The sequence below is a fragment of the Frankia sp. RB5 genome, from assembly GCF_059816245.1.
Map to the genome: position 1 here is coordinate 1 of NZ_JCBATA010000056.1, position 53,180 is coordinate 53,180.

The following is a 53,180-nucleotide window of genomic DNA, read 5'->3' on the forward strand; positions in this document are numbered from 1 at the left end:
TCCTGAAAAACTGGCGCGTCTTCAGCCGCTTCCGCGGCTGCCCACGCCGGGTCGGCACATTCACCCAAGCCGTCTTCGTCCTGGAACAGGAAGGAATCTAAAAAAACCAACTTTGAAAATGCTCAATGATCCCTTTCGTCAGGATATCCGCCTGAGGAAAGATTCTAAGTTTTAGCCGATCCGGGATTCGGGGGACTGGTGGATGGCGATTCTGGCGTCCTGGCATTGGGCGCCTACAGGGAAGACACTCTTTCGTTGGCGAAGGATACGTTGAACGTGTATTCTTCGCTACATGGGCAGCGCCTTTTGCTTGCTTTCAATGGGGCGCGGGCTAAAGGGAGGGATATCTCATTTCCTTGGAGTGGATTCAATCCCTGCTTCGGGTTGACGTCGCACAGCTGGTTCCTGGTTCGTAGGCGCGACGGGTATTTGCTGGCCGAGGGTCCGGTATCCGAACTGCTGTGGGTCGACTTGACTCGCGATGGCATCGAGCTGATCCTTAGTGGGAATCGAGCAATCCGACTATTTGTTGGCTCGCTCGTTTCCAAAGAGGCGCAATGGGGCATCATGGAGACTTTGATGCGAGTGCGGGTCGCAGCCGCCGATTTTCCCTTGTTTGCAGACCAGCAAGTCCCAGTTACACTTCGGGGTCAGTACCTCGGAGGCTATGGGACGGGACTGACGTCGGATACCAAGGCGGTGGTCTGGGTCGGCGGGTCCGGGATTGCGGCACTTGCGCCGGGTGCGTCCTGGCTCCGCGCGACTCGGGAACTGAGGGGTGTGCAGATTGGGGGGGTGGGAGAATATTCGACTGGCGGCGGGTGGGTAGGTGGCGGGTTCGGCGTCGCTGGGGCGCTTGAGGGTGCGGCCTTTGCTGAAATTATGAATCTACTGACGACGCGCCGGCATGTCGAAACGCTCATTCGGCTCGTCTATGGCAACGCCGAGGCGACGTTCGCGATCGACAACTATGTTCCCGGGCGCCTAGAAATTGAGCTGGCCGCCTTGCTGGCAACGCTCCGCGGAAGCGGAAGCCATCAGGGGAATACCCGGCTCAACCTGACCACGGTAGCTGCAGCACCAACCACAGACTCCGTCCTGCCCCCGGGTCAGGCCGCGCGCTTCTGCGTTTCCTGTGGCACGCGACGGCTCGGCGGCGCCGCGTTCTGCGGAGGCTGTGGAGAGCGGTTCAACTGAACCTTGTTCGTCACCAACGTCTGAAGTTCTGGCGATTGATAAAAGTTCCGGCGCACTGCCCTGGGTGGCCTCGCCGAGCCGACGCGGACTCCGGTGCTCATGAGCAGGTCGGCGAACTCGGGGATGTCGCGGCGGAGGGCCGATCATCCAGCCACTCGGGAAGGCCACGCACAGACCAGCAGTCGCAGGCTCTCGAGGACGGACAAGTTAAACGGCAAGCTTAGGACCTGAGTGCCTGTCGATATTCTTTTAGGTCGTCCTCATCCTGACTGAAGAAATACTCGAGCAATGCTTGGAGATCGCCTGGGTCTGGAGTCTGCGGTGCTGGCTCGAGGTGCTGGCGGATTCGGAATGTTCCACCGCCGGTGTTGTACATCGTGTACAGCCCGATCTGCTGGCGGAGCGCTTCTGAGATCATGCCTTCGGGAAGCGGCAGGTCCTCGTCGTCCGAGTCGATCTCGACGACAAGGTTGGGGAGCTGGGCTACTCGGCCGTGAGCCACAGCCTCGTAGATGGACTGCAGACGGCTAGCCTCCACGGCGCGTTTGATCTCGAAGGAAGAGATCGCGAGGTCGACCGAGGGAAGCAGATCATAGTTCCGCACTTCGACGGCGACTACGTCGGGACGTGTCCACTGCCCGCTTCCGCGAGCATAGCCTCGGGGGGATGCGGTCACTCGGACGCGCCCGAAGGCGGGCGCCATCGTATCGATCTCGGTCTGGTACCAGTCGACGAAGGGCTGGTACAACTCCGTTTCCCGGCTGACCAGCTTCCCAGGTCGGGAGAAAAGGAGGTCGAGGCTCTGCGACGTTGCTCCGGAGACGGGCGCCTCGACAGGTGGTGCTTTGCTATCTGCTAGCTGCGAGTCCAAGGTGACGCGGGCAACGGTGCCGCCACGGCCGCGACCGAGACGAACAAGGTGAGCGCTCTTGAGTTCGGCGAGACCGCTCTGGTAGCGGTCGTTGGTCAACCGGACGACGCTGCGTAGCTGCAACCCACCGATAGATGTGCCGTCAGGCATAAGGCGGTCCAGGATCTGCGCTGCCTCAGCGGACAATCTCGAGTCCCCGACCTGACCTGTCGAAGCACGCCGAATACGGCGTCCGTCCATCACCGCATAGCCGGCCCCGGTCAACTCGTCGACAGCGTGGGCGAACGACGCGTCGCCCATCCCGAGTCGCTTGCGTAGTGGGCCGCAGTTCGACGGACTCTCGTAGATCTCCGCGTACAACCGAGCCGCCGCGCTCGAAACCATCGTCGCCCCCCAGCCAGCGCCATCGCTTCCCATATGTCCGGAAGACAAGGATAGACAACTACTGAGCGTCACTAGAGTCGGCATCCGGGTCCGGTAGCGGTAGCTCCACGCGGATCTCGACGCCTTCGCCTCTGGTGGCGGCTGGACCCGCGTTGTGGGCTGTGTTGGTGGTGCTGGCCACCTACACGGTGGATGACGTGATCTCGATGGGACTGGTCGCCGGGGTCGGCGTACGCGCAGGCGCTGGAACGGAAGCGGCGGGACCACCCCCGTCATGGAGACGCCTGGTCAGCGGAGGAGGACGACCAACTCCGCCAGGAGCATGAGGCGGGCTGGACGGTGCGGGCGATGGTCGACAGCCATCAGCGTGGTCGTGGCGCAATCGAATCCCGCCTGGTGAAGCTCGGCCTGGAAGGCCCCGAGCCGTCTTCCCCGACCAGTAGTTAGGCGGTCTTGGGCCTGCATCTCATCGATGCGACGTGTCCCGCACGGGGAGTGTGTGCGTCCGCATCTGGTCGGATGCGTGCGTGATGCCCAGTTGAGACGGTATGAGGTGATGAGGCTACGGTGTGGTAGTCCGTTCTGCACCGTCCTGGGGGGTTGCCGGTGGATGTGTTCGCTGTGCGCGACAGGCTGGTGCGGGACTACGAGGAGTTCGTTCGTGGCTTCCTGACCATCCGGGACGCGAGGATCCGGGCGCACGTCGAGGATGCGGTGGCGCAGGGCCTGCTGTGGCCGGAGGCGTGGCTGTCGCTGAACCCGGCGTTCGAGCCGGGCGGTGAGATCTCGGAGCTGGCGCACGGCGGGCCGGGCGGCCTGGATCCGGGCTGTGGTGACATCTTCCGGATCGGCGGGATGCCGATCCGGCTGCACCGCCACCAGCGGGACGCGGTGGAGCTGGCCCAAGTCGGCGCGAGCTACGTGGTGACGACGGGCACCGGGTCCGGTAAGAGCCTGACCTATCTGGTGCCGATCGTCGACCACGTCCTGCGGGTGGGGACCGGCGGTGGCATCAAGGCGATCATCGTCTATCCGATGAACGCGCTGGCGAACTCGCAGTTCGAGGCGCTGAAGGAGTTCCTGGGCGACGACGGGCGGGTGACGTTCGCCCGGTACACCAGCCAGGAGGACGACGAGCGTCGCCGGGAGATCCTGGCGGAGCCGCCGGACATCCTGCTGACGAACTACGTGATGCTGGACCTGATCCTGACCCGTCCGGAGGAGCGGCGGCGGCTGATCCAGCGGGCGGGCGGGCTGCGTTTCCTGGTGCTCGATGAGCTGCACACCTACCGCGGGCGGCAGGGCGCGGACGTGGCGATGCTGGTCCGCCGGGTCCGGGACGCCTGTGGCAGCCCGGACGTGCGGTGCGTGGGAACGTCGGCGACGCTTGCGACCGGCGGCAGCCGCGCCGAGCAGCACGTCGAGATCGCGCGCACCGCGTCGACGATGTTCGGGCTGCCGGTGGCGCCGGAGCATGTGGTGGACGAGACGGTGCGCCGGGCCACCGTGGACGTTTCCGCCGACCCGGACCGGTTGCGCGCGGCGGTGGCCAGGCGGGTGCCTCCCGTCGAGCTGCGTGAGGACGTCCTGGCGAGCTGGGCGGAGTCCCAGTTCGGCCTGGTGGAAGAGGATGGCCGGCTGGTGCGGCGCCGTCCGCGCAGGCTGCCGGACGTCGCCGCTGAGCTGGCCGGGCTGACAGGCGCGGCGGTCGAGGAGTGCGAGCGCGCGCTGCGGGAGACGCTGCTGGCTGGTAGCCGGCAGGTCGACGCGTTCGGCCGGCCGCTGTTCGCCTTCCGGCTGCACCAGTTCGTGGGCAAGGGCGACACCGTCTACGTGTCGCTCGACGTGGAGGAGACCCGGCACGTCACGACGCGGCGTCAGCTCGCGCACCCGGATGACCCGGACGCGATTCTGGTGCCGCTGGTGTTCTGCCGGGAGTGCGGCCAGGAGTACCTCGCGGTGACCCGCCGCAATGGTCGGTTCGGGGTGAGTGGCACGTCGGCTGACGTGGAGGACGACGAGCACGGCGGCTACCTGTACGTGTCGGCGTCGACCCCGTGGCCGCGTGGTCTCGACGCGGTGGCCGGCCGGCTGCCCGCCTCATGGCTCGCGGCCGACGGATCCGTGCTGCCGAACCGGGCAGGCCTGCTTCCCGAGCCGATGCGGGTGGCGCCGGACGGCCGCCAGCTCGGCGACCACGACGACGGCGGCCTCGCGGCGGCCTTCGTGCGGGCGCCGTTCCGGTTCTGCCTCAACCCGGACTGCCGGGTGTCCTATGAGTCACCCCGGCAGCAGGACTTCGCGAAGCTGTCGAGTCTCGGCTCGGAGGGGCGCAGCTCGGCGGCGACGGTGCTCAGCTCCAGCCTGATGCGGGCGCTGCAGGACCAGAAGGATCTCGCTGACGAGGCCCGCAAGGTGCTGGCGTTCACGGACAACCGGCAGGACGCGGCCCTGCAGGCCGGGCACTTCAACGACTTCGTGCAGGTCGGCATGGTGCGCGCGGCCCTGCACCGGGCGTGCGAGGCGGCCGGCGAGGACGGGTTGACCCACGAGGACCTCGCTGGGGCGGTGGTGCGGGCGCTGTCGCTGCCGCGGGAACGGTACGCGCAGGAGCCGCAGCGGAAGGGGTCCGGGCGGGAGCTCGCCGATCGGGCGTTGCGCCAGGTCGTCGAGTACCGGCTGTACCTCGATCTGCAGCGCGGCATCCGGATCACGATGCCGAACCTGGAGCAGGCCGGCCTGCTGCGCGTCGAGTACCGGTGGTTGGACGAGGCGGCAGCCGACGACGAGTCGTGGCGGGGCACCGCGCTTGCCGACGTCGCGCCCGACGACCGCCTGCGCTTGATGGCGGTGCTACTGGACGAGATGCGACACAGCTTGTCGCTGCGCGCGGACGTGCTCTCCCTCGACGGCTTCGAGCGGGCGCAGTCGCTGGCGAACCAGCATCTGACCGGGCCGTGGCAGCTGGAGGAGGAGCCGTTCATCGCGGGCCGGCTGCTGCCCCGCGCCAAGCGCCGCGACGAGCCGCGGACGGACCAGTTCGTCTCCGGCCGGTCGGCGTACGGCGCCTTCCTGCGGCGGGAGGTGCGAGCGCTCATCGGCAGCGCGTTGTCCGTCGACGACGCCGAGGCCGCGATCGTCTCGGTTCTCACAGTGGCCGAGGAGTACGGCATCGTGCACAAGATCGATGATGACGGGCGGGGGAGCACCGGAGCCGGTTATCAGCTGAACGCGGCGGTCCTGGTGTGGAAGGCCGGGGACGGCACCACGCGAGCGCCCGACCCGCTGCGCGTCACCGTCGGCGATCAGGGTGGTCGGACGAACGGCTACTTCGTCGGTCTCTACCGGGAGCAGGCCAGAGAGCTGGCCGCGCTGTCGTCGGCCGAGCACACAGCCCAGGTCCCCGCCCTGATCCGGGAGCAGCGAGAGCAGGCGTTTCGCGAGGCGTCGCTGCCGGTGCTGTTCTGCTCGCCGACCATGGAGCTCGGCGTCGACATCTCCTCGCTGAACGCGGTGCTGATGCGCAACGTGCCGCCGACACCGGCGAACTACGCCCAGCGATCCGGCCGGGCCGGCCGGCAGAGCCAGCCCGCTCTGGTCGTCACCTACTGCACCAGAGGCAGCGCCCACGACCAGTACTACTTCCGCCGCTCCCAGGACATGGTCGCTGGCGCGGTCGCCCCGCCCCGCCTGGACCTGGCCAACGCCGACCTGGTCCGTGCCCACGTGCAGGCGATCTGGCTGGCTGAGACCACCCAGCAGGCGCTGGGCAGCTCGCTGGTGGACATTCTCACTGTCGCCGGCGAGGACCCGCCCCTGACACTGCGGCCCGAGGTGGTCGCGGCGATGTCGGACGAGGGCGCCCGACTGCGGGCGACGCGGCGGGCTCGTCGGGTGCTGGCGGGCACCCGGGAGATCGTCGAGGCCCCCTGGTACGACGAGGGCTGGGCGGAGCGGACCGTCAGCCGCGCGCTGGAGAACTTCGACCGGGCCTGCGACCGGTGGCGGACGCTGTATCGCAACGCCCAGGCGGAGTTCGCCGAGGCGAGCAGCGTGATCACCGACGTCTCGGCGTCGAAGGACGCGGTCGCGGCCGCGCGGGCGCGCCGCAACGAGGCGGAGGCCCAGCTCGACCTGCTGCGCAATGCCGAGACGTCCCTGGACCAGAGCGACTTCTACACCTACCGCTACCTGGCGTCGGAGGGGTTTCTGCCGGGGTACAGCTTTCCGCGCCTTCCGGTGTCGGCGTTCATTCCGGCGCGGCGGGGCCGCCGCCAGTTCGAGGGCGACTACCTGTCCCGGCCGCGCTTCCTGGCGATCAGCGAGTTCGGCCCGGGCGCGCTGGTCTACCACGAGGGTTCGCGCTACGAGGTCTACAAGGTCGCCCGGTCGCTGCGCGCGGACACGGGCGGCCAACCGCGGCTCGCCCTGGAGGCGGCGAAGGTCTGCGCCGGCTGCGGTGCGCTGCACGACGCCGCCGACGATGTCTGCGCCTCGTGCCACGCCGAGCTGGGTCCGGCCTGGAACAACCTGCTGCGGATGACGACGGCGAGCACCCGGCGCCGGCAGCGGATCAGCTCGGACGAGGAGGAACGCCGCCGGCAGGGCTTCGACATCCGCACCGCCGTGGCGATGCAGGTCGACGGGCCCGACCGGCGGGTCGAGGCGACCGTCGCGGCGGCTGACGGGACGGCGCTGGCGTGGCTGGCCTACGCCGACGCGGCCACGATCCGCCGGATGAACATCGGCCTGCGGCGGCGCCGCGCCAAGGAGCCGACCGGCTACCGACTCGACGCGGCCACCGGCCGGTGGGCCCGCCGCTCCGACCAGCCCACCGACCCGGACAGCCTGACCAGGAAGGCCACGGCGGGGTCGGGAGGCTCGGCGGCTGGCGAGCTGGTCGTCCCCTACGTCCAGGACAGCCGCAACGCACTCGTCGTCGAATGGCAGGCCACGCTGCGCCCGGACGCACTCGCCAGCCTCCAGTACGCACTCAAACGCGCCGTCCAGGTCGAGTACGACCTCGAGGACTCCGAACTCACCGCGGAGGCGCTGCCGCACCTGTGGGACCGCCGCCGGATCCTGCTGTACGAGTCGGCCGAGGGCGGCGCCGGGGTGCTGCGCCGGCTGCTGCACGACGGCGAGCTCGACGCCGTCGCCCGCCGCGCGCTGGACCTGCTGCACTTCGACCTCGACGGCCGCGACCGGGGCGCTCCCGATGGTGTGACGGAGCGCTGCGCGCGGGCCTGCTACGACTGCCTGCTGTCCTACGGCAACCAGATCGAGCACGAACTGCTCGACCGCTTCCTGGCCCGGCCATTGCTGCTCGCGCTGGCCGACAGCAGCACCACGACACTCCCACCGCCCGCCGGCTCAGCCCCCGGCTCGAGCGCGCCGCGGACGGTGGACTTCGCCGAGGCCGGTCCCGAGTCCGCACCGACGACGGCCGTCCCCGACCCCGATCCCCTTCCCACCGGGGTCCCGGATGGCCCGCCGCTGACTCGGGAGGACGCGACCGCGCGATTCGTGCGCTGGCTTGGCGACCACGGCCACCGACCGCCGGACGGCACGGCCGAGTTCATCGCCGAGGCGCAGGCCCGGCCCGACCTCGTCTACCACCTGGCGCACGGCGAGGTGGGCGTGTTCGTGCGCCGCGAGGCCCCCGAGACGGACGGGCAGGACAGGGCGGATGACGGGACCACCGGCGAGCCGGCGGTCGATCGGCTCGCCGCGCTCGGCTGGACCGTGATCGAGATCGGCGACGAGGACGAATGGGAGTCCCAGGTGGCGCAGCTGCCGAGCGTGTTCGGACCAGTGGCGGCCCGGTGACCGCCCCCACAGCCCCGAACACCGCCCCAGCCTTCGCCCCCGGCTCCCTGGTCCGCGCCCGCGGCCGGGAATGGGTCGTGCTGCCCGGCGGCGAGGCGAACCTACTGCTGCTGCGCCCCCTCGGCGGCACCGACGACGAGGTCGCCGGGATCCTGCCGGCTCTCGAATCGGTCGAGCCCGCGACGTTCCCGCCGCCGGACGCCAGCGACCTGGGAGACGCGGCCAGCGCCCGGCTGCTGCGTAGCGCCCTGCGCCTGGGGTTCCGCTCCTCCGGCGGCCCGTTCCGCAGCCTGGCCGGGCTGGCCGTCACCCCCCGCTCCTACCAGCTCGTCCCGCTGCTGATGGCGCTGCGGATGGACACCGTCCGGCTGCTGATCGCCGACGGCGTCGGGATCGGAAAGACGATCGAGGCCGGCCTGATCGTCACCGAGCTGCTCGCGCAGGGCAGCACCGACCGATTCACCGTGCTGTGCTCACCGGCCCTGGCCCAGCAGTGGAAGGCGGAACTGGCGGAGAAGTTCGCCCTGGACGCGACGCTGGTACTCGCCTCGACCGCCGGCCGGCTGGAACGCGACCTGCCGGCGGGGGAGTCCCTGTTCGAACACCATCCCTACACGATCGTGTCCACGGACTTCATCAAGGCGGCCCGCCGCCGCGACGAGTTCCTGCGCGCCTGCCCGGACCTGGTCGTGGTCGACGAGGCGCACACCTGCGTCGCGGCCGACGACGCCGGGCGCGACGGTGCCGCCGCGCAGCAGCGGCAGGCACTGCTGACCAGCCTGGCCGCCGACCCCGACCGGCACCTGCTGCTGATGACGGCGACCCCGCACAGCGGCAAGACCTCGGCGTTCCGGGCGCTGCTGGCCCTGCTCGACCCGGCGCTCGCCGACCTGCCCGAGGACCTGTCCGGACCGGCCCGCCGCCGCGACCGGGAACGCATCGCCCGCCACCTTGTCCAACGGCAACGCGCCGACATCCGCGCCTACCTCGACGAGACGACGTCGTTCCCGGACCGGCTGACCGCCGAGGAGCACTACCGACTCACTCCCACCTACCGGGCGCTGTTCGACGACGTGCTCGCCTACGCCCGCGACAGCGTCCACGACACCCGCGGCGGCGCGGTGGCGCAGCGGGTCCGCTGGTGGTCGGTGCTGGCGCTGCTGCGTGCACTCGCGTCCTCCCCGGCCGCCGCCGTCGCGACCCTGCTCAACCGCAGCGGGGTCGCCGACGCCGACAGCGTCGCCGAGGCTGACGCGCTTGGCCAGGCCGGAGTACTCGACCTGAGCGACGCGACCTCCACCGACGGCGCGGACACCAGCCCCGGCGCGCAGCTCGACCCGGTCCGCGCGCGGCTGCTCGCGCTGGCCGCCGACGCGAAGAAGCTCCACGGCAAGGCGGACGACGCCAAACTCGCCAACGGCATGAAGATCGTCAAGGAGCTGCTCGACGGCGGCGACGCGGTCGTCGTGTTCTGCCGGTACATCGCCACTGCCACCTACCTGGCCGCCGCCCTGCGCGCTGACAGACGTTTCGCCGGCGTGGAGGTCGAGGCGGTCACCGGCGAGCAGCCACCAGATGACCGGGCCGTGCGCGTGGCCGGCCTCGCCGACCGGTCGGCCGGCACGAACCGCCGGGTGCTGGTCGCCACCGACTGCCTCTCCGAGGGCATCAACCTGCAGAACCACTTCACCGCCGTCGTCCACTACGACCTGTCGTGGAACCCGACCCGCCACGAGCAGCGCGAGGGCCGGGTCGACCGGTTCGGGCAGACCGCACCAGCGGTGAAGGCCGTCACCTACTTTGGCGCGGACAACCCGATCGACTCGCTGGTCCTCGACGTCCTGCTGCGCAGGCACGACGCGATCCGCAAGGACACCGGCGTGTCCGTGCCCGTCCCTGCCGACTCCGACCTGGTGCTCTCCGCGGTTCTGGAGGGCCTGCTCGCCGCGGGGGCGGCGCCGGACCAGCTCGAACTGGAGGGTGTCGGCGAGGCCGCCCGCGCCGACCTGCTGGCGAGGTGGACGTCGGCGGCCGAACGGGAGAAGCGCTCCCGCTCCCTGTACGCGCAGGAACAGATCCGCCCGGAGGAGGTCGGCCGGGAGGTCCAGGCGATCCGTGGCAGCCTCGGTGGTCCGGCCGAGGTCGCGGAGTTCGCCCTGTCCACCCTCGCTGCCCTGCGCGCCCCCGCGCATCGCGACGGCGACCACTACCTGGCGCCGACCGCCGGCCTTCCACCAGCGTTGCGCTCTCAACTTGGTGTGAGCGGCGGGGAGCTGCGGCTGGCCGAGGCGCTGCCGGCCCCACCGGAGATGGCCGTGCTGACCCGCACCGACCCGACCGTGGAGACCCTCGCCCGGTACGTGCTGGACACCGCCCTCGACCCGATCGGCGTCGACGAGGCCGACCGGCCGGCCCGCCGCTGCGGCGTCATGGTCACCGACGCCGCCGACGTCCGCACCGTCCTGCTCCTCGTCCGCTACCGGCTGCACCTGACCCTGCCCGGCCGCACCGGGCCGCGCCCGCAGGTCGCCGAGGAGGCACGCATCGTGGGCTTCACCGGCACCCCCACCGACCCGACCTGGCTCGACGACGACCAGGTCGCCGCCCAGCTCGCCGCCCGCCCGGTCGCCAACTATCCCCGCGACCTCGCCGCCGCCGACCTGCGCCGGCTGACCGCCCGCCTCGACGGCCTCACCAACCACCTCACCGAGGTGGGCGAGACGCTGGCCGCGGACCTGCTCGCCAGCCACCGGCGCGTCCGGGAAGCTGCCGGCAGCACCGGCAACCTGGTCCGCCGCGGCCTGACCGTCACCGCCCAACGCCCCGCCGACATCCTCGGCGTGTACCTGCACCTGCCGGCGGCCCGCGTATGACGACCCCACCGGCCACCGGAGCCTTCACCACCGTCCGCAGCGTCGGCGGCCTGCTGCCCACCGACCTGCTCGCCGCCGTCGCCACCAGCGACGGCCTGCCCGGCCAGAAACCCGCCGACTACGGCCTCATCGGCCGGGAGACCCTACGCGAAGGCGCGAACCGCTCGTTCACCCGCCTGCAGGCGGCCTGGGCCGACTTCCGCCGCCTCGTACCGCCCGGCCCGGTCACCGGCACCCAGACCGAAGCCACCCGCAACCGCTGGCTGCGGGTGCTGTTCGATGAGCTCGGCTACGGCCGGCTGCCCACCGCCCCCGCCGGCGGCATGACCATCGACGGTCCCACCGGCACCCGCGCCTACCCCGTCTCCCACCTGTGGGAGCGCAGCCCCGTGCACCTGCTCGGCGCCGGGGTCAGCCTCGACCACCGAACCGCGGGTGTGCCGGGTGCGGCGGGCGCCGCGCCGCACTCGATGGTGCAGGAACTGCTGAACCGCTCACCCGACCTGCTGTGGGGGTTCGTCTCCAACGGCCTGCGGCTGCGCCTGCTGCGCGACTCGGCGTCCCTGGTCCGCCAGGCCTACGTCGAGTTCGACCTGGAGGCGATGTTCGACGGCGAGGTCTTCGCCGACTTCGTCCTGCTCTGGCTCGTCGCCCACGCCAGCCGGGTCGAACCCCGCCCGAACAGTGACGCCCGCCCGGAAACCTGCTGGCTGGAGACCTGGCGCGGCGAGGGAACCCGACGCGGCACCCGCGCGCTCACCGCCCTGCGCGACGGCGTCACCCAGGCGCTGACCGTCCTCGGCCGCGGCTTCCTGCGCCACCCCGACAACACAGCGCTGCGCGCCGCCCTCGCCGACGGCACCCTGCCCAGCCGCGAGTACTACCGGCTCCTGCTGCGCGTCGTCTACCAGCTGCTCGTCCTGTTCGTCGCCGAGGACCGCGACCTGCTTCACCCCCACGACGCCGCCCCACAGGCCCGCGACACCTACCGCCGGTACTTCTCCACCGAGCGGCTGCGCCGACTGGCACGGCGCCGACTGGCCGGCGGACGGCACGGCGACCTGTGGGCCGCCCACCAGGTCGTCCTGCACGGCCTCGGCGCGGAAACCGGCCGCCCCGAGCTCGCCCTGCCCGGCCTCGGCGGCATCTACGAACCCGACCAGCTCGGCCACCTCGCCACCACCGCCCTCACCAACGCCGACCTCCTCGCCACCGTCCGCGCCCTGTCCGTCATCCGGGACGACAGCGGCCTGCCCCGGTCGGTGGACTACCGCAACCTCGGCGCCGAAGAACTCGGCGGCGTCTACGAGTCGCTCCTCGAACTCGTCCCCCACCTCGACCGGGACACCGGCACGTTCACCCTCGACGTCACCGCCGGACACGAACGCAAGACCACCGGCTCCTACTACACACCACCCGGACTGGTCGAGATCCTGCTCGACGAGGCCCTCGACCCCGTCCTCGACGCGGCGAGCCAGGCCGCCGACCCCGAGCGGGCCCTGCTGGACGTCACCGTCTGCGACCCGGCCTGCGGCTCCGGGCACTTCCTCGCCGCCGCCGCCCGGCGCATCGCCCGCCGCCTCGCCGCCGTCCGCACCGGCGAGGCCGAACCCCCCGTCGAGGCCACGCAGACGGCGATGCGCGATGTCGTCGCCCGCTGCCTGTACGGCGTGGACATAAACCCGCTGGCCGCGGAGCTCGCCAAGGTCGCGCTGTGGCTGGAGGCCCTCGACCCGGGCCGGCCGTTGTCGTTCCTCGACGCCCATATCAAGGTCGGAAACGCCCTCATCGGCACCACCCCCGACCTGGTGGACGCTGGCTTGCCCGAGGACGCCTTCAAGGGCCTCGTCGGCGATGACCCGGCCCAGCTGCGGGCCTACCGCAAACGTAACCGGGACGAGCTGAAGAAGGCCGCCGACGGCTACAACGAGCTGCCGTTCGCCGACCCCAGCGAGGCCTGGCGAGCCGACTTCCAGACGCTCGCTCGACTGCCCGAGGACAACCTCGGTGCCGTGCATGACAAGGCTCGGCGATGGCGCCAGGCGGAGGCCAACGTCAAACTGGACCACGCGCGGCTAGCCGCCGACGCCTGGTGCGCCGCATTCGCCTGGCCGCACCGCCTCGACCCCGACGCCGTCGCCCGCGCGCAGGAGCGCCTGAAGAAGACGAGCACCCCGCTGCCGGTCACCGAGCTGCGAGCCGAACCGGCGCCGCCCACCAGCAACGACATCAGGCAGATCCGTGAAACCGGCGCCGCCGCCCTCACCCCAGCCCAGCTGCGGGTGCTCGCCAGCCTGCGGGAGCGCCACCGCTTCTTTCACTGGCCCCTGGAGTTCCCCGACATCCTGCCCGGCGGCTTCTCCTGCGTCCTCGGCAACCCACCCTGGGAACGGGTCAAACTGCAGGACGAGGAGTTCTTTGCCAGCCGCGACCGGGAGATCGCCAAGGCACCCAACGCGGCCGCCCGCAAGAAGATGATCGCGAAGCTGGACGAGGAACGGCCCGCCCTCGCCGCCGAGTACCTGCGCGCCCTGCGCGACGCCGACTTCGCCAGCCACTACGCGCACGACTCCGGCCGCTACCCGCTCACCGGCCGGGGCGACATCAACACCTTCCAGGTCTTCGCCGAACACGGCCTGTCTCTCGTCGCGCACCACGGCAGACTGGGCGTCATCCTCCCCACCAACATCGCCACCGGCGACACCACCGCCCCCTTCTTCCGTAAGCTCGTGGAGACCGCCACCCTGGTTGCCTTCTTCGACTTCGAGAACGAAGCCAAGATATTTCCGGGTGTACATAACCAGTTTCGATTCGCTCTGTTGTGTGCGACAGGGGGAAGTCGAATTGACAGGGCATCCTTCGCGTTCTCCACCCGCTATATGTCCGACCTCCCCGGGCACAGGTTTCAGCTGGCACCTTCCGAGCTACTACTGGTCAATCCGAACAGCGGTACGACTCCGGTCTTCCGATCCAGACGAGACGCCGAAATCGCTATCGGTATCCACCGCCGTGTTCCAGTCCTTGTCAAGGGAAACGAGAATCCGTGGAATGTGTCGTTTCTGGCCATGCTTCACATGGCAAATGACTCGGCTTTGTTTCGCGCCGAGAAGGAGCTGGTCGATGACGGTTGGGAGATTGAAGGAAACGTCCTCCTGTGCGCGGATGGGCGTATGTTGCCGCTTTTCGAAGCGAAGATGCTACATCAATATGACCACCGCTATGCGACGTACGACGGAGCTAGTCAGGCCCAGTTGAACAAAGGAACACTGCCCAAGCTGGAGGACGCCGTGCATGGCGATCCTAATGCAGTGGCGTGGCCTCGTTACTGGGTCTCCGAGGAGCAGGTCAAAGATGTACTAGATGGACGCTGGGATCGTGGCTGGCTTCTCGGCTGGCGAGACATAGCCCGCAGCGTTGACGAGCGCACGGTTATCGCGTCGGCTATGCCTGTCGCCGCAGTCGGCCACACAACGCCTCTCCTGTTGTCGACGTGCACGGGAATTGCGGCGCTGCACGCGAACCTCTCATCTCTGGCTCTTGACTACACTGCTAGGCAGAAGTTGAGCGGAACTCATCTAACGTTTGGAGTTGTGGCGCAGCTTCCGGTGCTGCCGCCTTCGGCGTATCTCCGACCGTGCTCGTGGGACGATGCAGTGGAGTTGCGGGACTGGGTGGCGGATCGGGTGCTGGAGTTGTCCTATACGTCGTGGGACATGGTTCCTTACGCCGAAGAGCTGAACGCGGGGGATGGGCCGCCGTTCCGGTGGGTGCCGGAGCGGCGGGCGCAGTTGCGGGCTGAGTTGGATGCCGCCTACCTGCACCTGTACGGGCTGGATCGAGACGAGGCCGAGCACGTCGTCGACTCGTTCTTCGTGCTGCGTAAGAACGAGGAGAGGGCGTTCGGTGAGTTCCGCACCCGCCGTCTCGTCCTCGCTGCCTACGACGGGATGGCCACCGGCAGCTTCACGTCTCCGTTGAATCCGCCTCCTGGCGACGGCCCCCGCCACCCCGATCGGAGCCGCGCGTGACCACCAAGGAACAGGTCTACACCGCTGTCCGCGCCATCTTCGACCGGGGTTTCGCCGCGGACGATTCGGTGTTCACGCCAGGTCGGCGGGTGTGGACCCGGAGCAACGCCGAGGATCTCGTGGTACGGCTGGAGAATCCGCCGAGCGGGGTAAGCGGAACTTTCCTGAAGAAGCTCCAGGCGGAACTTGACGGTGCCGCGTCCGAGGTCGTGCAGCTTGCCGCCGAGATCCTCTACCTGCACCTGGTGCCGTCGCTGAGCGTCAAGGGGGCGGCCAAGCGATTCGCGCTCCGCAGCGTTCTCGGTATTCCGCGCGAGTCTGTTTCGATTCCGCCGGATCTGGACGAGGTGTTGGACGGCGGAATCATGTACACGGGGGTGGCGTTCAACACCTACCGGGCGCAGCAGGTGACCTGGCTTGCGCGGGTGGTCGCGCATCTCAAGTCCCGGCCGCCGTCGACGGTCAGCGCGGTGCTGGCTGATCCGTGGTCGTTCCGGGCGCTGCTCGACGAGATCCCGACCACGACCGCGAGGGCGCAGCGGATGGCCCTGCTGCGGCTCGCCTTCCCCGGCACGTTCCTCGACGCGGTGAGCGTTGTTCATCTCGGCAAGATTGTCGATACGTTCCGCCATGAGATCGATGCTCCCAGCGGAGACGAGGAGCGGGACTTTGCCGCGATCCGGGCCGCGATGGAGGCTCGCGAAGGCCCCGTCGACTTCTACGCCCCACGATGGGCACGGCTCTGGGAGCAGCACGGCGAGGAGCAACGCGCACCGTCGGACATCTCCTACCCGCGCGGCTGGCTCGTCCGGGGGGCGAACGTCCAGGGTCGCAACCTGGTGCCGCGCTGGCTTGAAGACGGATACTGCTCCCTCTCGCTGCCCGGCTACGACCGGGTGGAGGTCGATCTCACCCGATCCCAGCTGGCGCAGGTGGTCCGGGAGGCCGAGCCGGACCTGAGCGCGACGCAGGAACGAGCTCGGGTGGCGCTTCTCGACCGCTTCCTCAACCAGATTTCCGACGGAGACCTGGTCGTCACGGTGAACGAGGCGCGGGTACACGTCGGAGTTGTCGCCAGCGGGCCGTACTGGGTCCCCGGGCAGCTGCCGGCGCACAGCCGGCGCGAGGTCCGCTGGTTCGACGTCCCGCTACGCCGTTCCGATCTGTCTGACAGCACCCAGGATCGACTGACCGGCCAGCAGCTCGTCGTCAGTCTCGGTGATTCCGCCCGCGAGTTCGCCGACGCGGTCGAGATCGATCTCTCGGCGGCCAACGGCGACGGTGATGCCTCGGCGGAAACCAGTGATGGGCTTTGGCGTGTTGTGGACCTCGACCGCGCCGACGTCGGTGTCACCAGCCCAGAACCGCCGGAAGTCATCGTCGAACAGCCGCCGCTGGAGGCGCTGCCCGCACCAACCGAGAAACTGTCGGGCGAACTCCTGGTGGACCACGACTGGCTGGTCGAGACGGTCGACCTGCTGGACGAGAAGAAGCAGCTCGTCCTGTACGGCCCGCCCGGCACTGGCAAGACCTACCTGGCGCAGGAGATCGCCCGGTTCGTGGCGGAGCAGACCAACGGCACCCCCCGGCTGGTGCAGTTCCACCCGTCCTACGCCTACGAGGACTTCGTCGAGGGGTTCCGGCCGGGGCTGGGCGCCGACGGCACGTTCCGCTTCTCGAAGGAGTATGGCCCGCTGCGCCGCCTGGTCGAAGACGCCGCCGCCAACCCGTCCGGCGCGTACGTCCTGGTCATCGACGAGATCAATCGGGCGAACCTGGCGAAGGTGTTCGGCGAGCTGTACTTCCTGCTCGAGTACCGCAACCGGACGATCGAGCTGCAGTACTCGGCGGGCGAGGACTTCCGGCTGCCGTCGAACCTGTTCGTCATCGGCACGATGAACACCGCCGACCGGTCGATCGCGCTCGTCGACGCGGCGATGCGCCGCCGCTTCGCCTGGCAGCCCCTGTTCCCGGGCGAGCCGCCGGTTGCGGACATGCTGCGCCGCTGGCTGGCCAGACACAATCTGCCGGCCCACATCGCCGACCTGCTTGACGTGCTGAACGCCGCGATCGGCGACCGGGACGCGGCGGTCGGGCCGTCGTACCTGATGAACAGGCGGGTGGCGACCGAGGCCGGGCTGGCCAGGATCTGGCGCACCCAGATCCTGCCGCTGCTGGAGGAACGCCACCTCGGTGAGCACGCCGACGTCGCCGCCTACGTCCACGACCGCTACGGGCTGGCCGCACTGCTCGCGATGCTCCCCGCCAGCGTCGTCGGTGGCGGAGCGGGCGATGCGGCTCCGAGTTCCTCCGACGATGCCGGCACGGCTGACTCCGGGGCCGCCGCGCCCACCGTCCCTCCCGTCGAGGAGCCGGGTAGCGGCGCGGGCGCTGCCGGCCGGTGAACGTACAGACAGCGACGCGGCGGGTGGTCCTGGCCGAGTACGAGTCGCAGGCCGTCCCGGGCCTCGCCGAGGACGTCGCCCGTACGCTCGTCGCGACCGGGGCCGTCAGCGCCAGCCGCGATCTCGACGGCACGCTCCGGCTGACGGCGTCGACGAAGGTCGGTCTCGTCCGGGCTGGCGACGTCGAGCTGGTCGTCCAGCCCAAGGTCAGAGTGGCACGGCTGCTGTGGATGGTTGGCCACACCCGCGACCCGACTGGCTGGCGGGACGACGACGTAAACGTCGACCCAGCCGACGACCTCGTCACCGGCCTCGCTGTCGCGTTCGCCGGCCAGACCGTCCGCGCTCTGGTCGGCGGGCTGCTGCGCGGCTACCGGCCGGTCGACGAGGCATCGCCGGTGCTGCGCGGACGGCTACGTGAGGCCGACCAGATGCGGGCCCGCCTCGGCGTCGCCGTCCCGCTGGAGGTCCGCTACGACGACTACACCGCCGACATCCCGGAGAACCGCATCCTCGCCGCGGCCACCCGCAGGCTGCTGCGCATCCCCGGTATCCCCGCACCGACCCGGGCGGCGCTGCACCGCACCCAGCGGCTGCTCGCCGACGTCACCCCGCTCGTCCCCGGCACCCCGCCGCCGCCGACCCCCGCCACCCGGCTGACCCTCCGCTACCAGCCGGCCCTACGGCTGGCCCGGCTCGTCCTGGCCAACCGAGGCATCGACATGCCCCCGTCCGCCAGCGCCGGCACGATCGCCGCGACCGGATTCCTGTTCGACATGTACACCGTGTACGAACAGTGGCTCACCGCCAGCCTGCGCCGCGAACTGGAATTCCACGGCGGCGCCGTCGACGGCCAACGGATCGTCCACCTCGACGAGGCCCGAAAGCTGGCCGCCCGCCCCGACATCACCTGGTGGCAGGGCCCCCACTGCCGCGCGGTCATCGACGCCAAATACAAGACCCCCACCTCCGTACCGATGGAGGACCTCTACCAACTGGTCACCTATTGCGCCGCACTCGGCCTCACCGACGGCCACCTCGTCTACGTCGGCGGCTCTCCGACCACCCACACCATCCGCCGCAGCGGCGTGCGGATCCACCACCACGTCATCGAGCTCGACCAGCCTGCCCGGGCGCTGTTGAACCAGATCGGCCGCACGAGCGCGGCCGTCTTGGACTTTGCCCGTCCACACCTGAGCAGGCAGGTATCTGACGGATGACCAATTGGCGTGTCCGCGTTTGGGAAATCTCCGAACCCTTGCGATCTATGGTCTCGCGCCCTCGCTGTTGCCGCCGCGTCCCACCGGGAGTAAGGAGGCGGTGTGATTGGTAAATTTGGGTCGTCCGGTACCGTGGAATGCTGCATTGGGAGAAGGAGTAGGGGGTGTGGCATATTACCGCAAGAATGATACCGGAACGAACCGTCGACACAATGTTCGCTATCGAGGTGGCACAACTCATTCCGTATGCAATTATATGGTCTCCCTCGAATACTCGGGGTCAAATTGATCACGTTGTCTCGATTCCCGACACTCGGGCCTTCATCTTCGAATGTAAGGGGACGATAACGGATGCCGCGAAAGACCCGTATAAGCCGTGGAGGTCGCCAATCGACCGAAGGCAGCTGTGCGGTTATCTGGGCGCGGGGCGGCCAGTCCTGTATGTATTGCCCGCGAAACCGGCCAGGCTGGCGTTACCTTGGATCAGGATTTGCAACTCCGATCCCGACCGGCAGGGCAGGTGCAGAGCCTGCCATAATTCGAGTGAGAGAGGCTCTCGTCGATGGGCTGGCGAGAGCCCGACCGTGAAGAATGCCCCATTCCATGTACGGTTCCAGCCCTGGTTTGCGCACTGGTGCTGGGTCATCCCTGCTCAGGACCTCGACAGATATCTGAAGGGGCGTCAGGGAGACGTGGACCTCCCTACGGAGGACCACGCGCTCGCTCGGATCCCGGGCGCCGATCGTCTATGTCACTTCCTTCACGCGGTTCATTCCGGCCAGCCCATGTTCCAGGATCAATCGTTGAAGGCTGAACAGCTGCCTGAGGCGCTGGCTCACCTTCTCTCGCGTCGCCGTACATTGGATGACATGACTGCCGTCGAGGGGGAAGGAGAGGAAACAACTCCGGTGCAGGTTTTGTGGTTCCCGGAGTCATCTGACGTCATAGACAAGCGCTGAATCCAAGGCGAGTAGTCGGTGGACGGCGAGGACTTCGAGAGTGAGGGTGACGCTGGTGCTAGGGATACGTTTCCGATTTCGCGGCTGGCACTTGGCCATTACCCCTACCTGCGGCCGTGGCGCCGTCACTACTTCCTCTCCGCTAGGACCGGTAGTGTCTATCGGTGATGTTTCAGTGCCGCTGCCTCGATCGGCGCATCCGACCCGCGCCGATCATCGCGCCCACCGCGCAGGACCTCACCAGCCTGATCCACAACATCAAGAACGGATCTTATTAATCGGCAAATCCCTGGCACGCGGTCCAGGCATGAACCCAGTATACGATCTATATAGGAACTAAAGACTCAGGACACTAGACGACTCGGGCGCGTGTGAGCTGACGTCGCATCAAGACATCCGAATAGACCTCGTCCTTCGCCTGACTCAGCCTCGCCTCGATCTGCCGAGAGAGGAACTCTTCGATTTCCCTAATCGTGTCCGCCGCATCTTCTCGCTGGGCGATTTCGACTAGTTGTTCGCGCCGGGAGATCTGGAGTTCCTCCTCGGCGATCACATAGTGTTCCTTGACCACCCTCAGGCGATCATAGAGAGTCGGCCGGCCCAGCGCCTGCAGGAGCCCCACTAGAACTGGCAAGAGTTCGATAGCGACGAAGAGCAGCCTGAGTAGCCACATCGCCGTCGCAATCGACCTATGCTCGGAAGTCAAGGTGCTGAGGGCCTGCAACCTCGCAAGAAGACCATCGTCGTTCATAATCTGAGCCGTCGCCGCGGCTCGGCCGAGCTGAACGCTGCGTTCCAGGCTGTCGATCTTAGCGAGGTCACTGTTTCGAGCAGCCTTGGCGATCTCCGCTTCGGGGCCACCTTGATCTATAACTGTCTGACTCCGTGTGGCGTCGCTTCTGAGAATCGCGATACGGGTTACCCGCGGGTCGCTGGCAAGGCTCTTCTCGAACGCTGCAACTTGCATCTGGTGGTTTACTACGAGCTGCGCGTTAATCTCTGGCTCAAAGATTTGCAGTTGAAGTGGCTCGACGACCACGATGCTGAGGATGACTCCGAGCGCGAGGCGTGGCAGGGCGACGAGTATTTTTCGGTGCCAAGCTCCTTGCCATTGCACGGAAACGGTAATCCATCGATCAAGATTTATCACGGCGAGCGCCCACAGCGCTCCGATCGCAAGGCAAACGCCTGTAGGCGCATCCAGCGCAATTTTTATGGCGACCACAGCGGATAGGCCGGCCATCACGCCCGTGGTAAAGATCATGCCACCGAGACCAACGTACTTCGGGCGCTCGCTCGGGAAGTCGGCCAACAAGGCCACGTCGGCACCCGACAGCATAATCAGACCATCACCAAGACCGCGGGGATACCGCCGCCGTACATACCTTCCCTTCCGTGCTGCGTCGGGAACCGGTATCCGGCGAATCGAACCCGGAACATCGTCTGGCAGGTCGTCCGACGATCGCACCGTCGGCGGGTCGGCGCTTAGCCTCGCCACGAATTCATCGGTGCCGCCATAGACGCGAAGCTTCTCCAGAAAGTCGGCCGACAGCGGTCCCTGTGCTAGCGGTGGAACCTGATCCACTGTGTGCTCCTACTTTCGTTAACCTACGGCTGGCGGTGATACTTCCACCATGCACTCGGCGGTGTTCCGAGCTGATAGACGCTGGTCGCAATATCTCGCATGATCTCTTGTACCTTTGGCTTCATCAAGTCGGCGTATGGAACGGGTGCGTCAATGACCACGCACCCAATCTGCTGTCCGTCTGGCCTGAAGATTGGGCGAGCGGCGATGCTTACATAGTCCGAGGTCAGCTGCAGTTCGCCCCACGACAACCCATAGCGGTCGCTGGCTGGAAGCCCACGCCAGACGTCGCGTCCCGTGGCGTTAGAAGCAGCGTAGAAGGAGCGCCAATCGACTGCGACATGGGACCCATTGCTCCACGACTTGCCGATTACACCTTTCCCTGGTCGCCAGCGAGGCCATATCATCGCAGGCTTGCTGCCCAATCGGACTCCACCGACGTTGACGAGTAGGCGGAGTCTCCACCTGTGCCGACTCCGGAACACATGCACGCCCACACTGTCCCAGGAACAGCCGGTCTCCGCGACGATCAGGGACAACCCTGTGCCGAGGACCGCTCGCACGTTTCTTTCATAGTCCCGCACTTGCGCAGATTGAGAAAGCCGAGTCGCTGATTCCATACCCTCACGCAGACCGATTAGCGTAAGGACAAAAACGCTCGCATACAGCAGGAGGTCCTGTCGAGGCCAGAAGTCTCGGGGCAGGTTCAGTTGCGCGAGTGTAACCGCCAGCGTTGCGACTACCGCGACCGCTGCCCGCGCCCCGCCAATGATTGGCATTTTCAGAATACCTAGCCTCGATGATCCTCTGGACTCGACCATGATACGCGGAACGTCAAGATGTGATGGTCCGAATGAAAGGTCCTTTGGGTCGGACGCGGGAGACCGTTCTGGACGGAGCCGCTCTGCGGGATCGATTAGTCTCCTAGCTTGTTTCCCGCCGTGCTGGCCAGGCCCCTTAGGTAGGAGTCAGGTGCTGCGACACTTGCCGTGTGGCCGGATGCCCGGCATCATTTGGTGATGATCATCGGAAGCGATCTCTCACAGCTCTAGCTCCGAGCCGCCGAGTCCGAGCCCTTCGAGAGCGCGAGAAGGTTGTTGTACGTCGTGCTGACGAGAGCCCGCCACCGAGCCACGTTACTGCTGCCGTCGGCCCAGAGCGTCTCGTGGCACTCTTCGCCTACCTTGCGGAGGCCGCTGGACCGTTGACCCTCATGTCGCTATTAGACTAGGCCATCACCCCGCACGGGCATCGGGAGCGAGCGGAAGGAGCCGCCGCGAGCGCGCTGCGGCGCTGGGGCTCGGCCTGGGTCTGCCAGCGGCTTGGCCCGTCGGTCGCCGCGCCGAGCAGACTTACTTGTTTCATCGGCCCGCCTTACGCCCCGCCTGATCCTCCCGTCGCCTGCGACGACCGACCGACCTGCCGGTGGGACTGCCTGCAGCATGGGCCAAATAGTAGCGGAGCACGCCCGATACGACGAGATGGCGACCGCGCCAGGCGGGCCGGCCCAGGACCGAGGACCGCGTGGCGCCCGAGCCGGGCGATCGAGGATACGGCAGGGTTCGAATACAAGCACTCCGCCAGTCAGCCAGGATTCATCTGGCTGCTCGGCCGGCGAACGCACCTCGGCGAGGATCGCTGCCCCCAGTGGTGCAGTCCCAAGTCCGTCGTGTCGCATGACGGCTTAACGGCCAGGGGCCGGAGATGTGTCCGCCGGGCACGGAGATGGCGCCGGCCGCGCGCTCTCATCGGGCCTCGGTTCCGCGGGTGGGTCAGGTCCGGTCGGACGTGTCGGGGAGGTTGCTGCTGTCGTCGAGCGTCGCCCATTGCTGGAGCATCTCGATGAACTGGCTGGGGGTAATGGCGTAGAGGGTGGCGAGGGCGCGCAGATCGCCGTCGCGGATCGTCAGGACCCTGCCGGCGTAGTCGCCGCGTCCCCTTAAGAAGCACAACAGGATCCACAACGCCCTGCGGGCCGTCGGTGAACGCGCGAACGCGCTCCTGAAGCACGTCAAGGCGCTCCGGAACGTCAGCCTCGACCCCTGGAAGATCGGCCTCATCGCCAAGGCGACCCTCGTGCTCATCCACACCGAGCACCGCCGCACCACCTAACTAGCCACTACACGAACAACACATCGGCGATCACTAGGCGTCACGGGCCGTTACGCGGAAAGGCTCAGTGGCGATCCCAGGTCCGCTGTGGGCCAATACTCGCCCAAGCCGGGGTCTCGCTGACTCCTACGGTAGAGAGTCCTCCAAGTGGGACATCGACACATCGCGATCTTGCTAGGCTGTGCGCATGCCTGATGACCAATCGAAGCAGGGGAACGGCGATGGCCTCTCCGGCGAATGGGCTAACCCGTTGCGGAACTGGGAGCGTCTGGCTGCAGGAATTGTTGGCGTATCTCTGGGATTTTCAGGCGTCTGGGCAGTATTCCGAAGCTCAAACGAGGCTGGGACATCGCTGTTGCTGGTCGTCGCCGCCGCATTCCTCTTCCTTGGGATTCAAGGCACGGCGATACGGCGCCTAGGTAGCGAATCGACCGGCATTGAACTCGAAAGGCGCACCGAGATTAGGGTCCGCCGGAAGCTCGCTGTCGAGGTGCGAGAGGAGGCACGACTGGAAGTCAACGCCGACCGCATTCTGGGGTTGGCGGACACGCTCGCGATCATCGAGGCGAGTCCAACGCGCGAAGCCGCTGTGTTCGAGTTGACGGTCCAGGCTGCGCTCATTCGAATAGGCGCGGATATCGACAGGAGTGCGGCGCGCATGCTCGAGGCTGACTTTGTCGCGATTCTATCCGAAAACGAGGGTCCGGGAGTGCGCATCCTTCTCGAGCTTCAGCCGATCAATGGGCGCTTCTTTAAGTTCAAAGAGTGGGCATTTCCGCCAAATGATCAACCCACTCTTATAGTGACCAACAAGCGCCTGCCAGATGTCTTTCGAGACAAATCTCCTCTTGACCATGTAAGGTTGGTGGAATTTCGAGGATCCCTTGACGACGGACTTCTTCGAAAGGGGCTCGCTGCACTGTCCGATTCCTCTCGGCCATCGGCGCCGTCCCCCTACCCTGCTGGCGCGGAGTGAGACTGGGCAGCGGTGGTTACACGCGCTCCCTGAATTCGCCTGTTACCAGCCGTAGGGCAAGGCGGTAGCCGCGTCCCGAACGGTTGACCGCCTCGGTCGAACACCGCTCGGATTAGCGCGTCTGACCAGGTCGCGCAGCTTCCGATGGGACTGGAGCGCGTCGAGAACCTGATCAAGTGGAGCCGGTGAGGGGACTCGAACCCCTAAGAAGGTGTTTGAGATCGTCGTTTAGATGATTCTCTGTAGTGGTCGGGGTCCGGGTCGGCGGGCGGGCGTGGCTCGGTCGATGCGCCGGACCATGGTGGCGATCATGGCCCAGCGGATGAGGGATTCGGCGTGGTCGGGGCGGCGTTCGTAGTCGCGGGCGTGCCGGCGATGGGCGGTGATCCACGACAGAGTCCTCTCGACGACCCAGCGCCGTGGCAGGACGGAGAAGCCCTTCTGTCCGGCGGGTTTGCGCACCACCTGCAGGGTGAGGGTCAGGATGCGGGCGGCCCAGTCGACAAAGACGCCGGCGAAGCCGGCGTCGGCGAACACCAGCCGTAGCCGCCGGCCGGCGAAGAAGCTGTCGAGCAGGAGCTGCCGGCCGCCGGCGGTGTCGTGCGTGCTCGCCGGGACGACGAGGACGGCCAGCAGCATGCCCATGGTGTCCACGGCGATGAACCGCTTGCGACCATTGACCTTCTTGCCGGCGTCGTAGCCGCGGGAGGACGCCGGGACGGTGTCAGCGCCCTTCACCGACTGGGAATCGATGATCCCCGCCGTCGGCTCGGGGTCCCGGCCCTCGGCGCGGCGGGCCTGGTCCCGCAGCGCGTCGTGGACACGTTCGGTGACACCCAGGTCGTGCCAGCGGGCGAAGTAGTAGTAGACGGTCTGCCACGGCGGGTAGTCCGACGGCAACGCCCGCCACGCACAGCCGTTGCGCACCACGTACAGGATCGCGTCGACGACATCGCGCCGATCATGCTTCTCCCGGCGGCCCACCACCGCCGCGGGTGGCAGCAGCGGCCCGACCAACGCCCACTGCGAGTCCGACAGATCCGACGGATACCGATGACGAGGAGCACGCGCCATCCGTCCACCGTCAGCCCCCCGCCACCCCCAGCCGGCCATGATCCGACGAGTGCACCCCCATCGCACACCCCGCAAGATCACACACCGTCACCAGTCCGCATTCTCAAACACGTTCTAACCTTTCGATTACAAGTCGAGGGCCGCAGGTCAGTCACAGGCTGGCGTTTTCGCGCCGCACGGTTGTGCCGCTGGAGCCCCTGCGGACACGCTGTAGATCGAAGGTGTCCGACGACCCGGCTCCCAAACGGGAGCCTGTAGGGTGCCAGAAGTCGGCCTGGGCCCGTGAGCTGGGGTGATGCGACGGTGCGGCAGCCGGCATGATGGTCAGCTATGTCCGTACGCCTGCTCTATCTGATCTTCGTGCGGGTGTGTGGCTGGCTGGTCCTGCTTGGTCGTTCGTCGGCGTCGAAGGACATCGAGCTGCTCGTGCTGCGGCATGAGGTCACGGTGCTGTGCCGTACCCAGCCCAAGCCCCAGTGGGACTGGGCGGACCGGGCGGTCCTCGCCGCCCTGATCCGGCTCCTGCCCAGGGCACTGCGAACGCACCGGCTGGTCACCCCGGGGACCGTCCTGCGGTGGCATCGCCGTCTGGTCACACGGAAATGGATCCATCCGCAGCGGACGGGACGGCCTCCGGTCGCCACGGAGATCGTGACCCTCATCGAGCGGCTCGCGACCGAGAACACGACGTGGGGATACCAGCGCATCCAGGGCGAGCTCCTCAAGCTCGGCCACCAGGTGAGCGCGTCCACGATCCGCCGGGTCCTGACGTTCCTGGGGCTGCCCCCGGCTCCGAAACGGCAGACCGACACGACGTGGCGGCAGTTCCTGCGTACGCAGGCGTCGACGATGCTGGCCGTGGACTTCTTCCACGTGGACTGCGCGCTGACGTTGCGGCGTCTGTACTGTTTCTTCGTCATCGAGGTTGGCTCCCGCACCGTCCACATCCTCGGGGTCACCCTCCGTACACCACGTCGGTGGACTCCACTGTCAGTTCACCGCGTCGTTCGACGCGGTCCTCGCCGACGCCGGCATCGCCACCGTCAAGATCCCACCCCGAACCCCACGAGCGAACGCCTACGCGGAACGGTTCGTGCGAACCGTCCGAACCGAGGTCACCGACCGGATGCTGATCTTCGGTGAGCGGCACCTGCGCGTTGTCTTGGCCGAGTACGCACGGCACTACAACGGACGACGACCCCACCGCGGCCGCGGCCTTCAACCACCACGGCCTGATCACCCCGTCGCGGACCTGACCCAGGAACGGATCAAACGCCAGCCCGTCCTCGGCGGCCTGATCAACGAATACGAACGAGCCGCCTAAAACCCCAGATCAACACCGGTGGCCGAGTTCTGACACCCCACAGCCTACCAGGGCACCACCGAAACCCACCCCACCAAAAAACCGAAGAACGACGAACTCACCGACTACCAGAAAACCGTCAACAGAACCATCTCCGCCCGCCGCTCAGCCGTCGAACGCGCCATCGCCCACCTCAAGAACTGGAAAATCCTCGCCACCGGCTACCGCGGCCTACTCACCGAACTCCCCAACATCATCCGCATCGTCACCCGCCTCGAGTTCTACCGACTCGGATGGTGACATATGAATAACGCTCAAAGTTAGAGTTTACTGCCAGATACGGCACCCAAAATCCTCACCCTGATATCTAGTTAACAGACGAGGATCGCTCTCTGATCAGATATCCTCGGCCGGCGTTATAGTGAGGGTTATCTGGTGGGCGGGGCAGTCGGGGACCGGGGTGCTGGGATCGGGCCGGTACCAGGTGTAGTCGCCGCGAGGGCAGACGTACCGGTCGGAAGCGACCGGGGCTGGGTTACCGTGGGAGTCAACGTGGGAGGTGCGCTGGTAGCGGGGTTGCTGATCAGGGGGCCGGTAGTGCGGTGCGTCGGCGAGAACGTCACGTAGAAACCGGCGAGTATGCGGATGCGCGTCGAGCAGTACGTGCAGCTGCGTGAGATCGACTCGGTCGGTAGAGGCTGCGGCGAGAAAATCTCTCAATTGTGCGTCGAGGTCGGCGGCGTCCTGCGGTGTGAACCAGTTGGTGAGATAGGGACGGATCGCGCGGGCTGCTTCGAGCGTCCCGGTGGGGGTGCTGCTCACCAGGTCCCGACCGACGTCGATTGCTTCGTCTAGGTCGTTGATCCCGCCAGTCTGTGCCTGGTACTGCAGGACGAGTTCGAGGTTGGACAGCCGCCCGGCGCGGTTGGGGTGGTTGATGGGGGTGGCGTCGATAGCGGCCTGGCCGCTGGTAATCGATGCGTCGAGGTCGGTGAGCTGCGCGGTCCGTGTGAACCGGCTCTGCAGGGCGACGCTGAGGTTGGACAGCATCGCGGCCCGGTTGGGGTGGTTGGTGGGGGTGGCGTCGACGGCAGCCTGGATGGTGCTGATCGCGGTGTCCAGGTCGGTAAGCTGCCCGGTCCGTTCAAACCGGCTCTGTAGGGCGACGCCGAGGCTGGACAGCCGTCCGGCGCGGTCGGGGTGGTCAGTGGGGGTGGCGTCGACGGCAGCCTGGATGGTGCTGATCGCGGTGTCCAGGTCGGTAAGCTGCCCGGTCCGTTCAAACCGGCTCTGTAGGGCGACGCCGAGGCTGGACAGGTACATGGAGCGGTTGGGGTGGTCGGTGGGGGTGGCATCAACGGCCGCCTGGCCGCTGCTAATCGCGGTGTCCAGGTCGGCGAGCTGCCCGGTCCGTTCAAACCGGATACGCAGAGTGACACCGAGGCTGGATAGGAACATGGCGCGGTCGGGATGGTTGTCGAGGGTAGCGTCGACGGCAGCCTGGATGGTGCTGATCGCGGTGTCCAGGTCGGTAAGCTGCCCGGTCCGTTCAAACCGGCTCTGTAGGGCGACGCCGAGGTTGGACAGCATCGCGGCGCGGTTGGGGTGGTTGGTGGGGGTGGCGTCGACGGCAGCCTGGATGGTGCTGATCGCGGTGTCCAGGTCGGTAAGCTGCCCGGCCCGTTCAAACCGGCGCTGCAGAGCGACGCCGAGGCTGGACAGGTACATGGAGCGGTTGGGGTGGTCGGTGGGGGTGGCATCAACGGCCGCCTGGCCGCTGCTAATCGCGGTGTCCAGGTCGGTAAGCTGCCCGGTTCGTTCGAACCGGCTCTGTAGGGCGACGCCGAGGTTGGACAGCATCGCGGCGCGGTCGGGATGGTCGGTGGAAGTGCTGCTCACCATTCGGCGGAGAATTTCGATGGCGGCATTCAGCGTCGCGGAGTCCCCAGTACGCAACGACTGACGCAGAAGGTCCACCGCGTGTCCGGCTCCGACCTGGTCCAGATCGATCCCCTCGAGACCGAACACGCTGACCGGGTCGTCGACCGCGCGAAGGTGGCTAGCCGGGGTCACCTGCTTCTCGGGCGGCGCTTGCTCGACTTGCGGCAGCCGATCACCGGCTGCGGAACGGCTCGCTCCGTAGCCGGGTGCGGTGACCCACGCTGTGCCCGCAGCCTGGTTGCCGACCGCTAGCGACACTTCGCGGAAGTCCTCCGGGTCGAGGCCGCGAAGATGCTCAGCCACGGCGTCTAGGTAGAACTTCGGGGACAGCGCGAGCGCAAGATCGGCGCCGGGGTAGCGGTTGAGTAGGCTGCGGAGGCTTTCCGCCTCGACCAGGCGAGCGGTGGCCACTACCGCTGCGCCTGCCATGCCATCCCCAGAAAGAATGACCTGACCATGGTGCAGGGACATCCGCAGGCGCAGCCGGCCCTCTACCGCTTGGAGCTCGTTGTACTGCCGCACTGCGATTCTAAGCTCGCGGACGAAGTCACTGGCCAGCGTCGCCTTGGGGACCGCAGCACCGTCGATGGCGGCTAGGCAGCCGGCTTCGCTGTCCTGCCGCAGTAGCACCAGCTCGCCGACCAGCCCGGCCCGCTGCATCGCCGTGTCCACGATCCCGGTCAGGCCGGCCCGAAGGTCGAGTTGCTCCTGCAACCGGTAGCGGCCGTAGCCATGGACATCCAGGCAGAACAGACTCACGTGTACGGGGGGGTCAGCGGCTACCGGTGACGTGCCATCGCCTACCCGCGAGGAGGAGTTGTGCGCAGCGGACGCGTCGCGGCTGGTCGCATCCGTGCGCTCCGGCTGTGTCGGCGCCGCCGACAAGGACGGTCCCGCGGGAGATGCCGTAACCGGGTTGGCAGTGCCGGTGATGACCGCGGCGCCCGGCGTCCGAGGAGCGGAGAGTCCGAGGCGGCCAGCGAGCGCGGTGTACAGCTCCGCGAACGGCTGCAGTGCCGGGTCTCGCCGCGCCGTACCGGCGGCGTCGAGCACGAGGCCGGTCAACGTCCCGGAGGCGACGTCGGTCGAGGTGTTGAGGTGCCGGGTGACGGCGGCGAATGTCCGCCAGGCGTGGCCCACGCTTGATGTCGACGTCAGTAGCTCGGCGATGCCAGGCCGGAAGCGAAGAATGACCTCTTCGGACGGCTGCCTGCCGCTGTTGCCCGTTGCTCTCGGCAGCCTGTTCGTGTCGGGAGCACCGGGATCCTGTATCAGGAGTCCGCCGACGAGGACTTCGGCCAACTCGAGGACGGCGGTGGGGGATGGCGGGAGCGTGTCTCTCAGAAGCTGAATGAGCGGTCGGGTCAGGACAGGTGCGATAGCGAGCGTCTCGGCAAGCCGCTGCGCGCCGGGCGAGGCCCGGCGGCGAAAGGCACGCACCCGGTCGGTGGGGGTGATTGCGATGTTGGCGACGTTGGGGGGTGTTGGCCGGAGCCCGATGAGCGCGGCCGTCACTCGGCCGGTGCCGCCCCCGGCCACAGCATCCGCCCACCCTGCGATCGATGGTGCCGTCAGCGGCACGATCGGGACGGCCATTTGCAGCGCCTCATGCTGATCTTCGAGGTCGTCCGTCGCCCACCATGGGACCGCGATGTCGAACACGGCGTTCGGGCTGGCCGGCCAGGGAGTGCGGATGTTGACCCGCTCGTCCCCGAGCGCGGTGTCCGACCAGTAGTGCTCAGGCAGCAAGTGGAGGATGGTTGTCGGCATCGACTGACCCCACCGTTCGAGGACAGCCCAGTACCGCTGGTCGTACCACTGCCGGCCGACGGTGTCGGTGACGAGGAGTACCAGCCGTCGACCCGACGGGTCGATCAGGCGATCAGCCGGATGTTCCTGCCCACCAGCGTCTCTGATCAGGACTGACCTGGAGGCGGTCTGCGTCCCAGCGCGCGATGAATCTGGGTGTGTTGGGGCGTCCGACGCTCCTGGTACGGCGTCGCCTGCCACCAGCTCCCAGCGGGCTACCGACCGAAAGGCCCCCACCTGCGCGAGGACACGCTCAAGCGCAGTGAACGTCGTGTCCCACAGCCCCAGTGACTTGCGTCCGTCGACGACGAGAGCAACGTCGAGGCGTCGACGGAAGGTGGACCGCAGGACCGGGACCAGGGTGCCTCGTGCCTGAGCTGTCGCTTCGATCGTCGCGTCCAGGTCGAGCACCGGAGGGCCTGGCTCGCGAATCCGTTTGAACGGCCGCAGTGCCCGTGTGATCGCCAAAGCGTCCGGGATCGGACTTGGCTGCGGAAGCCCGACCTCGGCCGCGGCGAGCCCAGAGGTCCCCGATCCGGCGACCGCCGGGAAGACGGGCGTAGCGGGGTGGCCGGGCGCGCCGGACTCGTGCGGGATGGATGCGGAGGATGTGGGGCCGTCGGCGCGGCCGGGTCCATAGTCGGGGCGGGCAGGTCGGGCCGGCTCGACTGTCTCTGCCGACCAGACTGGATCGGTCGCCCGCGCAGCGAGCAACCAGACCACATCGGCCAGTTCCTGCGGCTGTAGCGGAAGTCTCGCGGCGAGCATCGTCTCGGCGAGCGCGCGCAGAAGGCCAGAGCCTCCGGCCGGAGAGGCCTGGGCGCCCTGCGGCTTGGCTTCGTCGACCGGTGGCCTCTGGGTCATCGGCCGCCGAGTTCAGTGAGCAGCAGCGTTCTCAGTGTCTCCCTGGTCGCGGAGTCCGGAGCCGCGTCTCCGGTCGTCAGGTAGACCAGGTTGAGGAGTTGGTCGACCGCGAGGTTGTCATGGGTGATCCGGCTCGCGAACTCCTCGATGGTCGCGCGTTCGCGGGCGGCGGCGTCGGTTCCCAGATGTTCGGCGACGATCTCGGTCAGGAACGCCGCGTTCGGTTTCGGCATCGTGAAGGACACGCAGCGGCGGAGAAAAGGCGGCGGAAAGGTGCGCTCGCCATTGCTGGTGAACACGATCACGGGAAAATGGCTGGTGCGCACCACACCCGAGACGACCGTATATGCCTCCAGGTCTGCTCCTGTCACCTGGTGCTGTACCGGCTTGTCGGTGTCTCCCCTACGGGCGGCGGCGTCTCGGATGAGGGGCGGGATGGAGAACTCGCCCCGTTCCAGCACGTTGAGGAGGTCGCCGGGAAGGTCAAGGTCGCTCTTGTCGATCTCGTCGATCAGGACCGCGCGAGGCCGGTCCGCACTGGCAAGGGCCGTACCCAACGGTCCCAGGGTGACGAAGGTCGCCACGTCCGTGCCACCAGGGTCGAGGCCTGCCACCGCTGGATCGGCGATCTTCGCCTGCGCGGCTGCCGCCGCCATCTGAGTGGCCTGCAGGCGGCCAAGTGCGTCGTACTGGAACAGCGCGTCGTCGAGAACGCTCTTCGACGTCACGTGCCACCGCAGCACCGGCCCCAGATCGAGCTGTGCGGCGATCATCTCAATCAGGGTCGACTTACCCGAGCCGGGTAGACCGGTGAGGAGCAGGGGCCGGCGCAGGTGGAGCGCCGCGTTCACCGCTTCAACCAAGGCCGGCGTGGTCCGGAAGCCCGCGGGTCGGGACTCGGCGGCCGAACCGACTCCTCCACGCCACGGCGGCGGAGGTGGGATCGCGGACCAGGCCGGACGTCCGTCCGGAACCAGCGGCGAGCGCGGGGTCCCGTCTGGGCCCTTCGGTTCGCCCGGAGGCGTCTGGTCTGAGCCGCGGAAGATTTCCCAGGGCATGCGCGTTTTCCTTCCTTTCGGGGAGCTCAGCCGCCGGCGAAGTCGAGCGCGACACGAACCGCACCCACGTCGCGCATGGAAAAACCCGCCCGGCCGTCCGGGTCGTCCCAGATCACCACTCTGCGGGACGGGCTGACGTCCAGATGGTCTGGAGTTTCATGCCTGCGGACCGGCACCCCAACGCCTTTTGTCGTCTTCAGGTCAGCCGCAGCCGTCCCCTCGCCGCCATCCGGATACCAGAGCACAAATCCGCATCCGCGGATCAGAATTATTTTCAGGACGTCGACGACGGGGGTGCCGGACGGTTCAGCCAGGATCAACGGATGGGCCGCCTGAGAATGTAGCCAGGCCTCGATTCCCCTGCGGTCGTCGTGATCTTCGGCGCGCAACAGCAACGGGTCGAGAGACCAGTCTCCAGCTTCCACCCGGTCCTGAAAGAGGTTTCTGAGGTTGGAGATGCGGCCACCGGGCTGTGCCACCCAGCGTCGCGACCAGCGCAGTCGTGGTCGGTGCCATGAGCTCAACGGTTGGTATTCGTCGGCGAAGGGGACGATCTCCAGATCCTCAACGCCGTGGTCCAACAGGACCCGGGGGGCCATGATGTCCACGACGAGGCCTCGCGGCCAGGGCAGCCGATCCAAGAGGCGGCGCAACGCGCCCAGCAGATCCTCCTCGCCCCGGCACTCCTCCGCATCCTGTACGTCGAGGTCGGGTCCGACCATGCCCGCCCTGATCCACTTTGGCTGTGTCTCCTTGAGCCATTCGGCCTCGTCGCCGAGTTCGATGAGCAGCCAGGATGGCCGCACGTAGCCACCGAGATACTTCGCGGCGTCCGGACGGTTCAGACCGAGCTCGTCGATCCAGCTCTGAAGGGCCGGATCCGTCAGATCCCGGCCCTGGTGCGCGGCGATACAGAGGACGAAGCGGGCCAGCGGTGGGAGCGGGTGGCCTGGTCTCGTGCGCCGCTCGACGGAGGTGGCAAGCGCAGCCTCGACGAGGAGCATGTCGAGCGACTCCCCTTGCTCGGGCGGCCGGTGGACCGCGCCTCGGTACATGCCGTAGAGCGCCCTCGGGAGGCTGAGATCCCGTCCGCCGACGGCCGTGACAACCGGCTTCGCGGCAACCGCTGCATCGAGGGCGAGGAGCGTCTCTCCCCGATGCCGGATCTCGGGGTCGTCCTGGAAAGCCCACGCCTCAATCGCGGGACGCCCCATCCCGAGCTCGGCCCGGCTCCACCGCATCAGCGGCGGCAGGCCGAGCAGGAGCCGCGCCTCGGTCACCTCGGCCAGATAAGCAGCACGCACATACCCGTCCAACTCGACCGCGTCGGCAGCGGGCGCCGCGGCGACCACAGCACCAGCAGGGCGCGCCTTCGCGTCCACCTTGACGGTTGCCGGGTCGACGATCCCGAGAGCGACCAGCTTGGTAACAATAAAATCGACGATCTCATCCACGGAGAAGCCATCGGCATCGATGGCCTTAAGCGGGCTGAGCGCCGCCGTCAGCGGGCTTCTACCGAGTCGCACCGGAAGCACGTACTCCGTTGATTCGCGAGTCGCCCGATCGAGCGCCGCGCGATACTGCACCCGCGCGTGGTCATCGCCCAGATACTCTGCGGAGACAAAAACAATCACCGTCGCGAAGCTGTCACGGAAGAGCTCGACGATCGCTTCCGGATTGAACTTTCCCCACATATCAACCATGGAAACAAGATCACGATCATAGTACCGTCGAATCCCGCGCGCAGCCAGGCCGCCAGCCACCATTGCGACATAGTCACGATCCGCCTCGGAAAACGAGAAGCCCACTGGATAGGGCCGCGCCTGGCGGGGCCGACCATTCGACATGAGGCCCTCACCGTTCACGTCGCCGACAGTCCCATCGCCTCCCACTTCGCGATCAGTATCCTCGCGCACGTCGCGGTGGTCATCGTCTGCAGATCCAGATAGACGACGCTGTCCAGCAGGCCCGGGAGCCGGGTTCCGTCGAACCGGAGCGGCAGCATGTACTCCCGCCGCTCCCGCACGGCCCGGTCGAGCGCCGCCCGCCGCTCCACGTTCGTCCAGTTGCTCGTGGCGTAGTCCGCGGAGACGAAGAGGACGACCAGCGCGGCTTCCTCGTTGTAGATCTGCGACAGTGCCTCGGGGAGAAACTTCCCGAGCAGCTCGACCTGCTGGTCGACGTCGTAGAAGATGCGCAGGCCCGCAGCCTTCAGGTCCGCGGCCACGCCGTCGACGTAGGAACTTTGGGCATGTGAATATGACAGCGCGATATCATACTTCCAGGCAGGATCCCCCATGGGTCAAGCATGCCATACCCGCCTCAGGAAGGTCCGTCGGGCCGGTCGGCCGAGCGCGGAGCCTCGGCGGCGCTGTTCATAGGCAACCCGATCTCATGATCATCTGGTGAAGCCGTTCGGGCTGAGCCTCGACGAACGCAAGCCGTCAGGGCCTGAAGCCGCTCTGCGGGCAGCCATACTGGCAGGTAGCGAGACTGCTCGAGTATCTCGAGCTCGGGAGGAGAGCCGCCTGACCGGTCGGGGTGTGCGGCCCAGGAATGCGGGCGCAATGCCGCGCGGGGACACATCGGTCGGCGACAAGCCCGCGGGGACGCCGCTCCCCACATGCCGCGATCCTCGCGGTGACCGCTGGGGCAACAGCCGAACCCCCGGGCACTATACGCGAAGAGTGACAGGCCAACTACTATAACCGCGCCTCTGAGTTGAACGAGTGTCGATACCTGACAGCCGGGTGAGTCACGGAACCCGTCAACCTGTCAGGGCTCCTTCATGTGGGGGGTCTGCCCGGTTTGTCAGGGGAAGCTGTGGAGATCGAGGGCGGCGGTCGGGGTGGTGTGATCACGTCGGCCGGGTGGGATGAGGGCGTAGCCGACCTGGCGTAGGGCGTTGATGACGGCGGAGCGTAGGGTCGCGAGGTTCATCGGCGCGTTGCCGGTCCGGACGGTGGAGTGGTCCTCGCGGAAGGACACGTCTCGAGTGTGGTGCGCCTTGTTCTCCACGTGCCAGTGCGACCGGGCGAGATCGCCCAGCAGGGCGCCGCCGGCCTGGTGGAAGGTCAGGTCGGTGACCGCGTAGACGGTCTGGCGGTTGGGGGCTTTGCCGGTCTCGCGGCGCCAGCGGTGGATCCGGATGGCCTGCGCCGCGTGGGGGAAGTCCAGGCGGGCCGCGGTGGTGGCCTTCACCGTGCGGGTCTCGTCACGGCCGTGGCCGTGGTCGCGGGTGACGTCGGCGACCGGGATGTCAGCCCATGGCAGGGCCTTGAGCTGGGCGAACAACCGCGGCTGGTTGGCTTTGATCACGGCCAGGTAGTGGGCTTTCTTCGCCGTGACGAGCCATTCGAGGTTCGCCCGGCCGCTGTGGAGGGCATCGAAGGTGACGACCGTGTCGGCCAGGTCCATCGGCGCGAGCAGCGGCTGGAACGCTGTCGTCTCGTTGCTCTTACGGTCGACCTCGACGTGGCCGACCAGCAGCCCGTCCCCGTGGGCGTGTCATGACGACGGGTCTGTCGCAGATGCAGTGGTGACGGAGAGTTAGCCGAGCAGGATCCGGTGTCGGAGGAGCGGGAAGCCTGCTCTGCCGTGCATCTGGCGCATGATCCTTTTGGTTTTGGTGTTGACGCCTTCGGTGCCGCCGTTGTGGTAGGGCAGGGCGAGTGCGGCCGTGACGGCGTCGCGGTCGAGTTCGAGGCCGCGGGTGAAGGCATGTAGGTGAGGCAGGTCGGCGGCCCGCGCGGTGGTGATCCATGTGCAGCGCGGCGGCCTGCGCGGCCCGCAGCCCGTCCCACCCGACCTTCTCTCCGCGGATCAGCCCGCCGACGTCCTCGTCCGGGACCGCTTCCCGCATGGAACGCTGGATGGCGGTAACTCCGGCCACGACGGGGCCCGCTTGTACCCGTCCCGGTCCGCCGGCGCCGTTGACTCGGGCCGCCAGGACGGACCGAAAACGCGATGACAGGCGCGTTGTTCCCGAAAAATGAAAGAAGCTCCCTGACAAATATCAGGAAGCTTCTTTCATCTCTAGAGTTTCGCAGTTTTCTTGATCGGGATCGGCGGCCGATAACGGCTGGATGATTGATTGGATTGCGTGTGGTGGACTGATTTCCTGGTGTCTGCCGGTGGTATCACGGCGTGTGGCGGAGGGGTGGAAGGCCAGCTCGGAGGGCTGGTAGCGGGAGCATCGACGCTTCCTGTACCAACTCGAAAGAGTGGACGCCGATGCTCCCGGATGTCACGATACCGGTTTCTCTCGCGGTGCTGTTGGAGGGTTTCCGGTCGTGTTTCACAGCGCCGTCGTTCCGGGCGTTTCGGGCGCTCGTCGTCGGGATGCTCGCCGCGGGCGGGCGGCGGACAGTGTGCGGGATGCTCGTCGGCGCGGGCCTGTCGGCGCTGTGGCCGCATGACCGGGCGCACCGGTTCTTCGCGCGGGCGGTCTGGTCGGCCGACCAGGTCGGTCTGGCACTCGCCCGGCTCGTCGTCGACCGGCTCGTCCCGGCCGGGCCGCTGACCGTCGTGGTCGATGACACCCTGTTCCACCGGGCGGGTAGGAAGGTCTGGGCCGTGGGCTGGTTCCACGACGGCTCCGCGAAAGGCGACCGGCAGGTCGGCTTCGGGAACAACTGGGTCATCGTCGGCCTCGTCGTGCCGGTGGCGCTGCTCGGCCGCCCGGTCTGCCTGCCGGTCCTGGCCCGCCTGGTCCGTAAGGACACCGTCTCGGCCTCGCGGCTCTGGCTGGCGGCCCGCGCCCTCGAGCGGCTCGCCGCGGCGTTCCCCGGACGCCAGATCCACGCCGTCGCGGACGCCGCCTACGCCGGCGACGAGCTGCGTACCCTGCCCGACACCGTGACCTGGACGACCCGGCTGCGCCGCGACGCCGCCCTGTTCGCTCCCGCCCCGCCCCGGACCGGGCGGCGCGGCCGGCCCCGCCTGAAAGGTGACCGGCTGCCCAGCCTGACCCAGCTCGCCGCGACCGCGGCGTTCCGGCCGACGACCGTGACCCGCTACGGCCGGACCGAGACCGTCCACCTCGCCGTGATCCGCTGCCTGTGGTACGGCGTGTTCGGCCCAAGGCCCGTCACCGTCGTCCTCGTCCGCGACAGCGAAAGAGCCGCCACCTACGACCTGGCGCTCGTCACCACCGACGCCCTGGCCAAGGCCGCCGATCTCGTCGCCCGCTACGCCGCTCGCTGGTCGATCGAGGTCGCGATCGCCGACGCGAAGCAGATCTTCGGGGTCGGCGAGGCCCGCAACCGGCTCGCCGCCGCGGTCGAGCGCACCGTCCCGTTCGGCCTGACCTGCCAGACCCTCGCCTTCGTCTGGTACCTCACCGCCGGCCACCACGACGGCGACGTCGCCGACCACCGCACCCGCGCCCCCTGGCACACCAGCAAGACCAGGCCCTCCACCACTGACCTGGCCGCCAAGCTCCGCCGCGTCCTGATCACCGCCCAATATCGGCCGACACGGCCCGCGCACCCGACCGACGCGGAAATCCACACCCTCCGACTCGCCTGGGCCACCACCGACTCCGCCCTCGCCGCCTGAAACAGCCCGCGACCCGGCCCGGCGCGGCCCCGCACCCTCGAAAAGCCCGCCGACACAGGCCCCCAGCAGCCCGGACCGACCCCCCGCACGACCCAGCCAAACCCCTCAACAAGATAATTCAACACACCCAAAATCAAGCCATTAGACGATCATGGAAAATGCGAAAGTCGAGTTCATCTGGTAGCGGGGGCAGGATTTGAACCTGCGACCTCTGGGTTATGAGCCCAGCGAGCTACCGAGCTGCTCCACCCCGCGTCGGTGTTTTCTTACCTTATAGGTCCGCCACTGGGAGGTGTCAAATCGATGGCAGCACCAGGTCGAACTTTTCTCCGTCCCTCCCTGACAACCGTTCCGCCGCCCGACCACCGTTTCGCCGGACCGACGTCCAGCGCGGCGACCTCCGGCGTGACGCAGGGTAGAGCCATTAGGCGGCTGGCGGCACCTCGGGCGTCGGCTGGTCCGAGCCGGTGGCAGCCCACTCTCTGTCCCGACTGGACTGGTCGCCGTCCGTCATTACTGGCCAAGATGTCGGAGGTGTCAGCGTGGGCGGCTCCCTCGAACCCCTCGTCAACCTCGCCCGCCTGCACATCCGCGACGGCCACAGCGACCAAGCCCTCGACCTGCTCCGCATCCTCGTCCATGGCATCGCCGAAGGCATCGACGTCGTCATCGACGGCATCCTTGTCTCCGCTGGGCGGCTCACCCTCACACCAGACGACCGTCGGGCACTTCGCCACTGGCTGTGGACGGTGCTGCTCGCCGACGGAACGCGGGCCCTCGCCGCAGCCGGGCGCTGGGAGCAGGCCGCCGTACACGCCGAGGCGAATCACGGGGTCGGCCGGCGCCTCCTCGACGGCCGACAGGCAGTCGTTCTGGCACACTGTGCCGGCGGCCGGCTCACCGCTGCCCAGACCGTCCTCGACAACAGCGAGCCTGCCGAAAACCTTGGGAGATTGCTGTCGCGGCCTGTTTGACCGTCCTGTGCGGCCGATTGGCCCGCAGAACAGCCAACCACAGCGTTGCCGCGATGATCCACTGCTGCTCAGCTCTGCCGGCTGCGGCCAGCGCCGGAGCCTTCCAGTCCTGACTGGGACTCACCGTGATCGATCTCGCCGACGGCATCTCCGCACCCGCCGCGCGCCGCATCACCACCCGCCTCGCCCGACAGGCACTCATCACCGGCGACGCCCACATCGCCCGCGACCTGCTTGCCCACGAGACCCGCGACACCGCATTGACCACCACCGGACGCACTGCGCTGCTCGACGCCATGCGGTCTGCCGGGCTCGGGCAAGGCCCCACCCCGCCGAGTCTGCATGCGGACTTCATGGCGGCTACCGAAACCGCCGAGAGCGTGATGCGACGCGCTGTGACCCGATTCCGGGCCACGGCGCACGCGTGAGAACGACAGCGGAGGACCATGGGGGCAGTCCCGCGGCGGCATCGACATGGTCGATGGAGGCGGCGAGTATTCGTCCCAGTGCCGGTGGACGATCAGCACAGCAGAGGCACTGTGAAACTCATCCATGCTGTCGCCGGGGGCGGGGCCGGACGTCTGATCGCCGCCGTCGGCGGTGGGCCGCGTTGGGAGGAGCCGCCAGCGGGATGACTGGTGGAAAGGATGGCCACCATGGTCGCTCGCGAGTCCGCCGCCTTCAGCCGGACCTGCTGATTGCGTCCACGTGTGTCCGCTGACCGTCGAGCAGCTTCACGATGACGCGGGATGGCGCGCCACGCTCGCCGGGTTTGACGGCGTCGCGCAGGCGATCCGGGCCGCCCTGGACACCACCACCCTGCGCCGGCTCCGTCAACTCGCCACCATCACCGGACGGCCCCAGCACCAGGCCTTCGATCCGCTTAACGCCTGCATGAAGAGATCCTCAACGTGTGCGCGACGGCCGCCGGGACCACGATCCGCGGCTAGTAGGACTTCGTTAGGTGACTCCGGGTGGGTGAATGATTATGGAAGGTGGGTGGTTGAAGGGTTGCTGGCAGGTGGGGCAGGCGCCGGTCCAGACGGCGAGCAGGGTCTGGAGTGTGCGGAGGACTCCGTAGAGGGTCAGGCCGGCGCAGGGGCTCGACCGCCCGCGACTGTCCTGGGCGGCGATGACCGCACATGGCGAGATGGTCCCGCACCGATCGGCACCAGCTATCTTCCATATATGCCTTTGACCAAGTTACGCTCAGCGGCTGTGAACGGGGTGAGCTACGCCCTGATGGGGCTGCTGGGTGGGTTCCTGGTGGAGGCCGTGGAGTGGCAGGCCGCAATCCGCAGAACCCGTGATTTCCCGTGGCGGGCGGAGGGGGAGCCTGCTCTTGCACCTATGCTGCTAGCGGTGCTGCTGCGCCTCGCTGCTGGGGCAGGACTCGCGTTCGCCGCGGGAACCGACCATCAGGTCAACGGCCCGTTCGGAGCACTTGCTGTCGGGATCGCTGCACCCCTGATTGTGGAGAAGCTTGCCAGCCAGGTGCCCGTAGGCACACCCGTGTCTCCGCAGAAGAGCTCCCCGCCGGCCGCCTCCGAGTTGCCGGCGGAACAGCCACAATCGACCCGCGAGATCGGTGCTGGCGGATGATGGACATGGAACGCTCCGGCTTCGTCGCCCAACTCTTCGCTGCGCTGGGCCGTACCACTCCCGCCTTCGCCAGTACCAAACCGCTGGTGGCTCGCCGATCTGATCGGCTACTTGCTGCGCTGGGCCGCACTACGCCCGCCTTCGCTCCGCGGTGGATCAGGGCGGACGCGGATCTCCGCGGCGAGAACCTTGTCGGCGCGGACCTCATCGTCGCGGACCTTCGCGGCGCGGACCTGACCAGGGCGAACCTCGACGGCGCGGACCTTCGCGGCGCGGACCTCACCAGGGCGAACCTTACCGGCGCGAGCCTCATCGTCGCGGACCTCCGTGGCGCGAACCTCACTGGCGCGGACCTTCGCGGCGCGAACCTCAGCAGGGCAGACCTCCGCGCTACGGACCTTATTCAGGTGCTGTGGTCGATGGACACGGTGTGGCCGGACGCGCAATCAGCTGAGCAGATGCGGGCCAGGTCTGTGGAAGTGGAGGCCGGTGTGTTCGAGGTGCGTGGAGCGGGCGGGATCCGGGTCGAGGACTTGGTCCCTGTCTAGTGGTTGCGGCCGTGCAGCAACCACTAGTAGATCGAACAAATTTTCGGTCCTGACCTGGCGATCCTCGGCAAATTTGACGTCGCGAACAAGGAGGAATCAGAGGCATCAATGGTCGCGCGCCAAGCCTCCAGTTTCAATCAGGCGGAGAGTCCAGCCTAGTGCAACCAGCGTAAGACCGTATGGCTCGGTAGGTGCTAATCCGGTTTGCGTACGGTCGCCACTCGAGTAAATGAAGGCTGTCCCACTGGATCCGACCCGGACGATTTCGGCTGACCCCCGCACGAAACAATATCCGTGACGTGAAAGACGTGGAAAGAACCATCGTAGGTCAGACCCGTCTGAAAGGTGTACCGTGCTGCGGCGTCCGCCTGGCCATGCGGCCAGCGGTTCCCTTCCCATCGGCTCCGTGATGCGGATTCCTCCACCGAAACCTGTCTCCGCGACAAACGGTCGACCTGCGATCATCATCTCTACCCGACCGCTGCGGAGCCAACTCGTCGTAAATCTGGCTTCCTGGCCTGGAGGGAAGCGTATAAGCTGCCAAGATCCCGTTGCTTCGGAGGCATCGACGATGAGCTCTGCCTCGATCGGCGTATCTACGATGAGATCCGGTGACGAAGAGGTTGGGGCCTTCGGTCGTCCAAACATGATTCCTCTTCCTGGGCTGGGACGTCATCGCCTGCACGACCGCTTCTGCGGTCGTCTCGGTGAAGTCTTAGGAGTCAACTGGATCGAAGTCGACGGGTTATGTCTGGGTGTCTAGCCGTCGCGGTTTGGGGGCTTGCAGGCTGTCCATCTACGCCGGATCCAAAGCGATCTTCAAGCCCGGTAGACGGTGTAGGCGAAGCGCAGATAGGTGTACTCGTGTCGCAGTACCGACGGTGCCGCGTTGACCCGGCACATTTGCGTCAGTAGATGCCCGGCGTCCTCGATGGTCTTTCGGTGTTGTGACCGCTCAATGCACCCCCTACACTGGGCCACCTTATATTGCAGCATACCGTGCGCGACAGGGTGAGTGCCGTCGGCAATGCGGCCGGTTCACGGGGACGACACCGACGATCGGACGTCGACTTGCTGTCGAGCTCGCGCCCGAACTCGAGCGACTGAGGTCGTCGTGCTGACCTGGCAGCTGTCCGCCGAGGCCGGGGTGCCGCTGGCGCGCTGCGCGCACGCGGACGAGTTCATAGAGATCAATGCTCTTGGCGGCGAGCTCCGCTTCGCCCAGGCGAGCCGGACCACAGAGAGGCGCCGGGCGCACGAAAGTTGCGGAGAGCGAAGCTTGGGCGGGGGAGTGGTGATGCCGAGTTGATGCCGAAGTGACCGGCACTGACCGGCAGAGGGCGGCGAGGCCAGCATCGGCCGAAACGGCTGACCTGCCTGGACGGGGTCGGGTAGCACAAATCGGCCTGGACGGACATCCGGGCGGACGGTCTCATAATCCGTCGGTCGTCCGGGTAGGTTCGTGAGATTCTCTGCTCTGCGCGGCTACCAGGACTACGGTTCCCGCGAGGACATGTGCACGGGAGGTGCGGTGATGGGTGATCACGTGTGCGGCGTGAACCGGTGTACCCAGCCTGCGTCTGGCTCCGTGCCGCATGACAGTCCGCTGCCAGGCGATCGATCATCTGTGGATGGTGACCTACGCTTACCCACCTGCGTTGCGCACGGCCGGGAGCACCATCGACTTGTCCTGGGGCGGGATCCCCGTCCCGGCGATGTCACGATCCTTGAGATCGACGCTCCAGAGGTACCCTGACGTCCTTGTTGCGGTCCACTGTGTGGCCTCCGTGCACGCACCCGGCAGCCGTCCCTTTGACCGGCTCTCCTGATCCGTGGCCGCGGATCAGCCTGAGGGTGTGGGCCGGGGCGGCTCGAGTTTTCCGGTGCCGGTCAGATCATCGACGTCCTCGACCTGGTGACGGACGACAGCCGCGCCGGCCAGGCCTCGCGTCCATCCCGTACGTGCCCGGCCCGGTGGACCCGCGGGCTGCTGATGCGGGTCGGGGGAGCGTTAGCGCGAGCGGTGCTGACGGACTCCCGTACCCACCGCCGGCTGGTCCTGGCTGAAGCGGGCGCCGGCCGCTACCGGTCGCCCGCCGGATGACCGACTAGAAGGCGCCCGCGCTGCTCAAGGGCGTGGGCGTAGTGGCCGAGTCCTCCCTCGGACACGATCCATTACCCCACAGTAGGTTGAGCTGATCTTCATCTCGGCCCTTACTGTGTTGGTGGTGGGTTGGTAGGTCAGTCGCAGGTCGAGCTGGCGGTACAGATCAGCCTTCTCTGCGGGCTCGGCCTCGGCGAGCGCGGTAGCCACGTCACCGAGCGCTGCGACCATGGTACTGATCTCCCCGCGGGTGAGCGTCCGCTCCTCGCTCTTCCTTGCCTCTCGCAGCGTCCGTTCCGCAGTGGTCTTCTCGGCCTGGGTCTGGGCGATCCAGCCGGTGACGACCGCGGGGTCGGCGCCGGCGTCGAGGGCAGCCCGGTAGCTGGCCAGCTTGGAGTTGCTCTCCTCGATCTTCCGGCGTGCCTGCTCGAGGGCGGGGTCGTGGGATGACGGTGTGGCCTGGGCTGTGACCATGGCCTCGAGGGTGTCGGCCAGACGCGGGGGTGCGAGCGCGCGAGCCACCCACTGGTCCAGGGCCGGCAGGATGAGGTCCTCGCGGACGAAGACGTTGATCGGATGGCTGATCGTGTTCGCGAGGGCGTACTCCTGCGGGTATCGGCAGCGGTAGTAGGCGTCGTCGCGGACGGTGTGTCCCTGCATCTTGCGGTTGCAGACACCGCAGTAGAGCGAGCCGCGCAACGCATACGGGCGGCGGGTGCGTGGCCGCTTCTGATCTCCGGGGCCTCGTCCCCGGGCGGCGAGGAGCTCCTGGGCCTGGGTGAACGTCTCAGGATCGATGATCTCCGGGTGGACGGCGTCCTCCGACCAGATCCACGTGTCCTTCGGGTTCCAGCGCAGCTTGGTCGTGTGACCGAGGCCGACGTCCTCGACGTCGAGGAGCACCTCATCCTTACGCTGCCGGTTCCAGACCTGCCGGCCGGTGTAGCGCGGGTTGATGAGGATCGCCCGGACAGCGCCTTTCGACCATGCCCTGCCCGTGCGGTGGGAGTTGCGGGCCGGGTCGTGAGCCGACGGGCTGGGGATCCCGTCACCAGTCAGCCCTTCGGCGATGGCGAACAGGCCGCTGCCACGCAGGAACTCGGTGAAGATCCGGACGACGATCGGGGCGGCCTGCTCGTCGAGCGCGAGGCCGTGCAGCCGACGGCCGTCGGCTGCCTTGGCCGGGTTGGGATGGGGGCCGAGATCGATCAGTCGGTAGCCGTAGGGCGGCCGGCCGCCGAGGAAACGTCCCTCGACCTGAGCCTGGGCGGCCATGGCGGCACGCACCCGGACCTTGACCCGATTGCGCTCCCCCTTCGACATCCCCCCGAACACGGACATGATCAGGTCATGGGCCTCGTTGTTCGGGTCGATCGGCCCCCCGACCTCCGGCACCCACAGCGGCACCCCGTAGTGGCTGAACAAGGGGAACACCAGGCCGAACTGGTTGCCGTAGAAGGCTCGCTGTGGCTCCCCGATCACGACCGCCTCAAAGCCCCGGTTCGGGTCCTTCAGTGCCTGCAGAAGATCGTTTGCTCGCGGCCTGCGCTGCCAGGGCACTGCCCGCGACTGCCCGGCATCGAAGTACTCGGCGACGATCTCCCCGCCGTGCGGTTCGATCAGCGCTTTCGCTCGAGTCTTCTGCCATGCTCGTGATGACTCTGGATCCTGCTGGTCCTCGGTCGAGCACCGACCTTCGAACGCAAATCTGATCATCGGTTGGATCCTTTCTTCCTCGCTTCCGCATGGTCGACGCGGCTGGTCGGGGTCGCGTTCTCGCTGGCCCGCCTCCTGTGAACGGTGCGAAGGACACGGAGCAGAGCAAGGGCGAAGGCCGGCGTGACACGGGGCTCCTCAGCGGGCATCACGACGCTGACCGCGTTTTCCTCGGCTTTTCTCGCGCCGATCACCGGGTGTACCTGAGCACGATAGCCGGCAATTCCCCACGGCGGCAAGGAGTGAGCCCAAGCCCTTTCCCTGGAGAGAGCTCGCCGAATTCCTTCACACCGTATACCTGCCGCCTCCGCGCAAATGGATCCACCAATGCCGCTGACGGTGGCCTCACGCGATAGGCCTGTCGCTGCTGGAACCGCCGCCGGAATCCGCCGACTGGTCGCGGGGGAACTCCCAGGGCGGAAGCTGGGCGCTGAAGATGCCGGCGCCGCGGGGTGCGAGGAGTTGGACGTGGTGGAAGGTTCGTCCGTCGATGATGGGCTGGTGGGCGCCGGGGCGGATGATCCACAGGTCGGGTGGGACGGGCCGGCCGGCCTGGGTACGGCCCCAGACAGCGGCGCCGGTGTAGACGGGGTTGGCGAGGATGCGGGCGACGGTGCCTGATGTCCAGGGCCGGGGGAAGCCGGTGGTGGGGTCGATCGGGGCGAGGGTGGGGTGAGCGAGGCCGCGGAGGCGGGTTGTGATCGCGGTGGGGGTGAGCCGGTCGTCGATGCGCCAGTGGTAGATCGCGGCGACGACGGAGGCGGGTCCCGGGTCGACGACGAGTCGGACGCGGCGCTGCTTGGCGGGGCCGACGCGCAGGGGTAGGTAGCCGTAGGGAACGGGGCCGAGGTGGTAGCCGGCGAGGACGATGTCGATCTGCGCGCGGCGGGCGCGTTCGGTGGTCCAGGCGTGGTGGGCGGCGAGGAGCCGCGCCTGCTCGCGGGCGGCGCGGGCTTCGCGGGCCGCGCGGCGGTGGATCAGGCGTGACCACCAGCCGGGCTGAGGTGTCTGTGCGGGCGGGGCGGGTGGTAGTGCGGGGATGGGCGACAGGTCGGACATGAAGGCTCCAGCCACAGGACGGCGAGCGGGAAGCAGCCAAGCGGGGGCGGTCGGCCGGGCGGCGTCGGCCGGTGCGGGCGCGTCTAGGCGATGACGCGCTCGGCTGGGGCGGCGGGCGGGTCGGCGACCGACGTCGGGCGGCAGGGCGAGCGGGCCGGCGGGCGCGGTGCTGGTTCGTCCCCGTACTCGAAGATGATCACGTGGTGTGCGGGCGAGGCACGGTCCGGCGCGAGTCCGTGGGCGAGCGGGCTGGTGTGGGTGGTCGCGGTGAGCGCGACCGCGCGCTGGACGGGGCGCCAGCCGGCCTGGCGGCCGGCGGTGGCGATCCGGCTGGCCAGGTCGAGGCCGCCGATGACCTGGTGGCCGGCGACCACGACCAGACGGCAGGCGGGTCCGGCGAGGTAGCGGTAGCCGGCGAGACGGGTCCGCAGCCGGTCCGCCTGCGCACTGTCGGCGCCCGGCGGGTCGGTAGCCGGACCGATCGCGGTCAGGAGCAGGTCGACCGGTCCGAGTCCGGTCCAGGACCCGGCGTCGGGCGGCCGGTCCAGAATCATCCCGTCACCTGGCGCCCCGCCTGATTTGGCTACGGTCAGGGCGGCACGGGCCGTGCGCCAGGCGCGCAGGTCGGCGGCGATACCGACGGCGTGCCGGCGGGCCCGGACCGCCTCGACGATCACCATCCCGTCCCGGCAGTCCGGGTCGCAGACGGTATCCCCGGTCCGGCTGTAGACGGCGATGGCATAGGCCGCGACCTCGGCCGAGACCGCCATGGCCGTGACGGCGCTGCCGGGCGGCCCGTCGGCGGGCCAGGTCTGGCCGTCGAGGCCCAGCGGGGCGGTCGGCCAGACCGTCGCCGCCCGCATCTGGGGGTGGTCGGGGCCGCGCGTCACGGGTGCTCTCGCGATCCGGCGGACGCGATCGGGCGGAACAGCAGCAGGTCGGAGTGCACCCGCCACGCCGCCGTCCCGGCCGGTAGCGATGTGGGCCGTTCATCGAGCTGGTCGAGACTGATCTCCAGCAGCACGAACCGGTCGAGCAGCGCGAACCCGTGGCGGCGGGTGGCGGTGGCCAGGGCACCGGTGGGGTCGATCAACAGGCCGGCGACGCTGTCGCTGTGGCTGATCACGGCCAGCAGGCCGTCGGGGGTGACCAGACGGGCCCAGGGAACCTCGTGGACCCAGCCGGTCCGGGTCGGTTCGACGACCGTGACGAGCAGCGGGCGGCGGTCGCTGCCCGGACCGTCGTCGGGGATGAGGAGTCCGTGTCCGGACTCGGACGGCCGGATGGCGGGCGCGGGACGGACCTGGACGGTGCGGCCGAGTCGGATGACGGCCCAGCCGGTGTCGGCGAGCCGCGCCGCGGGCGTCGCGCGGCGGCCTGCGGCGGGCATGTCGTCGGGTGGCGGGGTCAGGAGTAGGACCGGGTCGCCGGGGCGGGTGCAGGTGGCGACGAGCCGGTGCACGGCGGCCTGCAGCCAGCCGGCGCGCGGCTGGTCGGGGCCCTCCGGCGGGCACGGCCAGACGGATGCCAGCTGTCCTGCGGGGACGACAGCGCGGCCTTCGCGGTCGGGGTCGGGTACGGGCATCGAGAGTTCCTTTCACGGCGAGCGTGTTTTCGCGGCCGTAAAAGGAGACCGTCTGCTGGGCATGCCTCAGACACCAGGACGGCGACTCTTTACAAGATTCTTTCCGCTGGGCAGGGTCTAGCCCGACCGGGCTATTGATCGCTGGCATGTCGCTGGGCGGCACCCGGAAGGCACGCCCGGAAGTTTTTCAAGATTTTTCCCGCTGGCGTCCCTGTGGATCCGAAGCGAAGATCGCTGGCATGCCCAGCGATCTTCGCTGGATGTCACAGCATCACAGGTCACGGCCCTGCTGTGCAGGATCGAGGCGCTGCTGGCGTCGCCCCGACGTCGGCGCCGATGGGAACGGTGAATGGAGATCGCTGGGCTTCCGCTGGGTGCCTGTGGGGTGCCAGAACTTGGCCACTGGTGGTGACCTGGGGTTTTACAGGTCGTTTCAGAATGATCCTCGGAGTTTGCGTAGGCAGATGATCGAGCAGGCGAGGCTGAGGAACGCCTGATGGAGGTCGACGCGGCGTTCCCAGCAGGTGCGTAGCCGGCGGAACTGGTGCAGCCAGGCGGATGGGTCGGCCGCGCGGCGAGGTGCTAGCCACAAAGGCTGGTCCTTTTCCGCGCGGCCTCCCGCCGAACCGGACTTGATGGTTTCCCGATCATCCGGCTCTCCGGTGACTACTGCGTGAGCGGTGCGGCTGGCTGCCCTGTGTGGATCTGGCTGTGGCAGGTGGCGCAGACGACGAGTGTTTTGCGTCTGCGGTTTGCCATGGCCGTGGCCCAACCGGGCGGCAGGGGTCCGGGTCCGGCGAGATCCTTGAGCGTGCGGACGTGGTGAACTTCGACGTTGCCCGTGTGCCCGCAGATTTCGCAGATGTCCGCGAGGAGCCTGGCGAGCAGTTCCTTGTGCGGATAGTCGACCCGGGTCGGCTGACGGTCAAGGACCGTAGTGGTTTTCTGCCGGTGGAGTGGTATTCCACCGAACCGTGCGACCAGTGGCTGCCTGCTGGTGCGTTCGATACGTGCTTCGAAGCAGGTCCGCGGCCCGTGCGGTGTCTCGATTTTGGCCTTGTGTCTGGCGGCCATCTTCGATATCGACGAGCGGTGCTTTCCTGCCAGGGTCTTGAGCATGGAGGTCTCCATGACCCAGCGCAGCCGGTGAAGCCGGTGGACGTCTCCGGCGAGCAGGTAGTACTGGACGACGCCCCGGTAGACGGCCCCGTAGGTGGCGACGATGGTGTAGTCGTCGCCGTTGGTCAGGGCCTTCTGTTTCGCGGGTTTGCCGCGTCGCAGGTATGGGGCACTCCTGGCCTTGATCACGTCGTGTGGCACGCGCAGCGCGACCTGCCCGTTGACCGACCGGCGGCGCCGGGTGTTCTTGCTGCTGTTGTGTTGGACGCTGATCTCGTAGCCGAGGAAACGGGCCGCGCCTGTGCGGGCGTGGGTGATCAGCGTCTTGTCGGCGGACAGCTCCAGCTTGAGGTCGTCGTGCAGGAACGTCGCCAACCGCTGTTTGATCTCCTCGGCTTCGGCCTTCGGTCCGGTGAACCCGAGCAGATGGTCGTCTGCGTATCTGCAGTACCGCAGCCGCCGATATCCCGGATCGTCCGGGTCGGAGCTGGGAAGGCTGACCATACGTCGCCGCAGCCGCCGGGCCTGGGTCCGGTCGCCGCGTCGGCGTGCTTTGGCCAGCTGGTTCTGCAGCTCGAGGTAGGCAGGGTTACGTGCCCTGCGGTCCCCTCGGGTGTACTCCGGTATCAGAACCTTCTCGACGAACTCGTCCAGCTTGTGCAGGTAGATCGAGGACAGGATCGGGGAAGCCACCCCGCCCTGGGGAGCCCCTGACAGGGTGGCGCCCCACGTCCAGTCCTCCAGGTATCCGGCTCGAAGCATGTTACGCACCAGCCGCAGGAACCGGTTGTCGTGGATCTTCTCCGACAGGATCCCGATCATCAGGTCGTGATCGAGAGATCCGAAGCAGTCGGCGATGTCCCCTTCGATGAACCAGGCCGTTCCGGTCCAGGTGTTGGCTATCTCCCGCAGAGCGGTATGGCAGCCTCGCCGGGGCCGGAACCCGTGGGACCGATCGGAGAACGTCGGTTCGTAGTAGGCCTCAAGGAGCAGGCGCACGACTTCCCCGACGAGCTTGTCCGACCAGGTCGGCAGTCCCAGCGGGCGGGTTCCCCCGTTCTTTTTCGGGATGTGTACCCGCCGTACCGGGCGGAACCGGTAGCGCTCGTGGCGCATCGCATCAATGATACGACCGATCCTCACCTGTGACATGCCGTCCACGGTTTCCTGCGTGACCCCAGGCGTCATCGCACCCTGGTTGGTGTAGATACGCCCGTAGGCCAGCAGATACAACTGCGGGTTGAACAGCTGTCGATAAAGTTCGTCACACGGCAGACCCTGCCTGCCGCGCTCACGCAGGACACCCAGCACCGTTGCGGCGCTCTGCATTACGCATACCTCCCGAGTCTCGGGTGTCCGATCACCTGGCCCCCTTCGCCCTGTAGGCGGCTTTCCCGCCCTCCCCGGCCGGTCGTGACTCCGGCGACTACTACGAGGCCTCCGTCGCCATAGGGCTCGCGCCCGACAGGCGATCCCGCGTTCGTCTCTGTTGTACGTGACAGCGTGACGTAGGCGTCCCACTCATCTCCTTGAACACCCTCGCTGGGCGTCGCCCCGCACTCTGGAGGTTGCATCGGCAACGCTCGACTCCGACGCAGAGCACGGCACCGGTTTCAATGGCCTTTCCGATGGATGGGAACTTGCATCGACTGGAGATTGGGATTCAGGCAATCCAGCTTTCGCCATATCACACGGGTCCACCCGGCGCACCGTCCCTGACCACTGGACCCGACCGCCGGGAATCATGGCATGCTATTGTCCCCTTCACCTTTCGGATCCAGGTCAGCCATCCGACCCAGGAACCTCCCTCCAAGTCCCTCCCAGCTGGGCTGGGGATACAACAGAGCGCCTCGCGGCGCACATGGTCCGTTCGACGGGCCACCGTTGGGTGCCGAGGCCGGAGCCGTGCGGTGTTCCGCGGCGGGCGATGATCGGGGTGATCTGGCGTGCGGTCAGCTTGCGGCGGTAGATGTCGTGGTCGTAGGCCCGGTCCGCGAGCAGGTAGCGCGGGCGGTGGCGGGGCCGGCCACGGCGTCCGCGGATGAGCGGGATCGCCTCGACCAGCGGGATCAGCTGGGTGACGTCGTTGCGGTTCCCACCGGTCAGGGTCGTGGCCAGTGGTACTCCGGTCGCGTCGGTGATCACATGGTGTTTGCTGCCGGGATGCGCCCGGTTGACCGGGCTCGGACCCGTCTGGGCCCCCCTTTTAACGCGTGCACATGGGAGGAGTCGACCAACGCCCGGTGCAGGTCAAGACGGCCCGCGGCGTTGCACTCGGCCAACATTTGCTCGTGTAGCCGCTGCCAGACGCCGGCCGCCTGCCAGTCGCGCAGCCGCCGCCAGCACGTCACCCCCGACACCCCGAACAGCGTCGTCGGCAACTGCCGCCACGCCACATCGTTGCGCAGCACCCACAGGATGCCTTCCAGCGCCGCCCGATCATCGACCGGCAGCCGACCCGGATAGCGAAACCTGCGCTGGCGCACCGGGATCAGCGGCGCCAGCCGCTCCCACAGCTGTTCTGTCAGCACCTCATCGCGCATGACACCAGAGATCTACCCGGCCGGTCCGGATCATCCCGGTATGACACGCCGCAGTTGACCGATCTTTGTGAAACCAGGTCTTAGGGTTCGCTACGCACGTCGTGAGCACGTCGAGTAGGAGGTCGACAGCGCGTACTGCGGCTTCGGCGGCATAGGTCGCGTTCTCGTGCGAGACGTTGCTTCCGGTTGGATGGGGCTCTGGTTCGTGCGCAACGAACCCAGGATGGACGGCGCCGTCGCGAAGGTCGTCGAGCCAGTCGAACTGCGCCAGCCAGGTGAGGCCCTTCTTACCAAGGGCGAAGCGCAGCTTCAGGCGCTCAAGGATCACCCGCTGGCGCGAGCCCTGACGGCGATACGGCGGGGCGAAGACGCCGTACAGGCCGTCGATCGAGTGAGCAGCGGCGGCAACCGCTTGCATCGCAGCCCGGTACTCCCTGTGCAGATGCCCGGAGCCCACAGCGCTGTCGGTGGCATCGAGCAGGTTGCCGCGTGCGACCCGAGCCAGTTCCTCTTGCTCCAGGGCGATCTCGGCCCAGGTGTAGTAGACGTAGCTTCGGATCTGAATCGTCGGGGTGCCCACGGCGGCCTGGCTGGCGATCCCAGCGGGGCTGAGCACAACGAGCTTGCCAGCTGCGGTGTTAGGGCTGACTGTCACGGATTCAGCGTGGCACCCACGGCCACCGAGACGAGAGGCGGGTGCCAACCTCCCCGACCCGTCGCTCCACCATGGGTCGGAAGTGTCCTGGGCACCACCTACCGCCCGTGCGGCCGGGGTTCAGCCTTCGCGTCGGGTACGGGCCAGCTCCGCGTCGAGCACCCAACAGAAGGCGACGTTCGACCGCGGGAAGACCAGATAGCCGAAAATTTACACTCCGTCGTCGCCGAAGCCGACCGTTGGCGCTCGATCATAGGAGAAAAGTTTGAGAACGTGAAACCGGGTTGTCAGACGCTGGCGCCTAGAGAGTAGGAGTCTCGATGTACTGGCTGGCCGATTCTGAGCTTATAGTCGGGTACCGCTTGGGCAACTGGCTGATTAGTTTATAATTGGCGGATGAGTGCGAAACTGCGGGGACGTAAGGCATGGCTGGTTACCTGGGACGCGGCCGGAAGTCACGCGGCCGTTGCTGAGCGCGAGGTCGTCGCCGCAGTGTTGAGGCCCCAAACTGGTCCCGAGACGGTCAAACGAATAGTTGAGCTGCTGTACATGGCGCGCGAATTTGATCCGGCCGATAAGCTAGACGCCCTTACGCGGAACCCGTACCCCGCTAAGTTTGGAACGGTCACCGTGCGCGAGACGTTCAAGAACGGTGAAGTGTGGGAGCAGAGAGTAACGCACACTGGGCAGATCATTTGCGGCCACAATCCGTTTCTCTACGCGCGCCTCGTGAAGAACCTTCGCTTGAAAGACTCGGCCAATCCGGGTTCCGGTTTGATCTGGGACGAGGAACCACGTCAGAAGGTTGTTAATCTCGACAACCGAGCTTCAGACTGACCGTGGCTCCTTGCGGCAGCTCGCCCGCCAGGCCAGGGGCCGGGGTTGGTCGCCGAGTTGGCGCTACCTAAGCCGTTCCAACCCCAGGCTTGCGAGCTCGTAGAGGGCGCCGCGGATTTTCTTGACATTGATCCCACCGAACTCTCGCTTCAAGTTCTCCTCGGTGTAACCAGATTTTACGAGATAGGCCAAGCGTTCGACCGGGATACGTGTCCCCGTGATGACCGGCTCGCCGGCGAGGATGTTTTCGTTCTGCCTTATATAGAGCATTTTCAATGTTATTTTACGTGAATTGCGGGAATGTTCCGTCGCGCGCGTTTAAGAGAAAGTCCGGCGAACCAGCCGGAGAGTGGAAGTTGTCCGACTACTGTCCGTCCAGGCGGGAGAAATA

Annotated in this window: 28 protein-coding genes, 1 tRNA gene and 7 pseudogenes; 16 read left to right on the plus strand and 20 right to left on the minus strand. The window is 67.5% G+C overall.

Annotated elements, in window-relative coordinates:
- Window positions 1–276: 276 nt before the first annotated feature.
- Window positions 277–1,197, plus strand: a complete 921-nt coding sequence (locus tag AC6EXY_RS24650) for a hypothetical protein (RefSeq protein ID WP_499818212.1) — start codon at window positions 277–279, stop codon at window positions 1,195–1,197.
- A gap of 220 nt (window positions 1,198–1,417) precedes the next feature.
- Here the strand turns inward: AC6EXY_RS24650 and AC6EXY_RS24655 are convergent, their stop codons facing one another.
- Window positions 1,418–2,368 (minus strand): hypothetical protein, encoded by a 951-nt coding sequence (locus AC6EXY_RS24655; protein WP_499818213.1) that lies wholly within the window; start codon window positions 2,366–2,368, stop codon window positions 1,418–1,420.
- A 705-nt stretch (window positions 2,369–3,073) separates the two neighbouring features.
- Here AC6EXY_RS24655 and AC6EXY_RS24660 point away from each other — a divergent pair.
- The 5 genes from AC6EXY_RS24660 to AC6EXY_RS24680 are packed head-to-tail and all read left to right on the plus strand — an operon-like array spanning window position 3,074 to window position 18,807.
- Window positions 3,074–8,281: a DEAD/DEAH box helicase gene (locus AC6EXY_RS24660; protein WP_499818214.1), complete on the plus strand. Its 5,208-nt coding sequence runs from the start codon at window positions 3,074–3,076 to the stop codon at window positions 8,279–8,281.
- Window positions 8,278–11,154 carry a DUF8741 domain-containing protein gene (locus AC6EXY_RS24665; protein WP_499818215.1) on the plus strand — a complete coding sequence of 959 codons (2,877 nt, stop codon included), beginning with the start codon at window positions 8,278–8,280 and terminating at the stop codon, window positions 11,152–11,154. Before AC6EXY_RS24660 ends, AC6EXY_RS24665 begins: the two co-directional genes overlap by 4 nt.
- Window positions 11,151–15,182 (plus strand): Eco57I restriction-modification methylase domain-containing protein, encoded by a 4,032-nt coding sequence (locus AC6EXY_RS24670; protein ID WP_499818216.1) that lies wholly within the window; start codon window positions 11,151–11,153, stop codon window positions 15,180–15,182. The genes AC6EXY_RS24665 and AC6EXY_RS24670 overlap by 4 nt, the downstream gene beginning before the upstream one ends.
- Window positions 15,179–17,587 carry an McrB family protein gene (locus tag AC6EXY_RS24675; protein WP_499818217.1) on the plus strand — a complete coding sequence of 803 codons (2,409 nt, stop codon included), beginning with the start codon at window positions 15,179–15,181 and terminating at the stop codon, window positions 17,585–17,587. Before AC6EXY_RS24670 ends, AC6EXY_RS24675 begins: the two co-directional genes overlap by 4 nt.
- Complete coding sequence (locus tag AC6EXY_RS24680; protein WP_499818218.1) at window positions 17,584–18,807, plus strand: McrC family protein; 1,224 nt, start codon at window positions 17,584–17,586, stop codon at window positions 18,805–18,807. The genes AC6EXY_RS24675 and AC6EXY_RS24680 overlap by 4 nt, the downstream gene beginning before the upstream one ends.
- A 1,311-nt stretch (window positions 18,808–20,118) precedes the next feature.
- Here the strand turns inward: AC6EXY_RS24680 and AC6EXY_RS24685 are convergent.
- Window positions 20,119–21,351 (minus strand): DUF4407 domain-containing protein, encoded by a 1,233-nt coding sequence (locus tag AC6EXY_RS24685; protein ID WP_499818219.1) that lies wholly within the window; start codon window positions 21,349–21,351, stop codon window positions 20,119–20,121.
- A gap of 1,772 nt (window positions 21,352–23,123) precedes the next feature.
- The gene (locus tag AC6EXY_RS24690; RefSeq protein WP_499818220.1) at window positions 23,124–23,366 is read right to left on the minus strand and encodes a hypothetical protein; all 243 of its coding nucleotides are present in this window, start codon (window positions 23,364–23,366) and stop codon (window positions 23,124–23,126) included.
- On the opposite strand from AC6EXY_RS24690, the pseudogene AC6EXY_RS24695 reads away from it, so the two are divergent.
- Window positions 23,293–23,463, plus strand: a pseudogene (locus tag AC6EXY_RS24695) (IS5/IS1182 family transposase); the annotation flags it as partial. The gene AC6EXY_RS24690 and the pseudogene AC6EXY_RS24695 sit on opposite strands and share 74 nt — an antisense overlap.
- 187 nt (window positions 23,464–23,650) lie before the next feature.
- Window positions 23,651–24,439 (plus strand): hypothetical protein, encoded by a 789-nt coding sequence (locus tag AC6EXY_RS24700; RefSeq protein ID WP_499818221.1) that lies wholly within the window; start codon window positions 23,651–23,653, stop codon window positions 24,437–24,439.
- 172 nt (window positions 24,440–24,611) lie between these two features.
- Here the strand turns inward: AC6EXY_RS24700 and AC6EXY_RS24705 are convergent.
- A pseudogene (locus AC6EXY_RS24705) lies at window positions 24,612–25,489 on the minus strand (IS5 family transposase); the annotation flags it as partial.
- A gap of 354 nt (window positions 25,490–25,843) precedes the next feature.
- Here AC6EXY_RS24705 and AC6EXY_RS24710 point away from each other — a divergent pair.
- Window positions 25,844–26,837: pseudogene (locus tag AC6EXY_RS24710) on the plus strand (integrase core domain-containing protein).
- A gap of 57 nt (window positions 26,838–26,894) precedes the next feature.
- Window positions 26,895–27,116 (plus strand): annotated as a pseudogene (locus AC6EXY_RS24715) (transposase family protein); the annotation flags it as partial.
- 96 nt (window positions 27,117–27,212) lie between these two features.
- Here the strand turns inward: AC6EXY_RS24715 and AC6EXY_RS24720 are convergent.
- The 6 genes and pseudogenes from AC6EXY_RS24720 to AC6EXY_RS24745 all read right to left on the minus strand — a co-directional run.
- Window positions 27,213–31,430 carry an SAV_2336 N-terminal domain-related protein gene (locus tag AC6EXY_RS24720; protein ID WP_499818222.1) on the minus strand — a complete coding sequence of 1,406 codons (4,218 nt, stop codon included), beginning with the start codon at window positions 31,428–31,430 and terminating at the stop codon, window positions 27,213–27,215.
- On the minus strand, window positions 31,427–32,281 hold the full coding sequence (locus tag AC6EXY_RS24725) for an AAA family ATPase (RefSeq protein WP_499818223.1): 855 nt from the start codon (window positions 32,279–32,281) through the stop codon (window positions 31,427–31,429). The genes AC6EXY_RS24720 and AC6EXY_RS24725 overlap by 4 nt, the downstream gene beginning before the upstream one ends.
- A gap of 233 nt (window positions 32,282–32,514) precedes the next feature.
- Complete coding sequence (locus AC6EXY_RS24730; protein ID WP_499818224.1) at window positions 32,515–34,353, minus strand: TIR domain-containing protein; 1,839 nt, start codon at window positions 34,351–34,353, stop codon at window positions 32,515–32,517.
- Window positions 34,350–34,787 (minus strand): TIR domain-containing protein, encoded by a 438-nt coding sequence (locus AC6EXY_RS24735; RefSeq protein ID WP_499818225.1) that lies wholly within the window; start codon window positions 34,785–34,787, stop codon window positions 34,350–34,352. The genes AC6EXY_RS24730 and AC6EXY_RS24735 overlap by 4 nt, the downstream gene beginning before the upstream one ends.
- Before the next feature lie 512 nt (window positions 34,788–35,299).
- Entirely contained in the window at window positions 35,300–35,977 is a 678-nt protein-coding gene (locus AC6EXY_RS24740) for an ISAs1 family transposase (RefSeq protein ID WP_499818237.1), read from the minus strand.
- 60 nt (window positions 35,978–36,037) lie between these two features.
- Window positions 36,038–36,250, minus strand: a pseudogene (locus tag AC6EXY_RS24745) (transposase); the annotation flags it as partial.
- A 471-nt stretch (window positions 36,251–36,721) separates the two neighbouring features.
- On the opposite strand from AC6EXY_RS24745, the gene AC6EXY_RS24750 reads away from it, so the two are divergent.
- Window positions 36,722–38,047, plus strand: coding sequence for an IS701 family transposase (locus AC6EXY_RS24750; protein WP_243407913.1), 1,326 nt, complete (start codon window positions 36,722–36,724; stop codon window positions 38,045–38,047).
- 178 nt (window positions 38,048–38,225) lie between these two features.
- Here the strand turns inward: AC6EXY_RS24750 and AC6EXY_RS24755 are convergent.
- A tRNA-Met gene (locus AC6EXY_RS24755) sits at window positions 38,226–38,302 on the minus strand.
- Between the two features lie 287 nt (window positions 38,303–38,589).
- Here AC6EXY_RS24755 and AC6EXY_RS24760 point away from each other — a divergent pair.
- The 4 genes from AC6EXY_RS24760 (at window position 38,590) to AC6EXY_RS24775 (ending at window position 41,171) form a co-directional block, all read left to right on the plus strand.
- Window positions 38,590–39,021 (plus strand): hypothetical protein, encoded by a 432-nt coding sequence (locus AC6EXY_RS24760; RefSeq protein ID WP_499818226.1) that lies wholly within the window; start codon window positions 38,590–38,592, stop codon window positions 39,019–39,021.
- Between the two features lie 125 nt (window positions 39,022–39,146).
- Window positions 39,147–39,449, plus strand: coding sequence for a hypothetical protein (locus AC6EXY_RS24765; RefSeq protein ID WP_499818227.1), 303 nt, complete (start codon window positions 39,147–39,149; stop codon window positions 39,447–39,449).
- Window positions 39,450–40,248: 799 nt separating this feature from the next.
- Window positions 40,249–40,623, plus strand: coding sequence for a hypothetical protein (locus AC6EXY_RS24770; protein ID WP_499818229.1), 375 nt, complete (start codon window positions 40,249–40,251; stop codon window positions 40,621–40,623).
- Between the two features lie 5 nt (window positions 40,624–40,628).
- Window positions 40,629–41,171: a pentapeptide repeat-containing protein gene (locus tag AC6EXY_RS24775; RefSeq protein ID WP_499818230.1), complete on the plus strand. Its 543-nt coding sequence runs from the start codon at window positions 40,629–40,631 to the stop codon at window positions 41,169–41,171.
- A 2,128-nt stretch (window positions 41,172–43,299) separates the two neighbouring features.
- Here AC6EXY_RS24775 and AC6EXY_RS24780 read toward each other — a convergent pair.
- The 8 genes and pseudogenes from AC6EXY_RS24780 to AC6EXY_RS24815 all read right to left on the minus strand — a co-directional run bounded on the left by AC6EXY_RS24780 (window position 43,300) and on the right by AC6EXY_RS24815 (window position 51,952).
- The gene (locus AC6EXY_RS24780) at window positions 43,300–44,991 is read right to left on the minus strand and encodes a recombinase family protein (RefSeq protein WP_499818231.1); all 1,692 of its coding nucleotides are present in this window, start codon (window positions 44,989–44,991) and stop codon (window positions 43,300–43,302) included.
- Window positions 44,992–45,336: 345 nt separating this feature from the next.
- The gene (locus tag AC6EXY_RS24785; RefSeq protein ID WP_499818232.1) at window positions 45,337–46,050 is read right to left on the minus strand and encodes a recombinase family protein; all 714 of its coding nucleotides are present in this window, start codon (window positions 46,048–46,050) and stop codon (window positions 45,337–45,339) included.
- An 83-nt stretch (window positions 46,051–46,133) separates the two neighbouring features.
- Entirely contained in the window at window positions 46,134–46,940 is an 807-nt protein-coding gene (locus AC6EXY_RS24790; protein WP_499818233.1) for an SAM-dependent methyltransferase, read from the minus strand.
- Window positions 46,937–47,635: a hypothetical protein gene (locus tag AC6EXY_RS24795; protein ID WP_499818234.1), complete on the minus strand. Its 699-nt coding sequence runs from the start codon at window positions 47,633–47,635 to the stop codon at window positions 46,937–46,939. The genes AC6EXY_RS24790 and AC6EXY_RS24795 overlap by 4 nt, the downstream gene beginning before the upstream one ends.
- A gap of 433 nt (window positions 47,636–48,068) precedes the next feature.
- A pseudogene (locus AC6EXY_RS24800) lies at window positions 48,069–48,191 on the minus strand (IS5/IS1182 family transposase); the annotation flags it as partial.
- A 110-nt stretch (window positions 48,192–48,301) separates the two neighbouring features.
- The gene (locus AC6EXY_RS24805) at window positions 48,302–50,083 is read right to left on the minus strand and encodes a reverse transcriptase/maturase family protein (RefSeq protein WP_499818235.1); all 1,782 of its coding nucleotides are present in this window, start codon (window positions 50,081–50,083) and stop codon (window positions 48,302–48,304) included.
- Between the two features lie 534 nt (window positions 50,084–50,617).
- Window positions 50,618–51,297: pseudogene (locus tag AC6EXY_RS24810) on the minus strand (IS5 family transposase); the annotation flags it as partial.
- Window positions 51,287–51,952, minus strand: coding sequence for a hypothetical protein (locus AC6EXY_RS24815; protein ID WP_133150733.1), 666 nt, complete (start codon window positions 51,950–51,952; stop codon window positions 51,287–51,289). The gene AC6EXY_RS24815 and the pseudogene AC6EXY_RS24810, both read right to left, overlap by 11 nt.
- A gap of 396 nt (window positions 51,953–52,348) precedes the next feature.
- Here AC6EXY_RS24815 and AC6EXY_RS24820 point away from each other — a divergent pair, with 396 nt between their 5' ends.
- A complete protein-coding gene (locus AC6EXY_RS24820; RefSeq protein ID WP_133150734.1) occupies window positions 52,349–52,789 on the plus strand; it encodes a hypothetical protein in 441 nt (146 codons plus the stop codon).
- A 63-nt stretch (window positions 52,790–52,852) separates the two neighbouring features.
- On the opposite strand, the gene AC6EXY_RS24825 is transcribed toward AC6EXY_RS24820, so the two are convergent.
- Window positions 52,853–53,059: a DUF433 domain-containing protein gene (locus AC6EXY_RS24825; RefSeq protein WP_499818236.1), complete on the minus strand. Its 207-nt coding sequence runs from the start codon at window positions 53,057–53,059 to the stop codon at window positions 52,853–52,855.
- Window positions 53,060–53,180: the final 121 nt, after the last annotated feature.

Coding starts and splice junctions, on each gene's coding strand:
- AC6EXY_RS24795 (WP_499818234.1), bottom strand. CDS start 47,635: ATGCCCGTACCCGACCCCGACCGCGAAGGCCGCGCTGTCGTCCCCGCA.
- AC6EXY_RS24805 (WP_499818235.1), bottom strand. CDS start 50,083: ATGCAGAGCGCCGCAACGGTGCTGGGTGTCCTGCGTGAGCGCGGCAGG.
- AC6EXY_RS24775 (WP_499818230.1), top strand. CDS start 40,629: ATGGAACGCTCCGGCTTCGTCGCCCAACTCTTCGCTGCGCTGGGCCGT.
- AC6EXY_RS24750 (WP_243407913.1), top strand. CDS start 36,722: ATGCTCCCGGATGTCACGATACCGGTTTCTCTCGCGGTGCTGTTGGAG.
- AC6EXY_RS24820 (WP_133150734.1), top strand. CDS start 52,349: ATGAGTGCGAAACTGCGGGGACGTAAGGCATGGCTGGTTACCTGGGAC.
- AC6EXY_RS24785 (WP_499818232.1), bottom strand. CDS start 46,050: ATGTCCGACCTGTCGCCCATCCCCGCACTACCACCCGCCCCGCCCGCA.
- AC6EXY_RS24825 (WP_499818236.1), bottom strand. CDS start 53,059: ATGCTCTATATAAGGCAGAACGAAAACATCCTCGCCGGCGAGCCGGTC.
- AC6EXY_RS24780 (WP_499818231.1), bottom strand. CDS start 44,991: ATGATCAGATTTGCGTTCGAAGGTCGGTGCTCGACCGAGGACCAGCAG.
- AC6EXY_RS24670 (WP_499818216.1), top strand. CDS start 11,151: ATGACGACCCCACCGGCCACCGGAGCCTTCACCACCGTCCGCAGCGTC.
- AC6EXY_RS24735 (WP_499818225.1), bottom strand. CDS start 34,787: ATGGGGGATCCTGCCTGGAAGTATGATATCGCGCTGTCATATTCACAT.
- AC6EXY_RS24655 (WP_499818213.1), bottom strand. CDS start 2,368: ATGGGCGACGCGTCGTTCGCCCACGCTGTCGACGAGTTGACCGGGGCC.
- AC6EXY_RS24700 (WP_499818221.1), top strand. CDS start 23,651: ATGCCTGATGACCAATCGAAGCAGGGGAACGGCGATGGCCTCTCCGGC.
- AC6EXY_RS24720 (WP_499818222.1), bottom strand. CDS start 31,430: ATGACCCAGAGGCCACCGGTCGACGAAGCCAAGCCGCAGGGCGCCCAG.